Below are 57,671 nucleotides of genomic sequence, written 5' to 3' on the forward strand. Positions count from 1 at the left end.
GTGCCGTCCGTGAGTTCGACCCGACGGCCGAGCAACTCGGCGAGCACGCGCACTTCACCGGGACGCGGCTGGAATCGACGTACGTTGATCAGGCCGGTGGTGAGGACCTGGCCCGATCTGATCGACGTGACGCGTCCGATCGACATGAACACGTGCCTGCGGCCGGGAATCTCGACGACCAGACCGATCACGCGGGGTGAGCCGGTACTTCGGTACACGATGACGACATCCCGGACCTTGCCGAGCCGGTCGCCCACGGGGTCGAAGACGGCGCAGCCGGCCAGGCGCGCGACGAAAACCCGTTGTGTGCTCACGCTTCCAGCGTAGTCTCCGGCCTGCTGATCGCGGGCGTGTGCGGGCGTCGCGTGGAACAATGGGCAGATGAGCATGTTGAACCGCCAGGCCGCCGGCACAGCCGTGGGCGAGACCGTCGCGTCCGTCCGTGACTACGAGGCAGCGCAGAAGACGGTGTCGAAGCTGATCTCCGGTGAGGTCCCCGCGCGGGACATCGCGATCGTGGGGCAGGGCGTGCGCACGATCGAGAGGATCACCGGTCGTCTCGGGTACGCCGCAGCCGCGCGATCCGGCGCAGTGAACGGCGTGCTCATCGGCCTGCTGCTGTCGGCGATCCTCGTGATCGGCAACCCCGACGCGCCGATCCAGCTCTTCGTCGGCTTCGTGTTCATCGGCGTCGCGCTCGGAATGATCATGAGCCTCATCACCTATGCGATCGTGCGTCGTCGCCGCGACTTCGCGAGCGTCACGCAGCTCGCCGCGGATCATTACGAGGTGACCGTGCTGCCGTCGTCGTTGGCGAAGGCGCGCGAGGTGGTCGGCGATCAGCGCACCACCGTCGTCCGTCCGCCGGCGAACCTCGACGAGCCGCCCCGGTACGGTGAGCGCATCGCGCCGGAATCGGATGACAAGAGCGCCGCACGCGACCAGGCCGAGGGCGAGCGCATCGGCGGACATGTGGTTCCGCCGCGTCCGGCTGATCCCGCACCCGTCGTCGCCACGCCGACCGACGCGGCGCCGCGCTACGGAGAGCGGGTGGATGCTTCGGCTCCCGCGGAATCCGCGGCAGAGGCGGATGCACCAGCGGCGGAGCCGGCGGATGAGCGGAACGACGACGACAAGGCCTGAGGGACGACACGGTGCGTCCGGCGACAGCCCTTGATCGGCGTCGCGGAACGGACCGCGGGAGGGAACACACATGAGCACGCCTGATGACTCCGACTTCGATCCGCAGCGCGGAGTGATTCCACCTGCGCACGGCCAGCCGCAGTATGGCGCTCCGGCGCAGCCGCCGTACGCTGCACCGGCGCAGCCTGCGTACGGTGTTCCGCCGCAGCCGGCGTACGGCGTGCCGGGGCAGCCGCCCTACGGTGCTCCTGGGTCGCCGCCTCCGGCCCAGCCCCACTACGGTGCGCAGGCGCCGCAGTACCCTGCAGCGCCGCAGTACCCGGTGGCGCCGCAGCCGTATCCCACCGGCCAGCCGTACGCTCATGGCGCTTCCTATGGTGCGCCGGGGGCCTACGGATACCCGCAGCCGAAACCCTCGACGGGCACGCTCTCGTGGGCGCTCGGCTTCCTGATCTTCATCGGGATACCGTTCCTGAGCGGGATCGTGTCCGCGGTCGTGATGGCGTCGGTGTACGGCTCGGTCGCGCGAAAGGGCGACGTCGCACGGCAAAATGCCCGCTCCGCGGCGAACTGGGCGCTCACGTACCTCACGGTGTCGATCGTGCTGCTGATCATCCACGTGATCGTGCTGGTGCAGTTCGCCGGCGAGGAGGGCATGACGGGATTCTTCCCCCTCGGCATCCCGTTCACCGTGTACTGCGCTGTGTCGATCCTGCACGTCGTGCTGGTCATCGTCGGGACCGTAAAGGCGTCGGGCGGGAAGGTCCTTCGGGTGCCGTTCGCGATCCCGTACATCCGGTCGTGAACTTCGACGTCGCCCTGCCGAACGGTGTGACCACGGTCACCGCCCAGTGGCAGGAGGCGTCCGGGCGCGGCACGGTCGTCGTGGCCCACGGGGCAGGCGCAGGGATGGAGCATCCTTTCCTGGTCGGCTTCACGGACGCGCTGAACGCGATCGGCTTCTCGACGCTGCGCTTCAACTTCCCGTACCGGGAGCAGGGGAGGCGGATGCCAGGACCTGCCGCGCACGCGATCGCGACCTGGCGTGCGGCGGTGGCGCACGCGCGTGCGCTCGATCCCGAGGCGGCATTGTGGGCCGCGGGGAAGTCCTACGGCGGGCGGATGGCCACGATGGCCGTCGCCGAGGGGATGGACGTCGATGGACTGGTCTATCTCGGTTATCCGCTGCATCCTCCTGGTCGGCCGGAGAAGCCGCGTGCGGAGCATCTGCCGTCGATCACCGTCCCGCAGCTGTTCGTGGAGGGCTCGAACGATCCGTTCATCCAGCCGCTGTCGCAGTTCGAGGAGGTCGTCGCGACCTGCGTCGATGCCCGCGTCGAGTGGATCGACGGCGGAGGGCACTCCTTCGAGGTGAAGGGCAACAAGCGCGCTCCCGAGGTCGTGGGCGCCTCGCTGGCGCCGCTCGTGTCGGCGTTCGCCGAGCGCTGAGATCTCATAGCATGGCGTGATGCCCCTTGCTCTCGTCACCGGTGCTGCTCGCGTCGACAGCATCGCCGCAGGCATCGTGCCTCGACTGATCGCCGACGGCTGGGAGGTCGCGACGAGCGACCTCGCGGACGCCGATTTCCCGTGCGACCTCTCCACACGCACGGGCCCGGATGAACTCGTCGCGGACGTCGTCCGCGATCGGGGGCCCATCGGTGCGCTCGTGCTGAGCCACGCGCACGACGTGAACTCGGGCATCCTGGACACCACAGCGGAGAGCTTTGATGCGCATCTGGCCGTCAACGCCCGTGCCAGCCTGCTGCTGATCGCGGCGTTCGCGCGGCAGATCCCGTCTGGCGGCGGTGCGGTCGTGGCGCTCACGAGCGACCACACCACGGGCAATCTTCCCTATGGCGCGTCGAAAGGGGCACTGGACCGTCTCGTGATCTCCGCCGCCCGTGAACTCGGACCGCTGGGGATCTCGGCGAACGTGCTCAATCCGGGACCGATCGACACCGGGTGGATGGCAGACGGGTTCGCGCAGGAGCTGGTCTTGGCGCACCCGCTGGGCCGCCTCGGCACACCCCGCGACATCGCCGCCTTCGTGTCCTTCCTCCTCTCGGAGGAGGGCCGATGGGTCTCGGGACAGCTGCTGCATGCCGACGGCGGGTTCTCCGCGCGCTACTGATCTCCGGCGTTCCGGGCAGCATCCTTCGGATTCCAGCGATACAGCACCGCCCGCGCAGCGGCCCCGATCTTCATCGGCACTATCTCGCCGACGCGGTGCTCGTCGGCACGGACCAGCCGTTCGGCGAGATCCGGACGCTGCTGCCACAGGTATTCACGCGCCACCTCGGCGTGCGGGGAGTTCGACACGATCTTGATGGCGTCGGCGTGCTCGATGAGCGGGATCGCGTTCTCGATGTTCTGCCACGTCGAGACGCTCTCGGGCTCCAGCACGATCCGTCCGGTGTACTCGAGCTCGTCGCGGGCGAACCGCTCCATCAGTTCGGCTTCGGACACCTCGCTGTGCACGGTCCCGCCGCACAGGACGAGCACACTGTCGGCCGTGCGATCGATCGAGCGGATGCCTGCGCGCACCCGGTAACGGTTCACGTAGTTCGCCCGCTCACCGCGATTGCCGTAGCCGAGGACCACGACGGCTTCCTTCCCCGTCCGGTCCGCTGCGGCGCTCAGGCGCGGAGCCGTGCCGAGCAGCCGGTGGCTCGACCGCCAGTGCACGATCTCCGCCCACACGGCGAGTGCCGAATACGCCACGGCACCCGCACGCAGCAGACGGGTCACTCTCCGGCGTCCGCGCATCAGCCCTTCTGCACCCGCGCGATCCACGCCTCGACGTCGTCCGCCGTGCGGGGGATGTCGGCCGACAGATTCACGGCGCCGTCCTCCGTGAGGAGGATGTCGTCCTCGATGCGCACGCCGATGCCGCGCAGCTCCTCCGGGACGGTCAGATCGTCGATCTGGAAGTAGAGTCCGGGTTCGATCGTGAAGACCATGCCCGCCTCGAGCACACCGTCGTAGTACATCTCGCGGCGCGCCTGAGCGCAGTCGTGCACGTCGATCCCCAGATGGTGCGATGTGCCGTGCACCATGTAGCGACGGTGCTGGCCGCCGGCATCCGCATCGAGCGCGTCCTCGGCGCTGACCGGCAGAACACCCCATTCGGCGACGCGCGTCGCGATGACCTTCATCGCCGCCTCGTGCACCTCGCGGAACTTCACGCCCGGCCGAGCGACAGCGAAGGCCGCATCGGCTGCCTCGAGCACGGTCTCGTAGACCTTGCGCTGCACTTCGCTGAACGTTCCGTTCACCGGCAGGGTGCGCGTGATGTCGGCCGTGTACAGGCTGTCGGCCTCGACCCCGGCGTCCACCAGGATCAGGTCACCTGGCACCACTGCGCCGTCGTTGCGCGTCCAGTGCAGATAGCACGCGTGCGGGCCGGAGGCCGAGATGGTGTCGTAGCCCTCGCCGTTGCCCTCTTCGCGCGCGCGTCGGTGGAAGACGCCCTCGACGACCCGCTCACCACGCGCGTGCGTCGCGGCCTCGGGGAGTGCGTGGATGATGTCGTCGAAGCCACGAGCGGTGATATCGACGGCGAGACGCATCTCCGCGATCTCGTACTCGTCCTTCACGAGCCGGAGCTCCGACACGACGCGGTCGAGATCGGCGTCGCCGAGAGCGACGTCGTCAGCACCCGCCTCGAACGCGGCGAGGTGATCGGTGGCGACGTCCAGGTCGGCGGCGACGCCGGCGAGCGACGGTCGGGGACCGATCCAGAACTCGCCGACCGTGGCATCCGCGTAGAACTCGGTCGTGGTGCGGTCTGCACGCTCGCGGAAGTACAGGGTCACGTCGTGACCGGCATCCGCTGCGTCTGAGGAACGCGGCTCGAACACGAGCACGGAGTCCGGTTCGGCGTCGGCGGCCCAGCCTGTGAGGTGCGCGAACGCGGAGTGCGCGCGGAACGGGTAGTCGGTGTCATTGCTGCGCTGCTTGAGCGAGCCCGCCTCGATCACCAGGCGTTTTCCGGGGAACGCGGCGGAGAGCTTCGCGCGTCGAGCAGCCGCGTAGGGTGCCTGAGGGCGCGCAGCGGGCATCGACTCGGTCCGCTCCGCCCAGCCGGTGGAGATCGTGTCCAGGAACCCACGGGGGAAGGGCTGCTTGCGGTTCGTGACGGGGGCCTCGGCGATCGTGTCGCTCTCTCCGGTGTTCATGCATCCAGTCTCTCACTCCGACCTAGGCTGGGGAACATGACCGAGAACCGCATGCCCGTCGCCCTCGTCGTCGTCATCGACGTGATCCTGGTGACGGTGTTCTGCGTGATCGGGCGTCTCTCTCATGCCGAAGGCGTGTTCAGTGACGTTCCGGGCCTGCTGAACACGATCTGGCCGTTCCTCACGGCCGTGCTCTTCGCCCATCTCAGCGCTCTGGTCGTCCGCGTGCGCACCGAGCGGATGCTGCCAGGCATCGTCGTCTGGGCGGTCACGGTCATCGGCGGACTGGCGCTGCGGGAGGCTACCGGCCAAGGGGCCGCACTGGCTTTCATCGTCGTCGCGACTCTCACTCTGGCGCTGTTCCTGCTCGGCTGGCGCGGCGTGCTGGCGATCATGCGGCGGGTGCGGCGCCGTCCAGTCGCATGACTCCGGAGGTCTTCGGCGGATCGCGCTCGATCGATGCGACTGCGGGTGGATTCGGGGCAGTTCTCCGGAGTCGTGCGGTTGCGCTGCCGCGAACTCAGCCGGCCGGATCGAGCTGCACGACCAGGGCGCGATGGTCGCTGCCGGCCGCGTCGAGCACGAGCGAACCGGTCGGCTCCCAGTTCTGGCTCGCCATCACGTGATCGATCGGGGCACCGAGCAACTCAGGGAACGACTCCGGCCAGGTGCCGGTCACGCCGGTGCCGGTGCGGGTGGCGGCGTCGCGGCAGTAGCCCATGTCACCGCCGTCCACTCCGAGCGCTGCCATGTGGTCGATCGTCGCGTTGAAGTCGCCGGCGAGGATGAAATCACCCGTGGGGCACTGGTCCGCGATCCATTGCAGGTCGGACTGCCAGCGCTGCATCGCATCGATGCGAGGTGCGACCGCATGCACCGCGACGATCGTCGGTCCTGTGCCGTTGACCGGCATCACGACGGCACTGGGCAACGAGCTCGTGTTGCTCGTGCCGTCCTCCGATGAGCCGATCACGGAGTAATCGCCCAGCTCTGGCGAGATGAGGATCGTCGTCTCCCACGCCTGCGGGCCGTTGGGCACGTCTCCGAACTGCACGTGATGCACCCACATCGGACGGCCCTGCTCTCGAAGCATGACCGCGATGCGCTCGCCCACCGACTCGGCGGTCTCCGGGAGCGTGACGACGTCGACCTCCTGCGACACGATCGCATCGGCGACCGTCTCCGCCGACACGGCTTCTCCAGCCGTGTTCCAGGTGAGCACCCGAACGCTCGCGTCAGTCTTCGCAGGAAGCTCACCCGTGCCGAAGCCGCGCATGAGGCCGATCCCTCCGGTCGCCGCAGCGCCGAGCAGCGCGACGATGAGGATGGATGCGGCGAAACCTCTCAGCGGCCTGGCGAAGAGCAGCAGCAGCGAGACCACGGCGATCGCGAGCAGACCGGCGAGCACCGCGCCGCGCACGGCGACGAGCTGCGCGAACGGGAAGGTCTGTTCGAGCTGGAAGAACTGCGGCCACACAACGATCGCCGTCGCGATCGCGAACAGTACCGTCAGCAGGATCCCCAGGAGTCGAAACATCCCCACGAGCCTATGGCCGCACACTGTGAATCTTCTGGTTCGGAGCGCTGCGCGTCGCGACCGGCGTCGCCGACCAGGCGCCGCGATACGCTCAGAGGATGACGGATGACGCGGTGCAGGGCGCCGGTGCGCACAGATTCTCGGGACCCAACGACCTGCATCTGCACTCCAACCACTCGGACGGCACCGAGACTCCCGCCGAAGTGGTGCGGCAGGCTCACGCGCACGGCATCCGCACCCTCGCACTCACCGACCACGACCGCAGCACGGGATGGAACGAGGCGGCGGATGCCTCGGGATCCCTCGGCATGACCTTCATTCCCGGCATGGAGCTCTCCGCGAAGTACGAATGGCGCAGCGTGCACGTGCTCGGCTACCTGTTCGATCCGGACGACGTCGCGCTGCGCGCCGAGACCGATCGCATCCGCGGTGATCGGATCGGCAGGGCGGAGCGGATCGTGCGCAACATCGGCCGCGACTACGACCTCGTGTGGGCGGATGTCCTCGCGCAGACGGTGGGCGACGCCACGGTCGGCCGCCCGCACATCGCCGACGCTCTCGTCGCCCGTGGGATCGTGACTGATCGCACTGCTGCCTTCGACGGCATCCTGCATCCGCGGGAGGGTTATTACGAGCCGCACTACGCTCCGGATCCGCTCACCGCGGTGAATCTGATCACCGGGGCGGGGGGAGTGGCGGTGATCGCGCATCCCGTCACGTCGGGGCGCGATCGGATGATGCCCGTCCCGTACATCGAGCGCCTCGTCGGTGCGGGGCTCGGCGGTTTCGAGGTCGATCACAGGGAGAACACGGAGGCGGGCAAGAAGATTCTGCGCGAGCTCGCGGCCGCCCACGATCTGATCGTGACCGGATCCAGCGACTATCACGGTGCGGGCAAGCCGAATCGGCCGGGGGAGAACACCACCTCAGACGAGATGGTGGCGCGCATCATCGACCGCGCGACGGGGTCCGAGCCGCGATACGCCTGAGCAGCGCGCCGCACACGACAGTGGGGCGGATGCCGCAGCATCCGCCCCACTGAGAAGAGAGTTACGCGCCGGCCGGCGCGGCACCGCCCGAACGGCGACGGCGGCGGCGGCGCTGCGGAGCGGACTTGCCGTCGTGGTGCTCACCGCCCTTGCCGTCGTGCGTACCGGCGCCTTCAGCGTCGCGGTCGACCGCGGGAGCGGCATCCGAGGCTGACGGCGTGCCCGGCGCGGTGCCTTCAGCGAACGTCGAGCCCACCTTGTCGCCCGAGCCGCCGCGGCGACGGCGACGCCGACGCGCGGTGCCATCGCCCGAACCCTGCTCTGCAGCGGCGTCGACGGCGCGCTCCGGACGCGGTGCGCGCTGCGTCTTCACGGACTGGGTCTTGGGAGCCGTCGTCAGGCGCCCCTTGGTGCCCTCGGGGATGTCGAGATCCTCGAACAGGTGGGGGCTGGATGAGTAGGTCTCGACCGGCTCTGGCTGACCGAACTCGAGCGCACGGTTGATGAGGGCCCACTTGTGCAGGTCCTCCCAGTCGACGAACGTGACGGCGATGCCCGTCTTGCCGGCACGGCCGGTGCGCCCTGCGCGGTGCAGGTACGTCTTGTCCTCGTCAGGGATCGTGTGGTTGATCACGTGCGTGACATCGTCGACGTCGATGCCTCGAGCGGCGACGTCGGTGGCGACGAGCACGTCGCGCTTGCCGGCCTTGAACGCGGCCATCGAGCGCTCGCGCTGCTCCTGGCCCATGTCGCCGTGCACGCCGCCGACGTTGAAGCCGCGGTCGCCGAGTTCGTCGACCAGGCGCTGCGCCGCGCGCTTGGTGCGCGTGAAGATGACGGTCTTGCCGCGGCCTTCGGCCTGCAGGATGCGGGCGATGATCTCGTCCTTGTCGAGCGAGTGCGCCCGGTACACGAGGTGCTTGATGTTCGCCTGCGTAAGGCCCTCATCGGGGTCGTTCGCGCGGATGTGGATCGGGTTCGACATGAAGCGGCGCGCCAGCGCCACGATCGGACCGGGCATGGTCGCCGAGAAGAGCTGCGTGTGCCGGACGGCGGGGACCTTCTGGAAGATCTTCTCGATGTCGGCGAGGAAGCCGAGGTCGAGCATCTTGTCGGCCTCGTCGAGCACGACCTCGGTCGCGTTGGACAGGTCGAGCAGACGCTGCCCTGCGAGGTCGATCAGGCGCCCGGGCGTGCCGACGACGATCTGCGCGCCGGCCTTGAGCTGGTCGATCTGACCCTCGTACGCCTTGCCGCCGTAGATCGCGACGACGCTGGTGGAACGGTTGCTGGTGAGCAGGTCGATGTCCTCGTAGACCTGCACCGCGAGCTCACGGGTCGGGACGACGATGAGCGCCTTGACCCCGTGCTCCGGATCCTTGCCGAGACGCTGCACGACCGGAATGCCGAACCCGAAGGTCTTGCCCGTACCCGTCTTGGCCTGGCCGATGATGTCCTGACCGGGGAGGCCGAGGGGGATCGTCTGCTCCTGGATGGGGAACGCATCGACGATGCCCTTGGCTGCGAGCGCGTCGATGATGTCCTGATCGATATTGAGATCAGCGAATGTTGTCACTTGTTCTATTGCCTGTCCGGCGGACCTTCGAGAGCGAAGGGAGCGCCACGTTACGGATCCACGCCGTCTCTTTCTGCCACAGGCGCGGGGCCCTGCTCCTACGGCAGGGCTTCTTCCAGACTACCCGAGTGGAGCGAAACGACCGGAAGACCCGTTTTCCCGGTGATGGCGCGGGTAGTCTGAACCCGTGGTGAAGTGGTTCTGGCAGCGTGATGCCCCTCGACGTACTCTGACCCTGCGCTCTCGCGGCGACGACGGCGGAGCCATGCGGGTCGACTTCGCGGAGCTCGCACCGGAGCTGAACCGGTTCCTCGGCCAGGCGGCCTATCTGCAGCTCGGGTACTTCGAGACGCTGACCCGCCTGATCAGAGCGACGCCCGAACTCGAAGAGAAGGCGGCGATCACCCGCGCGGCCGGCGCGGCGCTCAGCAAGCATCGCGGCATCGTCGACGTCATCCGCGAGCAGGGCGAGGACGCGACCGAGTTGATGCTCCCGTTCCGCGAGCACCTCGACGCCTTCCGCCGCAAGACGATCGGCGCGCGGCCCCGCGAGACCCTGCTGGCCGTTTACATCACTGCCGGGATGCTGGACGACTTCTATCTGGCACTCGCCTCCAGTTACGGCGAGACGGGGCGGCGCATCGCCGACATCCTCCGCGAGGACGATGACACCGGCGAGATCGTCGAGATCCTCAAGCGCACCATCGAGTCCGACGGCGAATGGCGATCGCTGCTGTCGATGTGGGCGCGCCGACTCGTCGGCGACACCGTGCTCGTGGCTCGACAGGCGCTGCGGCCCGAGCGGCTCGCCGAGGAGGAGGACCGCGTCGAACCGGTGTACACCGAACTCATGGGCGCGCACGCACGCCGCATGGACGCGATGGGCCTCGCCGCGTAGAGCTCTCCGCCGGGCGGACGGCACTCAGATCCCGAGCGCGACCTTCTTCTCAGCATCCGTGCGGTGACGGATCGTGGTGAGCACGTAGCCGGCGACAGCGGCGAGCACGACGCCCCCGCCGACGCTCGCCAGCCACAACCAGCCGCTGTCCTCGCCGACGCCCGACCACTGCATGAGCGTGTACACGATCGCCGCGACGGCTGCGGCGATCGCCGGGACGACCGCGGTGCCCCGCAGAGCGCGGTGCGGCAGCAGGTAGTGCACGGCGATGCCCAGTGCGCACGCGGCGATGAGCGCGAGAACGATGTACATCTTGGTCAGGCGACGAAACCGACGCGGCGCGACTCCTCGGTGCCCAGCTCGATGTAGGCGAGGTTCGCGGTCGGGACGATGTACGAGTTGCCCTTCACATCGGTGAAGCTCACCTGCGCGACGTTCTGCTCGAGAGCTGCGGACACCTGGGCGCGGACATCGTCTGCGCTGGTGGAGGTCTCGAAGTTCAGTTCGCGGCCGGTGTTGATGATGCCGATGCGGATTTCCACGCGTGCTCCTTGAAGATTCGGGGACTGCGCCCAACTCTACCCCGGTGTCGTGCACCCGGATCGGGGTTGACGGCCGGTTTCGCCCTGGGCGCACATGCAGTGCGCCAGAGCGAGCGGCGGTGGGGTCCTGCGGTGTCCGGAGCTGCCGCTAGCGTGGATGACATGACAGAGGATGCCGGGCAGCGCGCCGTCGTGGACGCGGCCGTCGAGGCATCAGGAGTGATCATCGGCGCCCCGGGCACGGGCAAGACGCAGGCCCTGATCGACCGGGTCGCCGCGCTGCTCGGTGAGCATGGACTCGTTCCAGAGGAAGTGCTGGCGTTGACACCCAGTCGTCAGGCTGCGACGGTGCTGCGCGACCGGATCGGCGTGCGCATCGGACAGGCCACGCCGGGGCCGTTGGCTCGTTCGCTGGGTTCGTTCGCGTTCCAGCTCGTCCGCGGGGCCATGGTCCACGCCGGTGCCGAGCCCCCCGCACTGCTCACCGGTGCCGATCAGGACCGCATCATCGCCGATCTGCTCGCCGGCGACGTCGAGGATGAGGCCGCCGGTCGCCCGTCGCGCTGGCCGGACTCTTTGAACGCCGGCGTGCGCGCCTCGAAGGGGTTCCGATCGGAATTGCGCGCCTTCCTCGCGGAATGCACGGAACTGGGCGTGCAGCCGCATGAGCTTCAGGCGTCGGAGCGGCCGGTCTGGCGGGCGGTGGGCGCCTTCATCGACGAGTACCACGCCGTCCTCGCCGGCATGCGCACGGCATATCGCGACGCCGCGGATCTGCTGAGCGAGGCGGCGGCGATCCTCCGGGAGGCGGACGCTACGGTGCTCGGCCCCCTCGCACCACTGCGCGTCGTCCTGATCGATGATGCCCAGGAGATCACCAGGGGCGGCATCACGATGGTGCGCGCACTGCGCGCCAGAGGTATCGCCGTCCTCGCGTTCGGCGACCCCGACATCTCGTCGGGCGCGTTCCGCGGCGCGAGCCCTCAGTTGTTCCACGAGCTGTCGGGGATTCTCGAGCGGGTCTTCGTGCTGGACACGCCGCACCGTCAGAAGCCCGCACTCACCGATCTCACGCGCACGGTCACCCAGGCGATCGGCGTGGCCGGTCGCGTCGAGCACCGTCGAGCACCAGGGCCGCCGGTCGAGGGGGCATCCGTCGACCCACCGGTGCAGGCCTTCCTCGCCCCTTCGCCTTACGAAGAAGCCGATCGGATCGCCGGCACTCTTCGCGATTGGCACCTCACGCACGGCATCGCCTGGAGCGAGATGGCTGTGATCGCCCACGACACCAGGCAGGTCGCGGCGCTGGAGAGCGAACTCGCCGCGCGCGAGGTGCCGACCAGGGCCGCCGGGGTGCAGCGACCGCTCGGCAGCGAGGGCGTCGTGCGCGACATCGTCGGTATCGTGCGTCTCGCACTCACCCCCGTCGAAGAGCGGGAGACCGAGATGCTCGTCGACGCGCTGCGCTCGCCGTTCGGCGGGATGGATGCCGTCGGCCTCCGTCGCCTGCGCGCGCGCCTGCGCCACGTCGAGCTCGCTGACGGGGGATCGACCCCTGCTTCGGAACTGCTGCGGCAGGCGATGGCCTTCCCTGCGCACTTCACGTTCATCGATGCTCCCGAGGCCAGAGTCGCCGCCCGTTTCGCGACGACCCTCGCCGCGACGGCCTCGGCGGCCGCCGCGGGGCAGACGATCCACGAGCTGCTCTGGCGCATCTGGGATGAGGCGCGCGCGCTCGATGGATCGAAGCTGCAGCATTACTGGCGTGCTGTGTCGGAACAGCCGGGTGGCGGTGAGACGGCCAGGGCGCTGGACGCGCTCGTCGCGCTCTTCGACGCCGCGAAGCGCTTCGTCGAACGCTCGCCGAACGAGCGTCCTGACATCTTCGTGCGCGACATCCTCGACAGCGAGGTGCCGGAGGACACGCTGTCCACCCCCGATCGGCCGGGCCTGGTGACGCTGCTGACACCGGCGACGGCCCTTGGCACGCAGTTCGACGCCGTCATCGTCGCCGGTGTGCAGGACGGTGTGTGGCCCAACGTGCGGCTGCGAGGGGGGCTGCTGGAGACGTGGCGCCTCGCCGACGCCGTCATCGCCGCGCGCACGGGGGAATCCGAGCCGGCTCCCGGTGTGCTCGACAGACGGCGAGATGCACTGCATGACGAGCTGCGGCTGTTCGTGAGAGCGCTGTCGCGCGCACGTTCCTGGATCGTCGTGACAGCCGTGGACGACGATGCGACAGGACCCAGCCCGTTCTTCGGGTTCCTTCCTGAGCCTCCACCGGCATCCGCGCACCCCGCCGCAGAGCATCCGCTCACCCTGCGCGGTCTCGTCGCACGCCACCGGCGCACGCTGACGAGCGCCGTCGATCGTGACGCCCGCGCCGCCGCGGCGGGGCAGCTGTCCCTCCTGGCGCGCGAGGGCGTGCCAGGCGCCGACCCGCGGGAGTGGTACGGGATCGCCGGCCCGTCGACGTCGGCGCCGTTGCACGACCTGTCGGTCGGGGCTGCGCGGGTCTCACCGTCGAAGATGGAGTCGTTCGAGGAATGCGAGTTGAACTGGGCGATCTCGGCGCTCGGTGGCGATACGGTGCTCCCGCCCTCCGCAGGTATGGGCACGATCATCCACGAGGCGATGGAGACGGTCCCGGACGGCGACCTCGAGAAGCTGCGCGCGGTCGTGGCCGAGCACTGGCCGGAGTTGGATTTCGAGACCGAATGGATCGGGCGCAAGGAACGTCGCCGCGCCGATCTCTACATCGAGCGCCTGCATGCGTACCTCGGTGAGGTGAAGAGCGATCGTGGCCGTGTGCTCGCCAGTGAGGTGGAGTTCCGCTTCGCGGTGGACGTCGCCGCCCGTGAGGTCGCGAGCGCGGACCATGAGCAGCCCGTGCCGGGCGTGCATGTGGGCGACGACGCCGACGGACCGCACAGGGCCGTGGTGCACGGCTTCATAGATCGTGTGGAGGCATACCCGCGCGGCGGCGGCGAGCATGCTCCTGCCCGGGGCCGAGGCTGGACCGACATGGCAGAGGGACTGAACGGAGAACGGGTCGTCGTCGTGGATCTGAAGACCGGCAAGAACGAGCCGACGACCGACGCCAAGTGCGAGGATCATGCGCAACTCGCCGCATACCAGGTCGCGGTGCAGCAAGGCCTGATCGAGGGCGCCGAACCGGGCGCACTCGCAGGCGCCCGCCTCCTGCTGGTCGCGAACACGCTGTCCGGCAGTCAGTACCGTGTCGCCCACCAGCACACGCTCGAGGGGGAGGCGCGCACGCGATTCCTCGACAGGCTCGCCTCGGCAGCCAGGGGGATGTCGGGGGCCAGCTTCACCGCTCACGTCGAAGCGCACTGCGCCGATGTGCAGTGGCGCGTGCATCCCTGCCGCATCCACACCGTGCCGGCGGTCAGCGCATGACGGCGTGGAATGAAGACGGGCCGGGGCTCTCGGCACTCGATGTGGCCGCCGCACTGGGACAGCCCCCGCCCACGGTGGCGCAGCAGCGCGTCATCGAAGCGCCGCCGACCCCCGCGCTCGTGATCGCAGGCGCCGGAAGCGGCAAGACCGAGACCATGTCGGGCCGCGTCGTCTGGCTCGTCGCGAACGGACATGTGCGCCGGGACGAGATCCTCGGACTCACCTTCACCCGCAAGGCCGCCGGCGAGCTGGCGGAGCGCATCGCCGCCCGCCTCGCCGTGATCGACGAGTACGGGCAGCGAGGGCTGCTGCCGCACGTACCCGAGATCGTGGCGTCGGGCATGCTGGAACGCGTCGATCGCGCGTCGCCCGGTGCCCAGCGGATGCTGGTGCGCACACAGGTGCTCGGTGAGCTCGCCGAGCGGTTCGAGACCGGGTGGGATCCGTCATCGCCCCGTACGGCAGACGACCTGATGATCCGCCCTCGTGTATCGACGTACAACGCGTTCGCTGACTCGATCGTTCGCGAGCACGCCGCGCGGATCGGGCGCGATCCCGACGTCGCGATGCTGAGCCAGGCGGCATCCTGGATGCTGGCGCGCGAGGTCGTCCTTCGTGCCGATCTGCCCGAGCTCGAAGGCATCGAATACGCCGTCGGCACCGTTGTGGACGCGGTGCAGCGACTCGCCGGCGATGCGCTCGATCACCGGGCCGATCTGGCTCTCGCAGAGCGGATCGCTCTCGAGCACGCGGCGGCGTTCGAGCCGTATCGCACCAACGCGGACATCGCCAAGGCCGCCGACAACCTCCTCGCGCTGCCGACGTTGAACGCGCTCGTGCGGGCGTACATCGCCGAAAAGCAGCGCAGGGGAGTGCTCGACTTCGCCGATCAGGTGAGCGGTGCATACGACATCGTCGAAGCCTCTCCCGAAGTACGTGCGGATCTGCGGGAGCAGCACAGGGTCGTTCTGCTGGACGAGTACCAGGACACGTCGGTGATCCAGACGCAGTTCCTCGCCGAGGTGTTCCGGGACTCCGCCGTCATGGCGGTGGGCGATCCGCACCAGTCGATCTACGGCTGGCGCGGTGCGAGTGCCGACAACCTCTACGCCTTCGCGCGCACGTTCGCCCGCGATCACCCGGCTCAGACCTTCAGTCTCATGACGAGCTGGCGCAACGACAGCGCCATCCTGGATGTGGCGAACCGGGTGCTCGAGCCGCTTCGGCGTCCCGGTCTCGACGTCCCCCCGCTCGAACCGCGGCCTGGCGCGGGGGCCGGTGCTGTCAGCATCCGGTACCCGCTCACGGTGCATGAGGAGGCCGCGGAGGTCGCCGAGTGGTTCTCCGAGCGGCGCACCGTGCACGCGGAGCGCGACGGCGCCTCTGCGACACCCCATACCGGCGCGATCCTGTTCCGGTCCAAGCGGCATATGCAGACCTTCGCCGAGGCGCTCGCGGCGCGAGGCATACCGCACCGCATCCTCGGGCTCGGCGGTCTGCTCACGACTCCCGAGGTCGTGGATGTCGTGAGCACGCTGCGGGTCATCCACGATCCGAACGCGGGCTCCGCACTCATCCGGCTTCTCGTGGGTCCTCGATTCGGCGTGGGCCTCGCCGACATGGGCGCCCTGTACGATCTCGCCTCCGAGCTGTCGAAGCGCGACAGCGGACTGCTGCCCCTTCCCGATGAGCTGCGCGATCGCATCCGCTCCTCACGCGGTGCCGACGAGGCGGTGTCGATCGTTGACGCGGTCGACGTCGTGCGCGGGCTGCGCGACGACTACCGGCTCCTCGAGCGGATCACACCGGAGGGCCGCATGCGGATACGCGCCGCAGGAGAGATGCTCGAGCGACTGCGGCGGGCGTCAGGTCAGCCGATCCCCGAGCTGATCCGTCTGATCGAGGTGGAGCTCCGCCTCGACATCGAACTCGCCGCCAACGAGACCCGCGGTCCTGCGCGCGTCGCCGCGACGCAGCTGCGCGCGTTCGCCGATGAGGTGCGCGCGTTCCTGTCCGCCGACGACCGCGGCTCGATCGGGTCGTTGCTCGCCTGGCTCGACAAGGCGGAGAGCACCGATGAGCTGATGCCCCGGCCCGAGCCGCCAGAGCCCGGAGTGGTGCAGCTGCTCACGATCCACGGCTCCAAAGGGCTCGAGTGGGATGCCGTCGCGGTGGTGCGACTCGTGGAGGGCGAGCTCCCCTCCCGACCCACGGACACCTCGGGCTGGTTCGGTTTCGGCGTGCTGCCGTTCGCGCTGCGCGGTGACAGCGCCGCTCTGCCGCGCTTCGACTGGGAACTGCCCGCGGATGCCGCTCGAGAGCCGGACAAGCGGATCAAGGCCGGTGTGGCTTCGCTGACGAGCAAGAGCAAGGCCTCTCCCGGCGCGCTCACGGTGTTCAAGGACGCCTACCGCGACTACCAGCAGCAGGAGGAGCGTCGGCTCGCATATGTCGCGGTGACGCGCGCGCGTACCGATCTGCTCCTGACCGGAGCACACTGGGCGGCGCAGAAGAGCCCCCGCGAGGCGAGCCCGTACCTGCGCGAGGCCATCGATGTGCACGGGCTCGATCCGATCGAGGCCGCCGATGACACCGAGAATCCGTACGAGGGCGAGGGGAAGACCAGCGTGTGGCCGCTCGACCCGTTGGGCGGCCGACGCGCGGTGGTCGAATCCGCCGCCGCGCTCGTGCGCACCGTCGAGGGCGACCCGGCGCCGACAAGGCAGCTCGAACGACTGCTCGCGGAGCGTGCCGAGCGTCAGCGAGGCATGCGCGCCGACCCGCCGACGCGCGTTCCCGCGTCGCGGTTCAAGGACTACGTGACGGACTTCGACGGCACCGTGCGCGCACTGAGCAGGCCCATGCCGGAGCGACCGTATCGGCAGACGCGCCTTGGCACGCTCTTCCACGCCTGGGTCGAACACCGCTCGGGCCTGGTCGGCGCGGGAGAGCGCCCCGAGAACGCGCTGTGGGACACCGACGACGAGCAGCCGGACACGTGGGGCGTGTCGGCGGCGGATGAGATCGATCTGGAACGACTGCGCGAGATCTTCGAGAGGAGCGAATGGGCCGCACGTCAGCCCATCGCGGTCGAGATCGAGATCGACTTCGCCCTGGGCGCCACCGCAGGCCCCGGCGAGGGACACATCGTCATCTGCAAGCTGGACGCCGTGTACCGCCGCGAGGATCGCGGCGGACGCATAGAGATCGTCGACTGGAAGACCGGCAAGGCGCCGCGCAATGCCGCGGAGCGCGAGGAGCGGATGCTGCAGCTCGCGCTGTATCGGCTCGCCTACCACCGCCGCTTCGCCGTGCCCCTCGAGGACATCGACGTCGCGCTGTACTACGTCGCCGACGATCTCGTCATCCGCGGCGACCGGGTCTATTCGGAGGAGGAGTTGGTCCAGCGCTGGAGTGCGGCGCGTGCCGCGCGTTGAGCCTCGTCAGCGGGGTCGGCGTCGCTCGAGGCGTTCTCACTCGAGACCTTCTCACGCGAGGCGTGCTCACTCGACTGGTTCTCGGGCGAGGCGTTCGCGCGCGAGGGGGCGTCTTCTCGCGGCAGCAGATCCGATTTCGCGATCTCCGTGAGATCTGCGGTCGCGTCGCCCTCCGGTGCATCCGAACCGGCGGCCTCGGGGGCGTCCTCGCCGGGAAGCAGATCCTGAGGGTTGTAGGCGTCGGTCTCCATCGCGGTGCTGATTCCGGTCGCTGCGGTCTCTGGCACCCGATCCAGCGCATCCAACGCGGAGTCGACGCCTTCGCTGCGATGAGCGATGACCGAGAGGTCGCGCTCCCGCAGCCCCTCGGCGAGCGCCTCGAGCAGCGCCGCCGCATCGTCCATGATGTCGGTGCGGTGCATCGCATCGCCGTGCACCAGCCAGCGGGCGAACTCGAGCTCTGCGAGCAGACGGGCGCGCAGCGCCAATGCGCCGTCCGGTGTGCGATCCGAGGCCTGTGCGTACGCCGCGTGCACGTCCCCGGCGGCGTGCGTGGCGGAGGAGAGCCAGGCCAGGTCCACGGCGGGATCGCCGAGGGAGAGGCCGTGCCAGTGGACGATGCCGATGACCTCGGGGCCCTTCACCGGGTCGTCATCGAACAGGAACGACGTCGCCTGCACCCCGCCCAGCGTCACGGCCGCTTCGAAGCGCCACAGCTCATCGTCGTCCACGGCCTCGCGCCAGCGCACGGTGAGCCGCGCAGGCACCTTTCCGGTGCCCGCGGCGCGATCGACGAGTTGACGGATCTCTTCCCGTGCCTCCTCCGCGGTGCGCGCGGGCAGTCCTGCGCTGCGCACGACCGACGCGGGCAGCGCGTGCACGGCGGCGATCGAGGCGCCCATCGACTCCGCGGCGCCTCGACCAGCGGGAACATGTGCGGCCTCGATCTGGAAACCCGGCAGCAGCTCGGTCACGAGTGCGCGGCCGTCGGAGAGACGCGTCTCGCCGATGTACTCGGGCGCTCGGAAAGGAAGCATGGCGCGCGCACCGGCGGTCAGGGCGCGCAGCGCGAGCGATTCGGCAGCGAGCTCCCTGGCCGTCTCGTCGTCGTCGCCGACGCGGATCGCGAGCTCGCGCCCGTCGGCGAGAGTCACGACTGCGGAATCGAACCGACCGTCGCCGTCGGCCGTCAGGGTTCGAGCGCCGACGACCTCCGCCCCGGACAGTGCGGCTGTGACCGCCGCCGCTAGAGTAAAGGGAGACCGTGCCATGCCCCCCAGGTTAGGTCCGCTCGGGTGCGGTTGCGCCTACGCCACGCCTGCGAGAGAGGGAGTCGATGACTGTCCGCCGTGCCTTGTTCGACCGTGCCGCGCATCTGCGCGATGAGCCGGGGATCGTCGAGGCGCTGCGCGCATCGGGAGACGTCCGCGTGATCGTCGTGCGCGACGGCCGTGTCCGCATCGACGACGGCACGCTGGTCACGGTCAACCCCGACGAGGTCGCCGACGCCGAATGGGCGCTGCTGGGCAGGCACAGCGACACCGGCCCGCTCCTTCTGGCCGTCGAGGCCGTCTCCGCCGAATCCATCGATGCGGCACCGGCCGAGACCTGGCTCGGGTTGCGCGATGCCGGCGGACTGCTCGACCCGGAGAGCACCGAACTGCTCGTCGAGTCGATCGCCCTGGCCGGGTGGCTCAGCGACGCGCGCTTCTGCGCGAGGTGCGGATCCGACACCGAACTCCGGCAGGGCGGATGGTCCCGCAGATGCCTCACCTGCCAGCACGACATCTTCCCTCGCACCGATCCCGCCGTGATCGTGGCGGTCGAGAGCGATGACGGCGAGAAGCTACTGCTCGGCGCGAACGCGAACTGGCACGGCCGGATGTACTCGTGCTTCGCCGGGTTCGTCGAAGCGGGCGAATCACTGGAGCTGACGGTGCACCGCGAGATCGAGGAGGAGGCAGGAGTACGCTTGGACTCCGTGCGCTACATCGGCTCGCAACCGTGGCCGTACCCGCGCTCGCTCATGGTCGGTTTCCGTGCCACCGCCTCGAACGAGCGCCGTGCCCGACCCGACGGCGAGGAGATCATCGACGTCCGCTGGTTCACGCGCGACGAGATCGGCAGCGCGCTGAACGGAGACGGTCCGGTGGGCCTTCCCGGACCGGCATCCATCGCACGCGCTCTCATCCAGGGCTGGTACGAGGACCGGGTGCCCGGCGCAGACAGTGATCGGAGCGCCGAGTGAACGCGGCGAGCCGAGACGCAGAGGCGAAGTGAGCGCGCTCGACGCCCTCGACGAACGACAGCGGGAAGCGGCATCCGTGCTGCGGGGCCCTGTCGCCGTGCTCGCCGGTGCGGGCACGGGCAAGACCCGGGTCATCACTCACCGCATCGCGCACGGCGTCGACACGGGCGCGTACTCGCCGAGCCGTGTCATGGCCGTCACCTTCACGGCGAAGGCCGCGGGCGAGCTTCGGGGGCGACTGCGCAGCCTGGGCATCGAGGGCGTCGTGGCACGCACCTTCCACGCCGCCGCCCTCGCACAACTGAACTTCTTCTGGCCGACCCTCGCCGGATCGCCAGCGCCCAGCATCATCGACAACAAGGTGCGCGTTCTCGGGCAGGCCGCTGAGCAGTTGCGGCTGCGGCCAGACACCGCGACGCTGCGAGACGTCGCCAGCGAGATCGAATGGCGCAAGGTCTCGATGCTCTCGATCGAGCAGCATGCCGCGCTCGGCCGCACGGTCGGGCGGATCAGCACGGAGCAGCTCGCCGCGTTGCAACAGGGGTACGAGGTGCTCAAGGACGAACGTCGCCAGCTCGACTTCGAGGACGTGCTGCTCGCGTGCGCGGGGATGCTGGAGGCGGAGCCCAGGGTCGCGGCATCCGTGCACGAGCAGTACCGGCATTTCACGGTCGATGAGTACCAGGATGTCTCGCCGCTTCAGAACCGGCTGCTGGAGCTGTGGCTCGGGGATCGGCGCGACATCTGCGTGGTCGGAGATGCCAGCCAGACGATCTACTCGTTCGCCGGCGCCGATCAGAAGTACCTGCTCGAATTCGGACGTCGTTATCCCGATGCCACGGTCGTGCGGTTGGAGACCAACTATCGATCCCAGCCGCCCATCCTCGCGGCCGCGAACGCGCTGATGAACGGCCGCGCCGGTGCACTCGAACTCGTCTCCGCCCGCGAATCGCTCACCGCTGAGCCGCCGACCGTCACCGCCTACGCCACCGAGACGGACGAGGCGGCCGGCATCGCCGCGTCGATCGCCGCACGGATCGCGGCCGGCGCCTCGCCGTCCGAGATCGCCGTGCTGTACCGGGCGCATTCGCAGTCCGGCGTGATCCAGCAGGCTCTCGGCGAGGCGGGAATCGCGTCGCGCGTGCTCGGCGGCAAGCGGTTCTTCGACATGCCGGAGGTGCGCCAGGCGGTGCTCGCCCTGCGCGGAGCGTCCGTCGCGCCGACCGAGCGCGGGTTCCTCTCGAACGTGCAGAAGGTGCTGCGCGAGCTCGGTCTCAGCGACGAGCCGCCCGCCGCAGGCGGAGCCCAGCGCGACGGATGGGAGGCGCGGCGCGCCATTCTGCGTCTTGCCGAGGAAGCGCCGAGCGGAACCACGCTCCGTTCCTTCAGCGAAGCGCTGATGGCGAGGGCGAAAGACCAGCACGAGCCGACGATCGAGACAGTGACGCTGTCGACCCTGCATGCCGCCAAGGGGCTGGAGTGGCCCCATGTGCATCTCGCGGGGTGGACGGAAGGCGCGCTGCCCATCTCGTACGCGACCGGGTTCGACGCGATCGATGAGGAACGCCGCCTCGCCTACGTCGGCATCACGCGCGCCGCTCGGACTCTGTCGCTGTCGTGGTCTCACGCGGCCGGTCGAGGGGAGCGGCAGCCGTCTCGGTTCCTTCAGGAGATCGGAACGACTGCTCGCGGCACCGGCATTCTGCGTGAAATCTCACCGAACGCCACACGCGGCGGCCGTCGGGGCTGATCCTGACCGATTTGACGACGTTCGCCCTGCCAGGATCGGCGAGGATGCGTGCCGCGAGAGCCGCGGCCTCGGCGGTGCGCGCGGCGGTGATGCGACCGGATGCTGCGCCGACGAGCTGCGCGTGCAGCACCGGCCACGCCGGGTCGCGCTCGCGCTCATGCGCGTCGCGGCACGACAGGCACGGCGTGCGACCGGGCACCACGAGCGGGCCCACGCTCGTCCCGCCCACTTCGAACGCGATCGGCAGATGGGCGACGTCGTCGCGCAGATGGCCGGCGAGCTGCCGGGCTGACGCCGAGCCCTCCATCAGGACGACTGCGACCGCGTCGGGTGTCGCGCGCTCCGTCATCCGGAAGCCCTCATCGACGAGGGCGATCTCGGTGCGGGCGGCGATGCGCGAATCGACCATGTTGAGGCTCTCGATCCAGATCCTCGGCAGCGGCGGTGCATCCGCGCGCAGCACCGGCTTCAACGCCGTGAGCAGCTCGCGCGCGGCGTCACGCGGGGCTCCTGCGCTGTGCGCGATCACGTCGAAGGCGCTGGGACGGAACCCGTCGCGCAGCGACTGCAGCAGCGGGTCCACCCAGGGTTCGGAGACCGAGACGCGCACGACGCCTTCCATACCGAACTGCACCGTGTCGACGTCACGCCACAGCAGGGGATAGGCGGGGTCGAGACGCGTCAGCGTCGGGGGCGTGATCGGCGGCATGCACCGATTCTGCCCACGCGCCCCTCACCGTGGGGCTCAGGATGCGGAACAGTGGACAAATCCGTGCCGGCACGGGATGTGCAGCACGAGTCCTGCGGCTGATGCGGGTCAGACCGGAGTCTCGCCGCCCTGGTTCTTCCCGTCGCCCCGCTCATCGTCGCCCGATCCGGCCTCACTCGCGTCGTCCGACGCCGCCTCCTCGGAGAAGTCGTCGCCGGCCAGCAGCCGGCTCAGCGCCTCGTCGAACTCGTCCGCCACGGGCGCCTCGCCACGCGCACGCGCCTGAAGCCGTTCGATCAGCGCCGTCGGGTCGTCGATGTCGTCAGCGGTGGGCTGCAGGTCGGGGTAGTCCCAGAGCGAATCACGGGCGGCCACGCCGACGGCATCCGTCACCTTCTGCCACATCGCGGAGGCCTCGCGCATGCGCCGCGGGCGCAGCTTGAGACCGACGAGCGCGCCGAGCGCGTCCTCCGCAGGCCCGCCGACCGCGCGACGGCGTCGAGCGGCCTCTGCGAGGCGCACACTGTCGGGCAAGCGGGAGGTTGCTTCGGCCGTGACGACGTCCACCCAGCCGTCGATCATCGCGATGATGTTCTCCAGGCGCGCGAGCGCCTCGCGCTGCACCTCGGTCTGCGCCGGGAGCAGTGCTCCGCCCTCGATCGCCGCGCGCAGCTCCTCGGGGTTCGACGGATCGAGTCGGCTGGCGACGTCTTCCAGCGCCTCGACGTCGACGGTCACGCCGCGGGCGAAGTCGGTGATCTGCGACATCACGTGCAGGTGCAGCCACTTCGCGTGCCGGTACAGACGCGCGTACGCGAGCTCACGGGTCGCGAGGTACAACGCGATCTGATCCTCGGGGATCTCGAGCCCCTCGCCGAACGCCGTGATGTTCTGCGGGATCAGCGCGGCGGTGCCGGCGGGGAGGACGGGGATGCCGACGTCACCGCCGGAGACGACCTCGAGCGAGAGGTTGCCGAGCACCTGGCCGAACTGCGCGGCGAACACCGAGGAGCCGAGTCCGCGCATCAGCTGGCCGGCTCCCTGGATCGCCTCGCGCATGTCTTCAGGCACCTGCGTGTCGAGCGCGCTCGTGAGGGCGTCGGCGATGCTGGTGGAGACGGGGCCCGCGATCTCCTTCCACACCGGGAGGGTCTTCTCGACCCATTCGCCGCGTGTCATGGCCTGCGGGTTCTCGGCGAGCTCGGAGATCGTGGTGGCCTCGCTCAGCCAGAGGTTCGCGAGCGCGAAGGCATCCACGAGGGAATGGCGCGAGCCGTCGGTGATCCCCTGGCCCTCGCGATTGGCGATGTGCAGCGCCTGGCGCAGCGTGTTCTCCCACGGATCACCGCCGAACGCGCCCTGCAACTGCCGCATGAGTCCGGCCATCATGGCCGGATCGATCTCGAGGCCGTCCGCGCCGCCGAGGGCGTTCTGCAGCGCGCTCAGGTCGAAGTCGCCGCCGCCCGCTCCGGACATCATCTTCCGCAGGAACTCTTGGAAGTCCTCGGGGTTCGGGTCGTTGTCTGCCATGTCGGTCGCCTCTCAGCACGTCGCTAGCCGTGACATCTACGCTAGTTGCAGGATTCTGCACGCGACCCCGACGCGGGCAGATCGCTGTACGCCGGTCGCGAACGACGGAGGATCCACTTGGCTCACACGCGCACACCCAGGGTCGGCCTGGGCGTCTGGGCACTCATCGTCGCGCTCGTCGCGCTCGTGGTGCTCACCTTCCTGCCGACGCCGTATGTGATACAGCGCCCAGGTCCCGTCTACGACACGCTCGGCACCGCAGCCGGCGAGGACGGTGAGGAGGTGCCGCTGATCGCGATCGAGGGCGCCGAGACGTTCGAGACGAGCGGCACCCTCAACCTGCTGACCGTGCAGGTCGTCGGCAACCGGGAGCGCACGCCGTCGTGGTTCGAACTGGCACTCGCCTGGATGGACTCGTCCCGCGCCGTCGTGCCGCTCGATGCGGTGTTCCCCGAGGGAGTGACGAGCGAGGACCGTGATGAGCGCAACGCGGCACTGATGGTCGATTCGCAGCACGAGGCGACTGCCGCGGCGCTCAACGAACTGGGGTACGACACCGGTGCCGAGGTGACGGTCGTCGAGGCCGTCGACGACTCTCCCGCGGCAGGTGTGCTCGAAGAGGGGGACGTCATCACCGAGATCGACGGCGTCGCGGTCACCAGCGCCGCAGAGCTGCGCGCGGCGATCCAGGACGGCGAGGGTGAGCCCGTCGAGCTGACGGTGCTCCGCGACGGCGACGAGCCGCTGGGCGTCGAGATCACCCCGGAGCTCGACACCGTCGACGGTGTCGACACCTGGCTGATCGGCATCACGCTGACCACCGAGTACGACTTCCCGATCGACGTGACGATTCAGCTCGACAACGTGGGCGGTCCCAGCGCCGGCATGATGTTCGCACTCGGCATCGTCGATGAGCTCACACCGGGGGAGATGACCGGCGGCAACGACATCGCCGGCACCGGAACCATCGACGCCGCGGGCAGCGTCGGTCCGATCGGCGGCATCCGCCAGAAGCTGTACGGCGCTGTGGATGCGGGCGCCGACTACTTCCTCGCGCCGTCGTCGAACTGCGACGAGGTCGTCGGCCACGTCCCCGACGGGCTCCAGGTGATCAGCACATCGACGCTCGAGGAGTCCCTGGACGCGCTCGAGGTGATCGCGAACGGCGGCGACGTCGACGCACTGCCCACTTGCACCGCGGCTGCGCAGTGATGTTGCGCTGAGAGCGGACGGTGACCTCTCCGTCACCGTTGTTACAGCCCGCACACAAAATGCCCCGCCTAGGATGGACGGGTGACCACGACCTCGGCGCCGAATCCGGCCACGCCCCGCACCTCACGACGGATCATCACGATATCGCTGGTGATCATCGCCGCGATCATCGCTGCGTTCTTCGTCTTCGCCGCTCTCTACACGGACTTCCTCTGGTTCGACCAGCTGCAGTTCGCGAACGTTCTCACCACCCAGTGGATCGCCACTGCCGTGATGTTCGTGGTGGGCTTCCTGGGGATGGCGGTGCCGCTGTTCATCGTGATCCAGCTGGCGTACCGTCTGCGCCCGGTTTACGTGCGGCTGAGCTCGCAGCTCGATCGCTATCAGGAGGTCATCGAGCCGCTGCGCCGCCTCGCGATGTGGGGCATGCCGATCTTCTTCGGCCTGTTCGCCGGCTTCGCCGCTGCGGGCAACTGGGAGACCGTCTGGCTGTGGTTCAACGGAGGGGCGACCGGCGAGGTCGACCCGCAGTTCGGCATGGACACGGGCTTCTACCTGTTCGCGATGCCGTTCTACTCGATCCTGCTGGCGTTCGTCTCGGCCGTCATCCTGCTGTCGCTGGTCGTCACCGCCCTGGTCTCGTACCTGTACGGCTCCGTCCGCATCGGTCAGGGCGAGCTGCGCATCTCGAAGCCGGCTCGCATCCAGCTGGCCGTGCTCGCCGGGCTCTACCTGCTCGTGCAGGCCGCGAGCCTGTGGCTCGACCGCTACAAGACGCTCGTCACGCAGGAAGACCGCATCACCGGTGCCGCGTACACGAGCGTCAACGCCACGATCCCCGGTATGGCGATCCTCGCGATCCTCGCCGCACTCGTCGCGATCCTCTTCTTCGTCACCGCGGTCATCGGGCGCTGGCGCTTCCCGCTCGTCGCGACCGGCCTGCTGATCGTCGCATCCCTCGTCGTCGGCATCGGCTACCCGTGGGTCGTGACGACCTTCCAGGTGCGTCCGAACCAGAACAGCTTCCAGGCCGAGTACTACCAGCGCAACATCGACGGCACCAAGAGCGCCTACGACATCGCCGACCTCGAGGTGACGCCCTTCAAGGCGGAGACCACCGCTGAGGCGGGGCAGCTGCGCAACGATGCCGAAACCACAGCATCCATCCGCATCCTCGACCCGAGCATCATCAGCCCGACGGTGCAGCAGCTCGAGCAGTTCCGCAACTACTACCAGTTCCAGGAGACCCTGGACGTCGACCGCTACAACATCGATGGCGAGACGCAGGACACCGTGGTGGCCGTGCGCGAGATCAACGTGGACAAGCTCGGCGACAGCAACAGCTGGAACAACCGCACCGCGGTGTACACGCACGGCTACGGCCTCGTCGCCGCCGCCGGAAACCAGCGCACGAGTGAAGGTGAGCCGGTGTTCCTCGAACGCGGCATCCCGTCCTCTGGATTCCTCACCGAGAGCGAGGAGTACGAGCCCCGCGTGTACTTCGGCGAGGACTCTCCGCTGTACTCGATCGTCGGTGCCCCAGAGGGCACGGATCCGGTGGAGATCGACTACCCGCGCGGCAACGACGGTGCGAACGAGACGAAGAACACCTTCGCGGGCGACGGCGGTCCGAGCGTCGGCAGCACCTTCAACAAGCTGTTGTACGCGCTGAAGTTCCAGGAGGCGGAGATCCTCTTCTCCGATCTCGTCAACTCCGATTCGCAGATCCTGTACGACCGCGACCCGGTGACGCGCGTGCAGAAGGTCGCGCCGTACCTCGAGCTCGACAGCGACCCGTACCCGAGCGTCGTCGACGGCAGGGTCGTGTGGATCGTCGACGGTTACACGACCAGTTCGACGTTCCCGTACTCGACCAGCGTGAGCCTGTCGGATGCCATCGCCGACTCGAACACGGCGGCGCCGAACTTCGCCATCGACGACATCAACTACATCCGCAACTCCGTGAAGGCCACCGTCGACGCCTACGACGGCTCGGTGACCCTCTACGCGTGGGATGACGAGGACCCGATCCTCGAGGCATGGCAGAAGGTGTACCCCTCGACGGTCGAGCCGATCAGCGAGATGTCCGCCGACCTGATGAGTCACGTGCGCTACCCGACCGACCTGTTCAAGGTGCAGCGCGAGATCCTCGGCGTATACCACGTCGACACGGCCGGATCCTTCGCCCAGCAGGACAACCGCTGGCAGACGCCGAACGACCCGCGCAACGACGACCAGCTGCAGCCGCCGTACTACCTGTCCATGCAGATGCCGGGGCAGGAGGAGCCGCGGTTCTCGATGTTCTCGACGTTCATCCCGGCGTCCTCGCAGGGCACGACGAGTCGTAACGTCCTGATGGGGTACTTGGCAGTCGATTCGGATGCCGGCGCCACAGCCGGCGAGAAGGCCGACGGTTACGGACAGCTGCGAATGCTCGAGATCGATGCCGACACCACGGTGCCGGGACCGGGTCAGGTGCAGAACACGTTCGACTCCGACACCACGATCGCCGACAAGCTCAACGTGCTGACGCTGGGCAAGTCCGAGGTGAAGTACGGCAACCTGCTGACGCTGCCCGTCGGTGGCGGTCTGCTCTACGTGCAGCCGGTGTACGTGCAGTCGTCCGAGGGCACTCAGCTGCCGCTGCTGCAGAAGGTGCTGGTCACCTTCGGCGACAGCATCGCCTTCGAGGACACCCTCACCGCGGCGCTCGACGTGATCTTCGGCGGAGACTCCGGCGCGAGCGGTGGAGACGAAGAGGTGGAGCCGGTCGATCCGGGCGACGGGACGAGTCCGCCCGAAGAGGGCGGCACGGATCCGGGCACGACGGAGCCGGATCCCGGCACCGGGACGGATGCACGCGCCGAGGCGCTCGCCGACGCTCAGCAGGCGCTGACCGACCGTGAGGCGGCTCTGAAGGCCGGAGACCTCACCGCGTTCGCCGAGGCCGACAAGCGCCTCACCGCAGCGATCACGGAACTGCTGGCACTGGAAGCGGCCGAATAGGCCTCGCACAGCGAAACGGGCGTCCCGCGAGGGGCGCCCGTTTTCGCGTCCGCTGGCTGTCTGGTCGCAGCGCGCCAGGGCATGCGAAAGGCCCCTGATCGGGATTTCTCCTGATCAGGGGCCTTTCTTGTGTCGCTTCTCGTTGCGGGGACAGGATTTGAACCTGCGACCTCCGGGTTATGAGCCCGGCGAGCTACCGAACTGCTCCACCCCGCGGCACGTCTACTAGCCTAACACGGGTTTCGGCCCTGGTTAACCACGGGCAAACTGCGCGAGGATGGAGACATGTCTGAGACCGCCGCACTCACCGTCGCCGTATGCCAGTTCAGCCCGGCAGCCTCACGGGCGGACAACCGCGCCCGGATCGCAGAGATGACAGCGGATGCCGCGACGAGGGGAGCGCGACTGGTGGTGTTCCCGGAGTACTCCAGTTACTTCGTGAACCCGATGGACGCGACTCTTGCCGAGAATTCCGAAACGCTCGACGGTGAGTTCGTCCGGGCGCTGCAGGACACGGCATCCGCTCATGACGTCACGATCGTCGCCGGACTCGTCGAGTCGGCGGGGGAGCGGGTGCGCAACACTCTCGTCGCGGTCGATGCGACCGGCCTGCGCGCCACATACCGGAAGCAGCACCTGTACGACGCGTTCGGCCAGACGGAGTCGGACTGGATCGAGGCGGGGGAGTTGGGGACTCCGGAGACGCTGGAGATCGGCGGACTGCGCCTCGCGATGATGACCTGCTACGACCTGCGCTTCCCCGAGGTCGCGCGCACACTCGTGGACGCCGGCGCCGATGTCGTCGTCATTCCCGCCGAATGGGTGCGCGGGCCGCTCAAGGAGCATCACTGGACGACCCTGCTCGCCGCGCGCGCGATCGAGAACACCGTCTACGTCGTCGCCGCCGATCACCCAGCGCCGATCGGCGTCGGGCACTCGCAGATCATCGACCCGCAGGGCGTGGTGCTCGCGGGTGTCGCGACAGGTGAGGGGATCGGCGTGGCCGAACTCACGAATGATGCCGTCACCCGCGTGCGCGAGACCAACCCCGTGCTGCGACTGCGCCGTTACGGCGTCGTTCCTCGCTGAGGCGCCGGCCGCCGCGTCACGTGCTGTCGCCGCACGCGTCGCAATTGCACCGGGCGAACAGCCGCACGCGCCTCCGTGCACCCGGCGAACAGTCGCCGATGGGAGCAATTCGCACGCGAAACTCATGTCTGAGGTGCGAAATGCTCCCGCGGGTGGGATGCTCCCCCGGGTGCGAGGCAGGCAGGCGAGACACGCGCGAGATCACGGGCGCCGAGCGCGAAGGGTGCGCGCGAGGAGGCTCAGGAACTCGCTTCGGCCGGTCGTCAGGTCGAGTTCGGTCATGCGGATGACGACCCATCCGAGCTCCTCCAAGCTGCGCTGACGCCGGATGTCGATGCGCCACTGGTCACGGTCGGTGCGGTGTCCGTCGCCTTCGTACTCGATCGCGATCTTCAACCCCGGATATGCCAGATCGACCGTCGCCACGAGTCGGCTCCCGTCGCGAATGGCGTGCTGGACGACAGGTTCAGGCAATCCCGCGTCGAGGATCGCGATTCGTGCCTGTGTCTCCTTCGGCGAATCGACACCAGCTCGCACGAGTTCGAGCGCGTCACGTAACTTCCGCACACCGGGGAACGCGCCGAGCGCGTCGATCTGTGCGCGGATGCCTTCGATGGAGAGGAACGGCCGCACCATGCGCAGTCCTGGGTACCGCTGCGACGGCGTGACGATCGCGTCCAACATCATGACGAGCTGCTCGACGTTCAGCCTCGGCGCGAGGAGTGCGACGGTCGACACCGGATCCATGGTGCGCAGCCCGCCGACCGTGTACGTCTGCGCGCGATCCTCGGCGACGCGGCGGCCGTGCACACCGGGCACGCGCGGCGGAGCCGCATGGGCAGGGACGCCGACGTCCAACGGCTCGGCCGCTGTCCATCGCCACGGCAACGGCAGCCCCCAGGCACGAGCCGCTGTCACGCCGCAGTACCGATGCCCGTCGCGCATTCGCGGTGCGAAGCTCTCGGCGCGTTGAAGGAAGGTCTCCGCGATCTCCTTGGCACGGACCCCCGGGAACGGACGATGCAGGTCGGCGGCGTTCGCCCGCCCTCTCCCGACGCCGGCTGCCACGGCATCCGATACGTGGAACACGCCGCCGAGATGGCGAGGCAGGGGGGTTCGATGGCGCATGCGGCCATTTTCGTCACGAAGCCGGCCGCCTGGTGCCTCTGACGCACGATCGGGGGACGACTTCTTCTGCTTCGTCCATGTGCAGGACGAGTCATGGGATCTTTTCGCATCGAGAGCCGCCGCGTCACGTGCGAAAAGCTCCCATCGGCGGCTTCCCCGGGGGATTCCGTCAGAACCGGGCTGCGGCCAACCGCCGCGCAGCCTCTTCGAGCACGTCGACGCGCTTGCAGGCGGCGAATCGCACGAGGCCCGCATAGTCTCCGCGGTGCTCCGTGCTGACGAACGCCTCCAGCGGGATCGCGACGACTCCGGCCTTCTCCGGAAGGGCACGGCAGAAGGCGGCGGCATCCGCTCCTCCGAGCGATGTCGCATCGGCGACCGTGAAGTAGCCGCCCTGCGGCGGGATCACCTCGAATCCGGCCCCGCGCAGACCGTCGCCGAGGATCTCGTGCTTTCGCGCGAGGGAGGCCGCGGCATCAGTGAAGAACGCATCAGGCAGGCGCAGGCCGACCGCGATCGCCGGCTGGAACGCCGAGCCGTTCACATACGTGAGGTACTGCTTGACCGTCAGCACCGCCGTGATGAGATCGGCAGGACCGTGGATCCAGCCGATCTTCCACCCGGTGGCCGAGAACGTCTTGCCGCCGGACGAGATGGTCAGGGTGCGCTCCGCCGCACCGGGCAGCGTCGCGATCGGCACATGCGGGCCGTCGAACGTGAGGTGCTCGTACACCTCGTCGGTGACGATGACGGTGTCGTGGCGGTGCGCGAGCCGCACGACCTCCGCTCGGACCTCGGGTGAGAACACGACTCCGGTCGGGTTGTGCGGATCGTTCACGAGGATGATCCGCGTGCGATCGGTGACGGATGTCGCGAGCACCTCGAGATCCGGCTGGAGATCCGGCAGCCGCAGGGGAACGGTGCGCAGTCGCGCGCCGGCCAGCGCCACGGCCGCAGCATACGAGTCGTAGTACGGCTCGAACACGACGACCTCATCCTCGGGGGAATCGATCAACGCGAGCAGCGTCGCCGTCAGCGCCTCGGTCGCGCCGGCGGTCACGATCACCTCTGTCGCCGGATCCACCGTGAGCCCGTAGAACCGTTGCTGGTGCTCGCTGATCGCCTCGAGCAGGTCGGCGAAACCGCGTCCGGGCGGGTACTGGTTCGCACCCCGTGAGATCGCCTCCCTGGCGGCCTCGAGCACTTCGGCTGGGCCGTCCTCATCGGGGAAGCCCTGTCCGAGATTGACCGACCCCGTTCTCAGAGCAGCCGCAGACATCTCTGCGAAGATGGTGGGTCTGACCGCACCGTCCGGCGAGAGCAGGCCGGCCCCTGCCGCTGTGCGCCGCCAGGCGCCGGGAATAGCACTCATGCAAACCAGGCTAAGGCCATAGACGACACTCACCCTCACCATAACGAACGCACAGCTACGAGCGGCACTCTGGATCTTGTTGAAGGAGCAGACCATGAACGAAGACAAGAACACCAGCGAGTCCGCGTCGTCCGAGCAGCCTGCGTCGCAGGAGCCGAGCGGCACCGGCGCCGGTCACGACATGCCCGCGTCGTTCACGTCGCATCAGGCACCGACCCCGACATCGACCCAGGATGCCTCGACGCAGAACGCGTCGAACCCGGGTCCGTCTGCACAGAGCGCATCGACGCACAACGCGTCGGCTCAGGGTGCCGCGTTCGGGATCCCCGCCCCGACATATCCGGCGCACGGCGCCGATCAGACCCAGCCGACCGTCTCGTTCTCCCGCGAGAGCGGCGAGGGCGGTGCAGGCGCTTCGGCTGATGCGGGAGCAGACGGCGCCACCGACCACGTCACACCGATCGGCACGAAGTCCAAGGACAAGAAGCCGTTCGGCGCAGGCAAGGTCGCGGCCCTCATCGTCGCCGCCTCGCTCGTCGGCGGCGCGGCCGGCCTCGGCGGCAGCTACCTCGGCAACAACCTCTGGGCTCAGCCTCCCGGTTCCACGGCCAACGGCACCGACACCATCACGGTGAACAACCCGGGCTCCGTGAACGAGACCACCGCGATCGCGACCACCGTGCTGCCCTCGGTGGTCACGATCGAGGTCGCCGGTCAGGAGGGATCGGGCAGCGGCTCCGGTGTCGTGATCAGCAAGGACGGCTACGTGCTCACGAACACCCACGTGGTCACCCTCGGCGGTGCTGCGGCGAATCCCGAGGTCAGGGTGACCGCGTCCGACGGCCGCATCTACGACGCAACGATCGTCGGCACCGATCCGATCTACGATCTCGCGGTCATCAAGCTCGAGGGAGCAGAGGATCTCACGCCGATCGAGTTCGCCGACTCGTCCGACCTCAATGTGGGATCCACCGCCGTCGCGGTCGGTGCCCCGCTCGGGCTGTCCAACTCGGTCACCACCGGCATCGTGAGCGCCCTGAACCGCAGCATCCAGATCGCGTCGTCGGCCCTGCCCGACTCGGCCGACCAGGACAGCCAGGAGGACGGCGAATCCGAGCAGGAGGGCGGCCCCTTCCAGTTCGACCTGCCGGGCGCCGAGACCCAGGGCGCCACCGAGTCGATCTCGATCGCGGTGATCCAGACCGACGCGGCGATCAACCCCGGCAACTCCGGCGGCGCACTCGTCGACAGCGAGGGCAAGCTCATCGGCATCAACGTCGCGATCGCGACCGCGGGCAGTGCAGAAGAGTCCGGCTCGATCGGCGTGGGCTTCGCGATCCCCTCGAACGTCGCCAAGCGCATCTCGGAGGAGATCATCGAGGACGGCACAGCGACGCACGGTCTGCTCGGCGCGTCCGTACGGGATGCGTCCTCTGTCGAGGGCTCTGAGGTCGCCGGCGCGTACATCGCGGACACCCCCGTCAGCGGCGGCGCTGCGGAGGAAGCCGGTCTGCGCGAGGGCGACATCGTGACGGCCTTCAACGGTGCACCGGTCGCGAGCGCGACCGACCTCACCGCCCAGGTGCGAGCAGCGGCCGCGGGCAGCGACGCGAGCCTCACCTATGTGCGCGACGGCAAGTCGTACGACATCGATGTGAAGCTCGGAGAACTCAGCCTCTGATCGGTCATCCGATGGCTCCGGCGAGCCACCGGATTCTCAGAGAAGGACGCCACCCCGCGATAGGCTCGCGGGGTGGCGTCCTTCTCTTTCGGCTCCGGCAATGCGGCCAAGCTCCTGCGCATCCCGTTGTATGCCGTCGGAGGAATAGGCGCGTTCTTCGTCCCGCGCGGCCGGCGCTGGGTGTTCGGGTGCGGCGCGGGGATCGGCGACGGTGCACTGGCGCTGTGGCGCGTCGCGACCGAGAAAGGGCACGACGCCGTCTGGCTCACCTCGTCCGCGCGCGAACGGGCGGATGCTGCGGCGCGCGGCATCCGCACGATCTCGAAGTCGTCGCTGCGCGGGTGGTGGGCCACCGCGTGCGCAGGCGTGCTCGTGGTCACGCACGGCCTCGGCGACGTGAACCGCTACGGCGTCTCGGGCGGATTCATCGTGCAGCTGTGGCACGGCATCCCGCTCAAGCGGATCGGACTCGACTCGCCGGCGACCACACAGGTTCCGGATGTTCCGGGAGCGGGGCTCCTTCGACGGCTCGTGGCGGTGCTGTACCGCCGGACCGCACGCCGCATCCGAGTGCTGCCCGCGGCATCCGACCGCTCGCGCGGACGACTCGAATCCGCATTCGCGCTCGGCGATGCGCGGGTGGTCGTGACAGGAGAGCCTCGCGTGGACGTGCTCTCCGCCGGCTCCGACGACGAGCGGCGCGACGCCGCATCCGCTCTGCTCTCCACGGCGACCGGACCGCTGCCCGCAGGGGCTCGCACGCTGCTCTACGCGCCGACCTGGCGCGACGGCGCTGACGACGTCGCCGTGCCGACCGCGGCGCAGTGGGTGAGGATCATCGCGCTGCTCGAGGCGCACAACGTCGTGCTCTTCGTGCGTTCGCATCCGCTCGGTGCGGGTGCGTATCAGCCACCGCTGCCGAGCGGTCGTGTGCGGATGCTGGGCTCCGAGGTCGCCTCCGACGTCACTCCCGCCCTTCCGGGGATCGACGTGCTCGTCACCGACTACTCGTCGTTGGCGTACGACGTGGGGCTTCTGGGCATGCCCGTGCTGTATCTCGCACCGGACGCCGAGGAGTACGCGCGCACTCGAGGCTTCTACGGACGCTACGAGGATGTCGCGGGCGACGACGCGGCGAAGGACTGGGACGCCCTGCTCGGCCAGCTCGAGACGCTGCTGGCGGATGACGACGTGTTCACGGCGCGCTCCGCGCGCTCCAGTACGCTCAGCGCACAGATGCACGCTTACCGCGACGGACACAACGCCCGCCGCGTGTACCAGGCGATCCGCATGCGGGGGATTCCCGCGCCGAAGGGAGCACGATGACGACTGCCCGGATCGATGAGCAGGCGGAGACGCTGATCATCTCAGGCACGGGTCCCAAGCCCGGATCGGCGAACCTCGAGGGCCCACGGGCACGAGTGACGGGGAAGATCACCGGCGGAGGCAAGACCTGGAAGGCTGTCGTTCCGCTTCGCGTCGCCCGATGGTCGGGGGAACCTCTGCCGCTGCCGTCCGGCTCGTACGAGCTGAGCATCGACGGTGCGGACCTCGACGGCATCGAGATCGGTCCGGAGATGCTCGCGGGCATGCGCATCGCGCTGCACGGCGGCCACGTCGAGGTCGCCGCCCCCGTCGCGCTGATCTACGAGACCACCGAGGGGCAGTCCACGCTCGAGGAGCGCTACGTCGCCCAGGCCGGCGGCGATGAGAACGCCGTGTTCTTCGAGAGCTTCTACGGGCAGAGCGTCGGGTGCAATCCGCGTGCCATCGACCGAGAGATCGCGGCACGGGCACCGGGCGTCACGAGGTACTGGAGCGTGGTCGACCTGTCGATCGCCGTCCCAGAGGGCGCGATCGCGGTGATCGAGGGCAGCCCGGAATGGTGGCGCGCCCGCGGTGCGGCGAGGCTGCTCGTGGTCAACGACTGGATGCGCCGGCGCTTCGCACGCAAGCACGGGCAGAAGGTGCTGCAGACGTGGCACGGCACGCCGCTCAAGCGCCTCGCGCTGCATCGTCGCGGCTTCGATCCCCGAAGGATGGCGGCCGTCGTGAAGGAGTCGCGCCGCTGGGATGTCCTGCTCGCGCAGAACACCTATTCGGAGCGCATCCTTAAGAAGGCGTACGCGTTCTTCGGCAAGCCCATTTGGACCGACGGCTATCCCCGCAACGACGTGCTCACGACCGACGACGGGGCGGCGACGCGAAAGGCGCTCGGTATCGGCGCCGATGAGCGAGTGCTGCTCTACGCCCCGACCTGGCGCGACGACCGCAACGAGATCGTCGACTTCGTCGACCCGCAGCTGCTCGCGGAGCAGACGGATGCCGTCGTACTCGTTCGCGGGCACTCTCGCACGCTGCGGCCGGGGCGCGATCAGTCCGGTGCTCGGGTGATCGATGTGACGGGCTTCCCCGACACCGCGCGACTGCTGCTCGTCGCCAACGCGCTCATCACCGACTACTCCTCGGTGATGTTCGACTACAGCGTGACCGGCAAGCCGATGTACTTCATGGTGCCCGACCTCGAGCACTACCGGGGGCAGCTGCGCGGCTTCTACTTCGATCTCGCCGAACGGGCCCCCGGCCCGCTGGTGACGACTCAGGACGAGCTCGTGGACGCACTGCTGGACGAGTCGCTGCCCGGTTTCTTCGCCGAACGCTACGCTGCGTGGCGCAGGCAGTTCAACACCCGCGATGACGGGCATGCGGCCGAACGCGTGGTGTCCCGTCTGCTGGATCTGGGGTTCGTCGAGGCCTAGCGTCCGGAAGCGCTCGTCACGGCGTGGGGATCTCGGCGTCGGGGACCAGGTATTGACGCTGCAGCCACTCCCCGAACTTGTTCACCTTCAGGCAGCTCTTCGCCGTGGAGCAGTGCAGAACGGAGTCGTGAGAGGCGTACGCGGCGAACGCCTCGAGCTTCTTCCACAGTTCGTCGCCCCCGAGATTCACGGCGTTCTGTGCGCTCGGATACCCGATCGCGTACTGCACGACGGTGCCGTCGATGAAGCCGTTGTCGACGAGTCCCGCCACGAGATTCCCCGTCGCGGAATGATCGGGATGGTCCCCCTTCGATCGCGGATCGAGTTTGGGAAGATGGGCGAGAACCGACTGCGGCGCATATGCCTGCACCACTTCTGCGATTGTCGCCTCCAGTGCGGGCAGCGTGATCGGCTGCCCGGTGTCCGTCGTCGTCATCTCCGTGAGGGCGCCGGACAGGAGCTGGGGGAGCGATTGATGGCCGGTTGCGCCGAACCCGCCGGCGTCGAGGCCCCCATCGGGCAGGCGCACGAACAGCAGGAGGATGCCAGGATTGTCCGCCGGGGAGGTCGTCGTGATCGTGACGCCGCTGCGCAGCGCTACCACGGCGTCGACCCACGCGCCGGTTGCCCCACGCATGACGTCGTAGGCCGCGCGGATGCCGAGCTCTCGTTCCATGGCGTATCCCGCGCCCATGCCCGCATCGGATCCAGTGATGAAGAGCGTGCGGATGCACTGTCCTGCGGCCATCGCGTTGGGGATCGTGGGACTGCCGAAGATGAGGTCGTCGTCGTAGTGCGCCCACACCGAGACGATCGCAGGGGAGGCGCATGGTGCGGTGTACTGCAGGGGCGAGATGAAGGTCGCCGGCTGCACCGCCGTCTGCAGAACAGTACCGATCAGTACGCACTGCGCTGAGGCAGCAAGGAAGTCGACGGCGTTCGCCGCCACCTCCGGAAGGGCGCGCAGCGCTTCCTGAGTCACGGCCGCAGGGCACTGCTGCTCGGTGATCTCTGTTCTGCGCGCGGCGGTGAGAGTGTTCACCGGGAACTGGGGAGCCGGCACGATCGCCTGACGAGGGGGCGCGTCCTCCGGATCCTGGGTCATACAGCCTGTCAGAAGAGTCCCGATCACCATCGCGATCGCGATCACCGCACCGCCGCGCTTCCACGCGCGCGCAGCAGGTCGTCTCAAGACCATTGACTTCCCCCGTCGCAGACCCATCGGCCATGCGGCGCGACTTAATCCACATGATAGTGGTAGCACGCCGCAGTCGCGCACATCGCGAGGCGGACACACCGAACGCCCGATCTCGATGCTACGGTCCGTACGCGTCCAGTGCGCTCGACGGCTCCGTCCGATAGCGTGTGGCGCACCAGGTAATCAGCACACCTCGAAGGAGAATAGTGAGCCCCGCAACAACCCGCCCGTTCGGCGTCACTCTCGTCGCCGTCTTCCTGTTCATCACCGGAATCCTCAGCATCATGGGAGGGATCCTCGGATTCATCGGGTCGTCGAATGGCGCATCTGAGACCCTTGAGGGTGTGACGCTGGACGGCACGGGCATAGCGGTGCTCTCCGGATTCTTCGTCGTCGTCGGTGTCTTAAACATGATCTTCGCCTTCGGGATCCTTCGCGGCAGCCGTGTCGCTCGCGCGATCATCACAGTCCTGCAGCTGATCACGATCATCAGCGGCGTCGTGGCCCTGGTCACGTCTGGTGCACAGCTCTGGCACGGCATCTACAACCTGCTCCTACCGATCCTGATCGTCGTGCTGCTGTGGGCTGGTGCGCGCACGCGGGAATTCTTCGCGAGCAGATGACCGCCCGCACCACGATCGCCGCATGACCATGAGCGCGACGTCCGATCACAGACTGCTCAATCGTGTCTTCGACGCCAGCATCATTCTGAAAGGGATCAGCGGTGCGCTCGAACTGATCGGCGGTGTCGCACTCTTCTTCGTGAGCGCCGACCAGATCCGTCACCTACTGAGTTGGGTGAGTGCGCACGCCCTCGTGGTGAATCCGCACTCCGCGCTGGCGCAGTGGATCGAACATCTGGCGGACCGGATGGGGGCAGACGCGACGGTGTTCGCCGCCTGGTATCTCATCCTGCACGGTGTCATCAAGGTCGTGCTCGTGTGGGCACTGTTGCGCGAGAAGCTATGGGCCTATCCGTGGATGCTCGTCGCGCTGGGCTTGTTCATCGCTTATCAGTGCTACGAGCTGGTGGTGCACTTCGGTTGGTGGATGTTCGCGCTGACGATCTTCGTTGTCTTCATCGTGTTCTTGACGACGCGTGAATGGCAGCTCCACCGGCAGCGGGTCCCGACTCGAGCAGCATCCGACCAATAGAATGACCGCATGCGCAGACGAGCGGTGAAGTCGGATACCAACGAGCGAACCGGATCGGGAAATTCCTCTGCAGCAGAGTCGGACGAATACGCGACCGGTGTCGAGGAAACAGCCGGTGCCTCGCAGCGGTCGCGGCGTGACTTCTTCCGATTCGGTGGCACGGCTGCTGCCGGGGTCCTTCTCGGCGGTGCAGCGGGAGGGGCGGTCGGGTTCGCGGCCGGCGAGCGATCCGGGTTCCTCGCAGCCGAAAACGACTACGGCGCGCTCGCCCCACGGCATGCGCCTGGGTTCGACCATGTGGTCGTCGTGATGGGTGAGAATCGGTCCTTCGACAACCTGCTCGGCTATCTCTACTCCAAGGAGACTCTGCCGGACGGGCAGAGTTTCGACGGACTCGCCTTCGGGGAGTACTTCAACGAGACTGCGGACGGCACACGTGTCGACGCTCACGTCTACGAGGGCGCGACCGACAAGATCATGGCGCACCCCGACCCGGATCCCGGCGAAGAGTTTCCGCACGTCAACACGCAGATCTTCAACACCGTCGAGCCCGCAGGTAACGCACAGCTCTTCGTCGAGAGCATGCAGTCGCCGTTCAACACGCCGCAGAACGGCGAGCAGGCCACGATGGGCGGCTTCCTCAACGACTACATCATCAACTTCGAGCGTCTGAAGAAGGGCACACCTCCCACGACCGAGGACGCGAAGCACATCATGGGCTCTTTCTCACCGGAGATGCTGCCCACACTGTCGATGCTGGCTCGCGAGTTCGCCGTCTTCGACAACTGGTTCTGCGCCGTGCCGTCGCAGACGTTCTGCAATCGTTCGTTCTTCCACGCCTCCACATCGCACGGCTTCGTGACGAACAAGCACGGCGGCGGATACGAAAAATGGTTAGATGCGGAGCAATCGCCGACGATCTTCAATCGGCTCGAGGATGAGGGGCTCAGCTGGAAGATCTACTTCGACGAGCTGCAGATGGTCTCCTTCACCGGGGTGCTGCACGCTCCCGTGCTCGAGAAGTTCTGGCGCACCGAGCATTTCGGCACCATGGACGACTTCTACGCCGATGCCGAGCACGGGGAACTTCCCGCCTACGCCTTCATCGAACCGCGCATGGTGTACAACCACAACGACTTCCATCCTCCGTTCGGCCATCGCCACGAGAGCGAGGTCGACGGCTCTGAGATCATGAACAGCGCCTATTCGGATGTGCGTGCGGGCGATGAGCTCATCCACGACATCTACACGGCGGTTCGCACCAGCAAGACGCAGGACGGCTCGAACGCCGTCAACACTTTGCTGCTCATCACGTTCGACGAGCACGGCGGATGCTACGACCACGTCCCGCCGCCCGCCGCGACGCCGCCGGATGATTCCGGTGCGGGCGAAATGGGTTTCGAGTTCGATCGGCTCGGATGTCGCGTGCCCGCGATCGCGGTATCGGCGTACACGCGAAGCGGCACGGTGATCAACGACGAGATGCATCACGGCTCGGTGATCGCGACGCTGAACCGTCTGCACGGACTCCGGCCACTCACGAAACGGGACGCAGGTGCGAACGACCTGTTCAACATCATCAATCTCGAACAGCCCCGTCACCCCGCCGACTGGCCGGAGACGAACCCGTCGTTCACTCCGCCGAACCCCGAGGAGAAGCCGCTTCATCCCGCGCACGCGCACAAGGACAAGCCGCTCACTCCGCCGGCCCGCGGGCTGCTGGGGCTGCTGCTGGCCCGTCACGGACTTGCGGAGAGCGAGGAGCCGCAGACGTTCGGCGAGGCCTACGAGCTGCTGCATTCGAGGGGCAAGGGGCTGTTCGGCCCGCCAGAGGATGCCTGAGGAATGAGTGATATGAGAGGTCCCGCTCCCAGCCGCCGCAGTGCGAACGTGGAGAGCCGAAAGCGGATGTATCGGCGCCGTCGCTTGTTCGTCGCACTTCTGGCAGTCGTCGTCGTGGCACTGGGCGCGGGGATGTACGCCCTGATCTCTTCGCTGAACAGTCCTGCTGTATCCGCGGATGCACCGGAGAGCGCAGACCGGACGACGACGCCGGGGCCGCAGCCGACGCCGCTGACCGCTGAGGAGCAGCTCCTCGCTGACGTCGATGATCCGCTCGCCTGCGCAGTGAGCTTCGAGGGCGAGGCGATCACGCAGGAACCGATGCTGCAGTCGCAGAACTCGGCGTACGCCGCGCTGCCGATTCCGGCTCTCGAAGGACGTGTGTTCGCTGGCTGGTACACGTCGCCCGACGGCGCGAGTGCGTATCAGATCGATGCACGTGTGAACGGCTCCGACCTGGTGGCGTGCACCGACCAGCGGATGGTGCTGCACGGTGCGTGGATGAGCCCGCAGGACAATGCCGCCGCCGACGCGCAGATCCCGATCCTCATGTACCACCAGTTCACCTCTCGGCCCGAGGGCGAGGACGGCTGGCTCCGCGGGAACTACGCGTACATCGGTGACTTCGACGCGCACATGAATCACATCGCGACGACAGGCTTCTATCTGCCCACGTGGGATGAGCTGAGTGCCTTCATCGACGGGCGGCTCTACCTTCCCAACCACTCCGTGATCATCACGGACGATGATGCCGATCAGACCTGGTTCGATCTCGCGGTGCCAGTGGTGGACAAGTATCAGGTGATGGCGACCTCGTTCATGATCACCGCCGACCGTCAGGATCCCGCACCGTCGCCTTACGTGCTGCGTCGTTCGCACACGCACGCCATGCACACGGCCGGCGCGAACGGAGAGGGACAGATGGTCAATCTCTCCGCCGAGGAGATCGCCGCCGATCTGAATGCCTCCGCGGACGTCCTTGGAGTGCGCGAGGTCGTGGCCTATCCGTTCGGCCACTACAACGACACCACGAAGCAGGGCGTGGCGATGGCCGGATACGAGTTGGGGAGAACGATCGAGCCAGGGTACGTGCACATCGGCACCGACAAGCTCGCCCTGCCGGTTGTACGGATCAATTACGGCATGGGACTGGACGCGCTGATCAGCGAGATCGGCTGAATGCGCTGAGCGTTCACCCGGCTTGAGTGGTGAACGAAGCGGCGACGACGATGACGGGGACGAGCCCGAGGACGATCGCGATGATGCCGAGCACTCTCGGTCGTGCGACGACGACTGCGGCGATACCGAGCAGTACGGCGACGGCGCCGACCACGACGGAAGCGTAGAATGACAGGACCGCGAGCACGACGGCGTTTGTGAGACCCTGCCCGTCCGAGCCGCCGCCGCTCAGCCAGAAGCCGGCGATCATCAGAACTGCCACCGCCCCGATCACGATGGATGCGATCGCGAGACCACGGCGGGACGGGCGCGGGGCTGAGTCAGTCGTCATGCCTGGAGCCTACCGGGGTGCACGCTCCGGTGCCGGGCTCACGATCACGGGAGCGGTGTGTTCCGTGTGCCGAGGCGGGAGGCGTCGACGGTCCCTCTTGCGCCGCGGAGGACGCCGACGAGGAAACCGGCACCCCACGCGAGATGCATGGTCGGCAGGACAGCGAGGGTCCAGATCCGCTCGCGCACGGTTCTGCCCCCTCCAGGCTGCAGCGCAACGGCGATCACGAGCAGCACATAGGCGATGAGCGGCAGGTACACGACGGATGCCCCAGCCGACGCGATGCCGGCCAGCACACCGGTCACCTGCAGCAGAGCCACGAGCAGCGCGAGGGCGACGTTCAGCACCAGCGCCGGAGGTGCGAAGAAACGCAGTCCGTTGCTGCGCCCGAAGCGGCGCACGAGCTCGCCGCGCCACGCGCCCGTCGCCCGGAACTGACGCGCCAGGCGCCACCAGCTCTCGCGCGGCCAGTAGGTGACGGACAACTGGGGGTCGAGCCACACCTTGTGCCCGGCCTGGCGGATGCGAAGGTTCAGCTCCCAGTCCTCGCCGCGGCGGATCGACTCGTCGAAGAGCCCCACCTCCTCGAGCACTGCGCGGCGCATGACGCCCAGGTACGCGGACTCGGCTTCGCCCTCATGCGTGGTGCCGTGGTAGGCGCCGCCGCCGAGGCCGATGGGGGAGTTGTACGCCCTCGCCACCGACTTCTGGAACGGCGTGCGTCCGTCGGCGCGCATGACCCCGCCGACGTTCGCGGCGCCGGTGCGCCGCAGAGTCGCGAGCGCTCGTTGCGCGTACCCGGGAGAGAGCTCGGAGTGGGCGTCGACGCGGACGATCGTCGGGTAGCGACTGGCGCGGATCGCCGCGTTGAGGCCCACCGGGATGTGCGCCTCTGGGTTGTCGACCAGCCGGATGCGGTCATCGCCGGCGGCGAGTCGCTGGGCGAGTTCCGTCGTGCCGTCGGTCGACGGGCCGAGGGCGAGCACCAGTTCTGCTGGTCCGTCGAGCTGCTGTGCGAGCACTGAGGCGATGGCGTGTTCGAGGTAGGCGTGCTCGTTCAGAACGGGCATGACGAACGACACTCCGTCCGCAGGCGTTGCCGAATCGTTCTCTACCACCCCCCGATCATGTCACGACGAGGTGCAGGCTCCTGCGTAGTCTTGACATGTGGGTGCTGTAAAAGATGTCAGGAAGGCGTACCGCCTGTTGCGCAAAGCCATGCGCTCGCGCTCGGCGGTGCAGCGCGTTCGGCGCGCCCTCGACGCGGCCCCTCCGCACCCGGAGCGCCACTACAAGATCGCCGTGTACTTCGCCGACGGTGCGGTGAACATGTATCAGATGCGTCAGTGGTACCGGCCGCTCGCCGAACTCGAGAAGCTGTGGCCGGTGGTCGTGCTCGCCCGCAATGCGATCGGTGCGGAGAAGCTCCTCGCGGAGGACGCGCCGCCGGTGGCCTTCGTGCCCACCGTACGAGACCTCGAGCGTTTCATCCGCGATCAGGACATCCGCATCGTCCTTTACGTGAATCAGAACACACGCAACTTCCAGATGTTCCGCTACGGACGCCGTTGGCACGTGTTCATCAACCACGGCGAGTCCGACAAGATGTACATGACGACCAATCAGTACAAGGCGTACGACTACGCCCTCGTGGCGGGTCAGGCCGCACGCGACCGGCTCTCCCGCACGCTGTGGGACTTCGACGTCGACAGCCGCACGATCGAGATCGGTCGCCCGCAGGCGGATCACTTCTCCGGGACCCTGCCGTACACGCCGGACGATCGCACCGTCGTGCTCTACGCCCCGACGTGGGAGGGCGATCGCCCGAGCGCCCACTACGGCTCGATCGCGACCCATGGCGAGACTCTCGTGAATGCGCTGCTGGCCACGGGCACGCATCGCGTCGTCTACCGTCCCCACCCGCGAAGCGGCGTGGTCGACGACGCGTACGGCGCCGCGCACCGACGCATCATCGCGGCGATCGCCTCGGCGAACAGCGCCGATCCTGGCGCGCAGCACATCTACGACGACGGCCCGGAACTCGGCTGGCAACTCGCCGCGGCCGACGTCGCGATCGTCGACATCTCGGCAATGGTCTACGACCGCCTCGCATCGGGCAAGCCCCTCATGATCACCCGTCCGGTCGACGAGCGCGCATCGGTCGACACCGGCGGATATCTCTCGGACTGCGAATGGCTGACGGCGGATGCCGCGGCGGACGTCGCGGGCGAGATCGAGCGCGTGCGCGGCGACGAGGACGCCATCAAGAAGCTGCGCATGTGGGTGCAGCGCTACTTCGGCGACACGACTCCCGGCGTGGCGACCGCCAAGTTCCACGCGGCGATCGAGCAGCTCATGGGCAGGTGGGACGAGTGGCAGTTCCGCGAGATGGGTGCCATCAAGGCCGATGAGGACGATGACGACGAAGAGGACAAGGACGACGAGCTGCACGGTTGACCCGTAGGCATCCGCCGTCCCCTCCGTAGACTGTCGCGCATGGGCTACCCGCAAGCTGAAGCCGTCGCGTCCCGCTTCGAGGCGATCGATGAGTCGGCGTCGACCAATGCGGCGCTGCGTGCGCTGTCAGCCGACAGCGTGTCGTGGCCGCACCTGTCGGTGCTCCTCACCGACAACCAGACCGCCGGTCGGGGCAGGCTCGATCGCTCATGGGTGGCGCCGGCGGGGGCGGCTCTGGCGATCTCGGTGCTGCTGCGCGAACTGCCGTCCTCGCCCGAGGCGACGGGCTGGGTCCCTCTCATCGCCGGAGCGGCGATGGCGCAGGCCATCTCCGCGCAGCTGCCCGATCACGAGGTCGGCGTGAAATGGCCGAACGACGTCCTCGTGGATGGACGCAAGATCTGCGGCATCCTCGCCGAGTCGACGGGAAGCGCCGTCATCGTCGGCGCCGGCATCAACACCGAGATGACCGAGCAGCAGCTGCCGGTGCCGACCGCGACGTCTTTCGCCGTGCTCGGCGGGGCGGCCGATGCCGACGAGCTCGTGGCCGCGTACCTGACGCGCTTGGGCGACCTCATCTCGTCCCTCACGACATGGGGGGATGCCGTGCGCAGCGGTGTGCACGGTGCGGTGTCGGCCCTGTGCACCACTCTCGGTCGTGACGTCGAGGTCACGCTCCCCGACGGCACGACCGTGCACGGCACCGCGCTGCGCCTGGAGGAGGACGGTCGGCTCTGCGTGAGCAGTGACGGTGTCGAGCGTCTGGTCTCCGCGGGCGACGTGGTGCATGCACGTCTGCGGTGAGCAACGCGCCTCGGTGCGCAGCGGACGGCCACGCGGACACGCCGACCCTTGGCGGACGATGTCCGTGCCGCCAGGCACAATGGAGGGGTGACCCAGCCCGTGACTCTCGGAGGCCGGCCGGTGATGCCGCCGCCAGGCGCACCGGCCGAAGAACGCCTGATCGCGCGTTTCCGCGGACACGCCCGCGCGCTGTTCTGGTCGGCGCTGCTGCTCATCGCCGTTTCGGGCGCCACAGCGTTCTTCTACGGCAACCTGCCACCGGGTCTCGAAGACTGGATGGTCCTCGCCGCAGCGGCGGCGCTCGTGCTGTTCGGGGTCCTCATCCCGTTCGTGGTGTGGGCGTCGCGCAGCTACGCCGTCACGACGCGCCGCGTGGTCGTTCGCGAAGGGCTCGGCGCGCGCAGGAGCCGTGAGATGTCGCATGTGCGCGGCTACACCATCGGGGTGCGACGGGGGATCATCCAGCGCATGTGGGGGGCGGGCACCATCACCCTCTCGAACGGCGTCGACACGCCGCTGCGACTCGTGAACGTGCCCAACGTGACACTGGTGCATGAGGCGCTCGCCGATCAGATCGAGGTCAATCAGATCCTCGCTCATCGTGACGCGCAGTCGATGTCGGACCCCGACTCCGACCACTGAGCGCCGCCACCGTCGAAACGTCCTCCGCCATGCGCGAGAATGGACACGACGAACGGAGATCTCAATGGCGTTGCGTGTGGGCGTGATCGGCGGCGGACAGCTGGCTCGGATGATGATCGCTCCGGCGGTCGAGCTGGGACTCGACCTGCGAGTGCTGGCAGAGGACGAGGGGATGTCGGCGCAGCTGGCGGCCACCGCGGTGGGGGACTACCGCGACATCGACACCGTGCGCGCATTCGTGAAGGACGTCGACGTCGTCACGTTCGATCATGAGCACGTGCCGCAGGAGGTTCTTCGTGCTCTGGTCGCAGACGGAGTGGCGGTGCACCCCGGTCCCGACGCGCTGCAGTACGCGCAGGACAAGCTCGTCATGCGCGCGCGTCTGAGCGAGCTCGGAGTACCGCAGCCGGATTGGGCCGCTGTGCGGGGCGTCGATGAGCTGCAGGCCTTCCTCGATGATCACGGCGGCAAGGCCGTCGTGAAGACACCGCGAGGCGGCTACGACGGCAAGGGCGTGCGTGTGGTGCGCAGCGCGGACGAGGCCTCTGACTGGTTCGATGCCCTCGCCCCAGGAGCCGGCACGGACGCGCTGCTCGTCGAGGAGCTGGTGTCGTTCAGCCGTGAGCTCGCGCAGCAGATCGCACGTCGGCCGAGTGGGCAGATGATGTCGTACCAGGTCGTGGAGACGGTTCAGCGCGACGGCGTCTGCGCCGAGGTGTTCGCTCCGGCACCGGCGGCGAGCGACCGACTGGCGCGCGTCGCGGAGGCGATCGGGCGGCAGATCGCAGAGGGGCTCGGCGTGACGGGGATGCTCGCGGTCGAACTGTTCGAGACCGACGACGAGCGCATCCTCGTCAACGAGCTCGCGATGCGTCCGCACAACAGCGGGCACTGGAGCCAGGACGGCGCTGTCACCGGACAGTTCGAGCAGCATCTGCGTGCTGTCGCCGATCTTCCGCTCGGCGACACGACGCCGCGTGCGGCCTGGGCGGCGATGGTCAACATCCTCGGCGGTCCGGCAGAGGGCGGATTCGAGGACCGCTTCGACGCGGCGATGTCCGAGCAGCCGTCCGCGAAGATCCACACCTACGGCAAAGCGGCGCGTCCGGGCCGCAAGGTCGGACACGTGAACGTCTCGGGTGACGACCTCGACGACGTCGTCTACACCGCACGCGCCGCGGCCGCGCATTTCGTCTGAGTAACGCGCGCCGTTCAGCTGAACTCCCAGTAGCGGAACGTACCCTGGGGAGGTGACTGAGCCACTGCACTCTTCCGCTGCGCCCATCGTCGGCGTCGTGATGGGATCCGATTCCGACTGGCGCGTGATGAGCGATGCCTCGCAGGCCCTCACCGAGTTCGGCATCCCGCACGAGGTCGAGGTCGTCTCGGCTCATCGCACGCCGGACAAGCTGATGCAGTACGCACGCGACGCACGGGGCAGAGGAGTCCGTGTCATCATCGCGGGAGCGGGAGGCGCAGCGCACCTTCCTGGCATGCTCGCGTCCATGACGCCGCTGCCCGTCGTCGGCGTGCCGGTTCCGCTCGCATACCTCGACGGGATGGACTCGCTTCTCTCGATCGTGCAGATGCCTGCCGGCATCCCGGTGGCCACCGTGTCGATCGGCGGCGCACGCAACGCAGGCATCCTCGCGGCGCGCATTCTCGGTGCGTCGGATGACGCCGTCGCCGATCGGATCGAGGAGTACGCCCGCACACTCGAGTCCCAAGTCGCCGACAAGAACGAACGGTTGAAGGACTCCCTGTGACGATCGCCGCGCCGCGCGCGACGAACCGGGGAGGGCGCGCACTGATCGAGACCCGCCCGCTGCGCAACCCCGATCTGGCGGACGCCGGCTTCATGGGGCACCGCGGTTGGTGGCTCGTCGTGATGAACGTGCTGGTGCCCGGGTCCGCACAGGTCCTCGCCGGAGGCAACCGCCGACTCGGTCGCATCGGCCTGGTCGCGACGCTGGTGAGCTGGTTCCTCGTGGTGCTCGCGATCGTGTCGGCGCTGTTCTGGCGTTCCGTGCTGGTCTCGGTGGCGACGAACTGGTTCGTGCTGACGGCGCTGCAGGTGCTGTTCATCGCCTATGCGCTGCTGTGGCTCGTGCTGACCTTCGACACGCTGCGCCTGGTGCGGCTGGTCAAGGTCCCGCAGGCGTCGCGCTTCGCCATCCCGGTCGTCGCCATGATCCTCGTCGGGCTGCTCAGCGGAGGCGCTGGGTACGCGGCGAGCGTCGCAGGGGCGAGCCGGGGCGCGATCGATGACATCTTCGGCCAGAGCGGACCGAGCGTCGAGCCCGTCGACGGGTATTACAACATCCTGCTGCTGGGGGCCGACAGCGGTGACGGGCGCGACTCGATGCGCTTCGACAGCATCTCGGTGGTGTCGGTCAACGCGACGACCGGTGCGACGACGATCTTCGGCATCCCGCGCGAGCTGCCGAACGCGCCGTTCAGCGAGGGCAGTCCGATGCACGCGTTGTATCCGAACGGCTTCGAGGGGCATTCGTCGTCATCGTGCGGGTGGAACGGGTGGATGAATCATATCCGCTACGCGGCGGAGGTCTGTCGCGATGATCAGGGCGCCGAGCTTTATCCGGATGCTGCCGCGCACGGTTCCGCGCCGGGCATCGAGGCGACGAAGGACGCTGCGGAAGGAATTCTCGGCATCGAGATCCCGTACTACATCTTCATCGACATGAACGGCTTCGCGGCCATGATCGACGCGCTCGGCGGCGTGGACATCAACGTCACGGAGCGGTTGCCGAAGGGTGGCCCGCCGGAGGGCTGGACCGGGACGGACGTCAACGAATGGGCGATCGGCTGGATCGAATCCGGTCAGCAGCACATGAACGGCGACACCGCGCAGTGGTACGCCCGCTCGCGGTACACGACCAGTGACTGGGATCGCATGCAGCGTCAGCGTGAACTGCAGATCGCGATCCTCGACCAGTTCACACCTGAGAACGTGCTGACGCGGTTCAACGACATCGCCTCCGCAGGCACTGTGCTCGTCGACACGGATCTGCCGAGGGACAAACTGTCGGAGTTCCTCGATCTGATGCTCAAGGCGAAGGAGCTGCCGGTCACGCCGATAGAACTCGTACCGGAGAACGGTGTCGACGAGTTCGAGCCCGATTACGCCTTCGTGCGAGACCTGGCCCAGCAGACGCTGCATCCGCCGACGGCGACTCCCGCGCCGACTCCGTGAGCGACCAGGGCCGGCTCATCCTGAGCAGGTGAGATCCGCCCTGGTCGTCTCCGCGTCGATCATGGGCGTGTGCAGCATCCTCGTGAGGCGATCTCCTGCACCGTCTCCGGTGTACGAGACGGTGATCGTCGTGGATTCTCCCGGTGCGAGCAGCACCTCGTGCTGGACGGCCTCGCGGTCGCGGAGTGACGTGGTCTGCACTTCTTCCTGCCGACCGTCACGATCGAAAGCGCTCGGCGTCGCGCCCTCAGGGCCGTAGATCGCGATGCGCGTGCGTACAGAGCCCGGCTCCACTTCCTGCAGCCCGCCGCCGGTCACGGATGCGGGGAGCGTCTGGGCGGCATCAGCCGGTGTGCCGTTCGTCCACGTGACGCGCACCTGGGTCGTCGGCTCGCCCCGGCATACCCCCACAGCCGTGCTCATCGCGGCGGAGGTGTAGTAGTCCATCCTCCCGCCGGTCGTGTCGTTGAAGAGCACGCCGATGTGCGGGCCGCGTTCGCCGTCGACAGGGATGGCGCCGCCGAGCGTCGATGCGGCGAGAAGGACCTCTTCGTCCGGATGAGCGCTCCAGATGCGGATACGGTGCTCCTCGGCAGCGTCCGCCAGCGCGCCGATGAGCTTCTGCGGCTCTGAAGTCTGAAGGGCTGCCGTGATCACGGCGTTCCATCCCAGGGCGAAGAGATCATCCTGCTGACCCGGGTCTGCAGAGCTCGCGTAGACCTCGGAGAGCAGCGTCGACAGGATGCTGTCGGAATCCGCGGTGAAGGGTCCGAATGACACCGCGTCGGTCGCCGTGATCAGATGCTGTGAGGTGACGGCATCGACCGCGAGCACACCGTCGACCTTCTGACCGAGCACCTGCTCCGCGCGCAGCGCCAGCAGAGCGCCGGCCTCGGAGAAGTCCGGGATGCTCGTGACGTCCTGCACGAACCGACCAGGTCCGTCTGAGAACAGCGCGATCACAGACTCGGTCATCGGCAGCGGTTCGGCCAGCGCGGGGAAGTCCCGGATCGAGGGCTGCTGCACGATGCTGAGGTTTCCGCCTTCGGCGCGCATGACGATGAGCGAGTCGACGCTGCCCCCGCCTGAGCGCAGCTCGGCGTTGTTCTGCATCGCGACGACGTAGGTGCGCGGTCCGTCGGCGCCCAGCATGGGCGGCAGCAGGATGGCCGCGCCATGAAGCGCGCCGACGACGGTGGTGGCATCGGTCACGGCCGCGCGCATCTCGCTCACCGCATCCGATACGGGTGGCAGCGCCGCATCCGTGTCGATCTGCTGCGCCCGTGCCTCCGCCTCGTCGAGCGTCGCACTGATGGCTCCGAGCGGCGTCACCAGTGCGGGGAGGGAACCGAGCCGGATCGAGGATCCCGCGAAGCCGAGGGTCGCGAGGTCGATGTCATCGGCGATCTCGAGCACGGGCACCACGGTGTCCGCGGCGATGCCGTCGACCACCTCGGCGATCTCACGCATGCTGGTGAAGTTCGCCCCGAGCCAGGGGAGTGTCTCGAATCCGCGCCACACGGGGTCGGAGGTGAGCTCGCGTGCGGAGGCCGCATGCGCGGCGATGCGCGGTGCGACGAGTTCGGCTCGCGCGAGATCGCCCTTGGCGATGGCCGCGCGCATCTGCGATGTGGAGGTCGCGACGCTCTGCAGTTCGCTGACGGCACTGACGCCGCGGACGACGACCCAGCCGATCGCCAGCACCAGCAGGGTCAGCGCACCGCCGACGACCCATCGGATCCATCGGCGCTGCACGGGAAGCCGGCCGTCGCTCACTCCTGCATTCAAGCATGCACCGGCGTCCCTCGCGCGTTTTCCTCTGTGCCGCGGATACTCTGTGGTCATGGGTGCCCAGTTACGCGTCGTTCTCGACCAGATCACACAGGTCGTCGACTCCGACCAGGCGGCCGCTTCACTGGATCTGACGGCGGGTCTGATCGCCACGACGCCGTCCGGCTGCACGGTCGAGGCCATCGTCCCGGCAGGGGGAGCAGCCGACATGGTCGGGCTCTCGGGAACACGTGTGCTTCCGCTCGGACGGCGCGAGCTCGCGGGGTCATGGCAGCTCGGGATCGTTCCCGGCGTGGGCGGCGGGCTCATCCATGCCCCCACGCTGATGGCACCGCTCGTCAAGCACGACCGCCTGCACGATGACGACCAGGTCGCCGTGACGGTGTGGGATCTGCTCGCGTGGGAGGCGCCGGAACTGCTCTCGAAGGGCGCGGTGGCCTGGCAGCGCGGGATGCTGCGGCGAGCGGCCCGGCACGCGGATGCCGTGGTCGTTCCGTCTCACGCGATGGCGGAGCGGATCGGATCGTTCGCGAAGCTCGGCGACAGGGTGCGTGTGATTGCCGGCGCGCCTCCCGAGGACTTCGCCATTCAGGCCGACGCCCCTGGCCGCAGGATCGCGCTCTCGTTGCCTGAGGCCTTTGTCGTTCTCACGGGGTCGGCCGACAGCCTCGAGCACGGATTCCGTGCGGCCGCGGCCGCGGATGTGGACGCTGTCGTGCTCGACGCCGCGGAGGGTGCGGAGCCACGTCTCGCCGAGATCGCCTCTGCAGTGGGCCTTCCTGAGCGTCGCGCTCACGTGCGCGGAAAGCTGTCACCGGAGGATCGTGCCGCCGTTCTGACCGGCGCGGCGGCGTTCGTGGGGACCAGCGCGCACTCGGCCTGGCCATGGCGGGCGATGGAGGCGATGTCGCTGGGCGTCCCGATCGTCGCGGTCGACAGCGGAGTGCATCGGGACATCATCGCCGAAGGCGGCGCGCTGGTGTCGACGGCGGACCTGTCAGATGCGCTGACGGATGCCGTCGGCACCGGTGCCGCGCGACTGCGGGTCCTCGCGGGGGACAGAGCACGAGCCTTCTCATGGGCGAGTTCCGCTGAGCGGGTGTGGGCCCTGCACGCGGACCTCTGAGGGGCGACGCCACCGGAGCGTGCGCAGGTCGGGTCCGGATCACACCGCCAGGTAGTCGGCGAGGGCGGTGCCGCCGTCACGCGGTGTGAAACCCGTGGCCATGATCTTGGTCAGATCCAGCACGCTGTTCCGCGGGCGAGGGGCGACCTCTGCCGTCGTGTCGGCGAAGTACTCGGCGGTGGTCACGTCCTTGACCCGTGCCGGATCGTTGCCCGTCAGACGGAACACGTCGCGGGCGACGTCCGCCCACGAACGCTCGGCGCCTGTGCTGGTGACGTTGTACGTGCCGTAGGCCGCACCCGCCTCGAGCAGATGCACGATCGCATCCGCGATGTCGCTCGTGAAAGACAGCCGGCCGACCTGGTCGCCCACGACGCGCGGATCGATCTCTCGATCGGCGAGCGAGGCCATGGTGCGGACGAAGTTCGCGCCCTCGCCCACCACCCACGAGGTGCGCACGATGTAGTGCCGGAAGGCGGTCTGCGCTGCGAGATCACCTGCCGCTTTGGACTGACCATAGACGCCGAGCGGTGAGAACGGGGCATCCTCGGTGTAGGCGCCCTCGTGGGTGCCGTCGAACACGTAATCGCTGGAGACGTGCACGAGCGTGATGCGGTGCTCATCCGCGATGCGCGCGAGCGCGGCGACGGCGGCGGCGTTGATCTGCCAGGCGGCGATGCGACCCTCTGTGGTCTCCGCGGCGTCGACGGCGGTGTGAGCGGCGGCGTTGATGATCGTGTCGTAGTCGCGCCAGTGTCGCGCCGCTGCGATACCGGGAGCCGTGATGTCGAGGTCGGCGCGCGTGACGTACTCGATGTGCGCGGCATCCCCGAGTCGTCTGCGCAGTGCGCGACCGAGCTGGCCACCGGCACCGACCACCAGCGTCTTGCGAGGGGGGACAGGCGAGACGTCGGCGAGACGCGGATGCGCCTTGTCCTTCTCCGAGATCTCGACGTCGCTGAGCGGGATCGGCCACTCGATCGCGGCAGTCTCGTCCGCGAGGTTCAGGTTCGCGTATTCGGCGTCGGGGGACCAGTGGTCGTTGACGAGGTACGCGTATGCCGTGTCGGGGGTGAGCGTCTGATAGGAGTTGCCGACTCCGCGGGGGACGAAGATCGCTCTCGATGGGTCGATCTCGATCGTGAAGACCGTGCCGAAGGTCGGCCCCTCTCTCAGATCGACCCAGGCGCCGAAGATGCGTCCGGTGGCCACGGAGATGAACTTGTCCCACGGCTCGGCGTGGATTCCTCGGGTCGTGCCGAGGCCGTCATTGAAGGAGATGTTGTTCTGCACCGGCCCGAAGTCGTCGAGCCCGAGGGAGGTCATCTTCTCGCGCTGCCAGTTCTCCTTGAACCAGCCGCGGGAGTCGCCGCGCACCGGGAGTTCGAAGACGACGAGCCCGGGGATCGGCGTGTCGATGCGCTGCAGTCGCTTCTCGAACTCGATGTCGCTCACTGGCTCTTCCCTGCGTAGAACGCTTCGGTGGCGTCCTTGCTGGGAGCCCACCAGTCCTCGTTCGCGCGGTACCAGTCGACCGTGGCGGCGAGGCCCGACTCGAAGTCGCCGTATGCAGGGCTCCACCCGAGTTCTGTGCGCAGCTTGGTCGAATCGATCGCGTAACGCAGGTCGTGGCCGGCACGATCGGTCACGTGGTCGTAGGCGTCTGCGGGCTGTCCCATGATCGTGAGGATCAGTTCGACGACGTCTTTGTTGCTCTTCTCGCCGTCGGCGCCGATCAGGTAGGTCTCGCCGATGGTGCCCTTGTCGAGGATCGTCAGCACGGCGGAGGAGTGGTCATCGGCGTGGATCCAGTCGCGTACGTTCTCTCCCGCGCCGTACAGCTTGGGACGGATGCCGCGCAGCACGTTCGTGATCTGGCGGGGGATGAACTTCTCAACGTGCTGGTACGGGCCGTAGTTGTTCGAGCAGTTCGAGATCGTCGCCCGCACCCCGAACGAGCGCACCCACGCGCGCACCAGCAGATCGCTGGCCGCCTTGGTCGAGGAGTACGGCGACGAGGGGTTGTACGGTGTGGCCTCGGTGAACCGGTCCACGTCATCCAGCTCGAGGTCGCCGTACACCTCATCGGTGGAGACGTGGTGCAGGCGGATGTCATGGCGGCGTGCGGCCTCGAGAAGCGTGTAGGTGCCGACGATGTTCGTGTCCAGGAACGGACGCGGATCGTGCAGCGAGTTGTCATTGTGCGACTCGGCTGCGTAGTGCACGACGGCATCCGCACCCGCGAAGAGCTCGTCGACCAGGGGCGCATCCGTGACGTCGCCGTGCACGAAAGCGGTCCTGTCCTCCGGGAGCCCCGCGAGTGACGCCCTGTTGCCGGCGTACGTCAGGGCATCGAGGACGGTCACGTGGTGGTCGGTGTTCTCGACCACGTGGTGCACGAAGTTCGACCCGATGAAACCGGCACCACCGGTGACCAGGATCCTCATCGCGTGCCCCGTGCGAGCAGGTCGAGCAGATACGCGCCGTATCCGGATTTCGACTGAGACTCCGCACGCGCGCGCAGCTCGTCATCGGTGAGATAGCCCTGACGCCAGGCCACTTCCTCCGGTGCACCGATCTTCAGTGCGGTGCGACGCTCGATCGTGCGGACGTAGTCGGCGGCATCGGTCATCTGATCGAACGTGCCCGTATCCAGCCAGGCGGTGCCGCGCGGCAGCACCTCCACGTGCAGGGCGCCACGCTCGAGATAGGCGCGATTGATGTCGGTGATCTCGTACTCCCCGCGCGCGCTCGGTTCGAGGGCGCGGGCGATCTCGATGACGTCGTTGTCGTAGAAGTACAGGCCGGGGACCGCGTAGTTGCTCTTCGGCGACGCGGGCTTCTCCTCCAGGGAGACCGCATTGCCGGCGTCGTCGAACTCGACCACGCCGTACGCCTGAGGCTCCGCGACCCAGTAGGCGAAGATCGCGCCGCCGTCGATCTCGGTGAATCTCTTGAGCTGCGTGCCGAGCCCCGGTCCGTACAGCAGATTGTCGCCGAGCACGAGTGCCACGCGATCATCGCCGATGAAGTCGGCGCCGATCGTGAACGCCTGTGCGAGACCGTCAGGAGACGGCTGCTGCGCGAAGGCGAGGCGGATGCCGAACTGCGAGCCGTCACCCAGCAGTCGTTCGAAGTGCTCCGCATCATGGGGAGTGGTGATGACCAGGATGTCGCGAATACCGGCGAGCATGAGCGTCGACAGCGGGTAGTAGATCATCGGTTTGTCGTAGACGGGGATCAACTGCTTCGACACGCCGAGCGTGATCGGATGCAACCTGGTGCCCGAACCGCCAGCGAGAATGATGCCCTTCACGAGTACATCGTGACACACGCGCTCGCGCGAATCGCGAAGCTGGTGGGACGCGGTGAATCCGCGCGACACGCGGCGTTTCTCTTCAGTTTCACTGTCCCCAGTGGCATCATTGCGCAACTTCCGCCACACTGGTCACATGTCTCGACGTGCCCCACACTCACGAAGCGCGCTCAGAATCACCCGGTTCCTCACTGTGCTGATCGCTGTCGCCGCAGTCGTGGTCGGCACGGTCGCGCCGGTCACAGTGGCCGCGGCATCCGCCGCTCAGAGCCCGTCGGTGTCTCTCGCGCGCACGGGCGGCGACCCTGCGCAGACGGGCATCGTCAAGACGTCGCTCGCCGGTTTCAGCGCCGGCAACATCATCAGCGACGCGGTCTTCACCAACAAGTCGACGATGACCGAGGCGCAGATCCAGACCTTCTTCAACGGCAAGGTCTCGCGGTGCCAATCCGGATACGTGTGCCTGAAGGATTTCAGAATCAGTTCGGTGAACCGTCCCGCCGACGCGTACTGCAGCGGATACACGGGAGCGGCCGACGAGACGGCGGCCCGGATCATCTACCGAGTCGCCCAGTCGTGCAACATCAACCCCCAGGTGCTGATCGTCATGCTCCAGAAGGAGCAGGCGCTCATCACGCACACGTGGCCCAGTTCGTGGCGCTACGACATGGCACTCGGCCAGGGCTGCCCGGACACCGCACCGTGCGATCCGAACTTCGTGGGATTCTTCCACCAGATCTACGGCGCAGCGCGCCAGATGCAGATCTACATGGAGGGAGAGTGGTTCCAGTGGTACGCGCCGGGCAAGACCTGGAACGTGCGTTATCATCCGAATGCGTCGTGCGGGTCATCCCCGGTGTACATCGCGAACAAGGCGACCTCGGCGATGTACTACTACACGCCGTACCAACCCAATGCTGCGGCGCTCGCGGCGGGCTACGGCGAGGCGAACAACGCCTGCTCCAGCTACGGCAACCGCAACTTCTACAACTACTTCACCGACTGGTTCGGGTCGACGCAGACGCCGCCGGCACCGCAAGGCCCGTCACTGAGTTCGATCAATCTCTCTTCATACGTGACGGCGATCGATAGTGCCGGATCTCTCTGGGGTTACCCGTTCTCGAAAGGAGTATGGGGCGAGCGAAAGCAACTGGCCAGTGGCCTGGGCGCCTCCGCATCCGTGATGATGACCGGCGATCTCGACGGCGATGGGAACCGTGATGTCGTGCTGCGGCAGGGAACAAAGGTCTCAGTGATGCGCGGCGCTCCTGCAGGCCTGACCAATGCGCAGCCGCTGAGCGTCGATTGGAGCGCTCAGAAGCTCTCGACCGCAGCCGGTGATCTGGATGGCGACGGCGTGCCGGATATTCTCACGACGAACTCCGCGGGAGAGCTCCTGCTGTGGCCCGGGGACGACCGGGGAGGGCTCCTTCCCGGAGTCAGAGTCGGATGGGGCTGGTCGGGTATGAACACGCTCTTCGGCAACGTCGACCTGAACGATGACGGCAATCCTGACATCGTCGGACGCGATGCCGCCGGCCGCTTGTGGGCCTTCTACGGCGACGGACGCAGTGGATGGTCCGGACAGCGGCAGATCGGTCAGGGCTGGGGCGGCATGACCGCCATCTTCACGCCGGGTGATTTCACCGGCGATGGCAATTCTGACATCGCTGCCCGTGCCGCAAACGGCGACCTGTTGCTGTACCCTGGCGACGGCGCCGGCGCTATCGTCGCCGGCGGAAAGATCGGCAACGGCTGGCAGATCATGACAGCTCTCGCCGGAGCAGGCGCTCCGGTTTCGACGATGCGCGCGCTCCGCCCGGGTCTCGGCGACGTCGATCGTGACGGTGGCCCAGACCTCGTAGGGGTGACTGCCCAAGGCACCTTGAACCTCTATCGAGGCAATGCTGCCGGTGGATGGCGCGGCTCGCAGTCAATCGGGTCAGGATGGTCGGCCGATGATCGTGTCCTCGCGCTGGGCGATTTCACCGGGGACGGGTATCGGGATCTTGGCAGGATCACTGCGGGGGGTCAGTTTCTGCTGTATCCGGGAAGCTCAGGAGGTGGTTATGGTGAGCCGCTGATCATTGGCAACGGTTGGCAGACGGTCTCGATGCTCGTCGGCGGTGTGGATTACGATGGCGACCGCAACCCTGATGTCATCGGTCGCAGCTCGGCGGGGCACCTTGTGATGTACCGCGGTGACGGTAGAGGGGGCTGGGCCAGCGGAGCGATCCAGATCGGCTACGGCTGGGGCGGGTTCACTGCCGCCTTCAACGCCGGCGACTTCGACGGGAACGGGATCGTGGATCTCATTCTTCGCACCTCCAACGGCGACCTGTGGCTCTATCCGACCAACGGATCGGGTGGATGGGGCACGCCCCGCCAGATCGGTAACGGCTGGGGAGG

The 57,671-nt window shown here is 68.0% G+C and carries 47 protein-coding genes and 1 tRNA gene (2 of these 48 only partly in view); 29 read left to right on the plus strand and 19 right to left on the minus strand.

Going from position 1 to position 57,671, the window contains the following annotated elements; all coding sequences use genetic code 11:
• Window positions 1-314, minus strand: the 5' end (the start) of a protein-coding gene (locus tag ACYVG2_RS02100; RefSeq protein ID WP_460779456.1) for a magnesium transporter MgtE N-terminal domain-containing protein. It extends 949 nt beyond the left edge of the window; 314 of the gene's 1,263 nt are visible here — the first part of the coding sequence; its start codon is at window positions 312-314; its stop codon lies beyond the left edge, outside the window.
• A 67-nt stretch (window positions 315-381) separates the two neighbouring features.
• Between ACYVG2_RS02100 and ACYVG2_RS02105 the strand changes: the two genes are divergently transcribed.
• The 4 genes from ACYVG2_RS02105 (at window position 382) to ACYVG2_RS02120 (ending at window position 3,277) form a co-directional block, all read left to right on the plus strand.
• The gene (locus ACYVG2_RS02105; RefSeq protein ID WP_460779457.1) at window positions 382-1,143 is read left to right on the plus strand and encodes a YflT domain-containing protein; all 762 of its coding nucleotides are present in this window, start codon (window positions 382-384) and stop codon (window positions 1,141-1,143) included.
• 70 nt (window positions 1,144-1,213) lie between these two features.
• Window positions 1,214-1,948: a DUF4870 domain-containing protein gene (locus ACYVG2_RS02110; protein ID WP_460779458.1), complete on the plus strand. Its 735-nt coding sequence runs from the start codon at window positions 1,214-1,216 to the stop codon at window positions 1,946-1,948.
• On the plus strand, window positions 1,945-2,592 hold the full coding sequence (locus ACYVG2_RS02115; protein WP_460779459.1) for an alpha/beta hydrolase family protein: 648 nt from the start codon (window positions 1,945-1,947) through the stop codon (window positions 2,590-2,592). Before ACYVG2_RS02110 ends, ACYVG2_RS02115 begins: the two co-directional genes overlap by 4 nt.
• Window positions 2,593-2,611: 19 nt before the next feature.
• Window positions 2,612-3,277: an SDR family oxidoreductase gene (locus tag ACYVG2_RS02120; protein ID WP_460779460.1), complete on the plus strand. Its 666-nt coding sequence runs from the start codon at window positions 2,612-2,614 to the stop codon at window positions 3,275-3,277.
• On the opposite strand, the gene ACYVG2_RS02125 is transcribed toward ACYVG2_RS02120, so the two are convergent.
• Window positions 3,271-3,912 carry a YdcF family protein gene (locus ACYVG2_RS02125; protein WP_460779461.1) on the minus strand — a complete coding sequence of 214 codons (642 nt, stop codon included), beginning with the start codon at window positions 3,910-3,912 and terminating at the stop codon, window positions 3,271-3,273. The two genes, ACYVG2_RS02120 and ACYVG2_RS02125, sit on opposite strands and share 7 nt — an antisense overlap.
• Window positions 3,912-5,324, minus strand: coding sequence for an aminopeptidase P family protein (locus tag ACYVG2_RS02130; protein WP_460779462.1), 1,413 nt, complete (start codon window positions 5,322-5,324; stop codon window positions 3,912-3,914). Before ACYVG2_RS02130 ends, ACYVG2_RS02125 begins: the two co-directional genes overlap by 1 nt.
• 36 nt (window positions 5,325-5,360) lie before the next feature.
• On the opposite strand from ACYVG2_RS02130, the gene ACYVG2_RS02135 reads away from it, so the two are divergent.
• Window positions 5,361-5,750 (plus strand): DUF3054 domain-containing protein, encoded by a 390-nt coding sequence (locus tag ACYVG2_RS02135; protein ID WP_460779463.1) that lies wholly within the window; start codon window positions 5,361-5,363, stop codon window positions 5,748-5,750.
• Between the two features lie 94 nt (window positions 5,751-5,844).
• On the opposite strand, the gene ACYVG2_RS02140 is transcribed toward ACYVG2_RS02135, so the two are convergent.
• Window positions 5,845-6,861: an endonuclease/exonuclease/phosphatase family protein gene (locus tag ACYVG2_RS02140; RefSeq protein WP_448965004.1), complete on the minus strand. Its 1,017-nt coding sequence runs from the start codon at window positions 6,859-6,861 to the stop codon at window positions 5,845-5,847.
• 98 nt (window positions 6,862-6,959) lie between these two features.
• Here ACYVG2_RS02140 and ACYVG2_RS02145 point away from each other — a divergent pair, with 98 nt between their 5' ends.
• Complete coding sequence (locus ACYVG2_RS02145) at window positions 6,960-7,850, plus strand: PHP domain-containing protein (RefSeq protein ID WP_460779464.1); 891 nt, start codon at window positions 6,960-6,962, stop codon at window positions 7,848-7,850.
• Window positions 7,851-7,911: 61 nt separating this feature from the next.
• On the opposite strand, the gene ACYVG2_RS02150 is transcribed toward ACYVG2_RS02145, so the two are convergent.
• Window positions 7,912-9,426 (minus strand): DEAD/DEAH box helicase, encoded by a 1,515-nt coding sequence (locus tag ACYVG2_RS02150; RefSeq protein WP_460779466.1) that lies wholly within the window; start codon window positions 9,424-9,426, stop codon window positions 7,912-7,914.
• A gap of 187 nt (window positions 9,427-9,613) precedes the next feature.
• On the opposite strand from ACYVG2_RS02150, the gene ACYVG2_RS02155 reads away from it, so the two are divergent.
• Window positions 9,614-10,324, plus strand: coding sequence for a ferritin-like fold-containing protein (locus ACYVG2_RS02155; protein ID WP_448965001.1), 711 nt, complete (start codon window positions 9,614-9,616; stop codon window positions 10,322-10,324).
• A 24-nt stretch (window positions 10,325-10,348) separates the two neighbouring features.
• Here the strand turns inward: ACYVG2_RS02155 and ACYVG2_RS02160 are convergent, their stop codons facing one another.
• Both ACYVG2_RS02160 and ACYVG2_RS02165 read right to left on the minus strand, forming a co-directional pair.
• Entirely contained in the window at window positions 10,349-10,636 is a 288-nt protein-coding gene (locus ACYVG2_RS02160) for a hypothetical protein (RefSeq protein WP_460779467.1), read from the minus strand.
• Between the two features lie 5 nt (window positions 10,637-10,641).
• The gene (locus tag ACYVG2_RS02165; protein ID WP_448964999.1) at window positions 10,642-10,866 is read right to left on the minus strand and encodes a DUF3107 domain-containing protein; all 225 of its coding nucleotides are present in this window, start codon (window positions 10,864-10,866) and stop codon (window positions 10,642-10,644) included.
• A 162-nt stretch (window positions 10,867-11,028) separates the two neighbouring features.
• Here ACYVG2_RS02165 and ACYVG2_RS02170 point away from each other — a divergent pair, with 162 nt between their 5' ends.
• Window positions 11,029-14,286: an ATP-dependent helicase gene (locus ACYVG2_RS02170; RefSeq protein WP_460779468.1), complete on the plus strand. Its 3,258-nt coding sequence runs from the start codon at window positions 11,029-11,031 to the stop codon at window positions 14,284-14,286.
• Window positions 14,283-17,723, plus strand: a complete 3,441-nt coding sequence (locus ACYVG2_RS02175; protein WP_460779470.1) for a UvrD-helicase domain-containing protein — start codon at window positions 14,283-14,285, stop codon at window positions 17,721-17,723. Before ACYVG2_RS02170 ends, ACYVG2_RS02175 begins: the two co-directional genes overlap by 4 nt.
• Here ACYVG2_RS02175 and ACYVG2_RS02180 read toward each other — a convergent pair.
• On the minus strand, window positions 17,669-18,994 hold the full coding sequence (locus tag ACYVG2_RS02180) for a phosphotransferase (protein ID WP_460779471.1): 1,326 nt from the start codon (window positions 18,992-18,994) through the stop codon (window positions 17,669-17,671). The two genes, ACYVG2_RS02175 and ACYVG2_RS02180, sit on opposite strands and share 55 nt — an antisense overlap.
• 65 nt (window positions 18,995-19,059) lie before the next feature.
• On the opposite strand from ACYVG2_RS02180, the gene nudC reads away from it, so the two are divergent.
• Together nudC and ACYVG2_RS02190 are read left to right on the plus strand one after the other, a co-directional pair.
• Window positions 19,060-19,971, plus strand: coding sequence for an NAD(+) diphosphatase (nudC, locus tag ACYVG2_RS02185; protein ID WP_460779473.1), 912 nt, complete (start codon window positions 19,060-19,062; stop codon window positions 19,969-19,971).
• Window positions 19,972-19,999: 28 nt separating this feature from the next.
• Window positions 20,000-21,721 carry an ATP-dependent helicase gene (locus tag ACYVG2_RS02190; RefSeq protein ID WP_460779474.1) on the plus strand — a complete coding sequence of 574 codons (1,722 nt, stop codon included), beginning with the start codon at window positions 20,000-20,002 and terminating at the stop codon, window positions 21,719-21,721.
• An 817-nt stretch (window positions 21,722-22,538) separates the two neighbouring features.
• Here ACYVG2_RS02190 and ACYVG2_RS02195 read toward each other — a convergent pair.
• Window positions 22,539-23,960 carry a zinc-dependent metalloprotease gene (locus ACYVG2_RS02195; protein ID WP_460779475.1) on the minus strand — a complete coding sequence of 474 codons (1,422 nt, stop codon included), beginning with the start codon at window positions 23,958-23,960 and terminating at the stop codon, window positions 22,539-22,541.
• Between the two features lie 117 nt (window positions 23,961-24,077).
• On the opposite strand from ACYVG2_RS02195, the gene ACYVG2_RS02200 reads away from it, so the two are divergent.
• Both ACYVG2_RS02200 and ACYVG2_RS02205 read left to right on the plus strand, forming a co-directional pair.
• Window positions 24,078-25,172 (plus strand): YlbL family protein, encoded by a 1,095-nt coding sequence (locus ACYVG2_RS02200; protein WP_448964991.1) that lies wholly within the window; start codon window positions 24,078-24,080, stop codon window positions 25,170-25,172.
• A gap of 81 nt (window positions 25,173-25,253) precedes the next feature.
• Window positions 25,254-28,178, plus strand: coding sequence for a UPF0182 family membrane protein (locus ACYVG2_RS02205; RefSeq protein WP_460779476.1), 2,925 nt, complete (start codon window positions 25,254-25,256; stop codon window positions 28,176-28,178).
• 142 nt (window positions 28,179-28,320) lie between these two features.
• Here ACYVG2_RS02205 and ACYVG2_RS02210 read toward each other — a convergent pair.
• A tRNA-Met gene (locus ACYVG2_RS02210) sits at window positions 28,321-28,394 on the minus strand.
• Between the two features lie 69 nt (window positions 28,395-28,463).
• On the opposite strand from ACYVG2_RS02210, the gene ACYVG2_RS02215 reads away from it, so the two are divergent.
• Window positions 28,464-29,267: a carbon-nitrogen hydrolase family protein gene (locus ACYVG2_RS02215; protein ID WP_460779477.1), complete on the plus strand. Its 804-nt coding sequence runs from the start codon at window positions 28,464-28,466 to the stop codon at window positions 29,265-29,267.
• Window positions 29,268-29,468: 201 nt separating this feature from the next.
• On the opposite strand, the gene ACYVG2_RS02220 is transcribed toward ACYVG2_RS02215, so the two are convergent.
• Both ACYVG2_RS02220 and ACYVG2_RS02225 read right to left on the minus strand, forming a co-directional pair.
• Window positions 29,469-30,395, minus strand: a complete 927-nt coding sequence (locus tag ACYVG2_RS02220; RefSeq protein ID WP_460779478.1) for a hypothetical protein — start codon at window positions 30,393-30,395, stop codon at window positions 29,469-29,471.
• 169 nt (window positions 30,396-30,564) lie between these two features.
• Window positions 30,565-31,767, minus strand: coding sequence for an aminotransferase class I/II-fold pyridoxal phosphate-dependent enzyme (locus tag ACYVG2_RS02225; RefSeq protein ID WP_460779479.1), 1,203 nt, complete (start codon window positions 31,765-31,767; stop codon window positions 30,565-30,567).
• A 94-nt stretch (window positions 31,768-31,861) separates the two neighbouring features.
• On the opposite strand from ACYVG2_RS02225, the gene ACYVG2_RS02230 reads away from it, so the two are divergent.
• The 3 genes from ACYVG2_RS02230 to ACYVG2_RS02240 all read left to right on the plus strand — a co-directional run bounded on the left by ACYVG2_RS02230 (window position 31,862) and on the right by ACYVG2_RS02240 (window position 36,207).
• Complete coding sequence (locus ACYVG2_RS02230; RefSeq protein WP_460779480.1) at window positions 31,862-33,448, plus strand: S1C family serine protease; 1,587 nt, start codon at window positions 31,862-31,864, stop codon at window positions 33,446-33,448.
• A 72-nt stretch (window positions 33,449-33,520) separates the two neighbouring features.
• Window positions 33,521-34,774 carry a CDP-glycerol glycerophosphotransferase family protein gene (locus ACYVG2_RS02235; protein WP_460779481.1) on the plus strand — a complete coding sequence of 418 codons (1,254 nt, stop codon included), beginning with the start codon at window positions 33,521-33,523 and terminating at the stop codon, window positions 34,772-34,774.
• On the plus strand, window positions 34,771-36,207 hold the full coding sequence (locus tag ACYVG2_RS02240) for a CDP-glycerol glycerophosphotransferase family protein (RefSeq protein WP_460779482.1): 1,437 nt from the start codon (window positions 34,771-34,773) through the stop codon (window positions 36,205-36,207). The genes ACYVG2_RS02235 and ACYVG2_RS02240 overlap by 4 nt, the downstream gene beginning before the upstream one ends.
• A 16-nt stretch (window positions 36,208-36,223) precedes the next feature.
• On the opposite strand, the gene ACYVG2_RS02245 is transcribed toward ACYVG2_RS02240, so the two are convergent.
• Window positions 36,224-37,399: a PIG-L family deacetylase gene (locus ACYVG2_RS02245; RefSeq protein ID WP_460779483.1), complete on the minus strand. Its 1,176-nt coding sequence runs from the start codon at window positions 37,397-37,399 to the stop codon at window positions 36,224-36,226.
• A 212-nt stretch (window positions 37,400-37,611) separates the two neighbouring features.
• Here ACYVG2_RS02245 and ACYVG2_RS02250 point away from each other — a divergent pair, with 212 nt between their 5' ends.
• Genes ACYVG2_RS02250 through ACYVG2_RS02265 form a run of 4 tightly spaced genes read left to right on the plus strand, consistent with a single transcriptional unit; the run spans window position 37,612 to window position 41,581 of the window.
• A complete protein-coding gene (locus tag ACYVG2_RS02250) occupies window positions 37,612-38,028 on the plus strand; it encodes a hypothetical protein (protein ID WP_460779484.1) in 417 nt (138 codons plus the stop codon).
• A 22-nt stretch (window positions 38,029-38,050) separates the two neighbouring features.
• Entirely contained in the window at window positions 38,051-38,560 is a 510-nt protein-coding gene (locus ACYVG2_RS02255; RefSeq protein ID WP_460779485.1) for a DUF2127 domain-containing protein, read from the plus strand.
• A gap of 9 nt (window positions 38,561-38,569) precedes the next feature.
• Window positions 38,570-40,402 (plus strand): alkaline phosphatase family protein, encoded by a 1,833-nt coding sequence (locus tag ACYVG2_RS02260; protein WP_460779486.1) that lies wholly within the window; start codon window positions 38,570-38,572, stop codon window positions 40,400-40,402.
• A 3-nt stretch (window positions 40,403-40,405) separates the two neighbouring features.
• Complete coding sequence (locus tag ACYVG2_RS02265) at window positions 40,406-41,581, plus strand: polysaccharide deacetylase family protein (protein ID WP_460779487.1); 1,176 nt, start codon at window positions 40,406-40,408, stop codon at window positions 41,579-41,581.
• 13 nt (window positions 41,582-41,594) lie between these two features.
• Here ACYVG2_RS02265 and ACYVG2_RS02270 read toward each other — a convergent pair whose 3' ends face one another.
• Both ACYVG2_RS02270 and ACYVG2_RS02275 read right to left on the minus strand, forming a co-directional pair.
• Window positions 41,595-41,912, minus strand: a complete 318-nt coding sequence (locus tag ACYVG2_RS02270) for a hypothetical protein (RefSeq protein ID WP_460779488.1) — start codon at window positions 41,910-41,912, stop codon at window positions 41,595-41,597.
• A 44-nt stretch (window positions 41,913-41,956) separates the two neighbouring features.
• Window positions 41,957-42,982, minus strand: a complete 1,026-nt coding sequence (locus tag ACYVG2_RS02275; RefSeq protein WP_460779489.1) for a glycosyltransferase family 2 protein — start codon at window positions 42,980-42,982, stop codon at window positions 41,957-41,959.
• Window positions 42,983-43,079: 97 nt separating this feature from the next.
• Between ACYVG2_RS02275 and ACYVG2_RS02280 the strand changes: the two genes are divergently transcribed.
• The 6 genes from ACYVG2_RS02280 to ACYVG2_RS02305 all read left to right on the plus strand — a co-directional run bounded on the left by ACYVG2_RS02280 (window position 43,080) and on the right by ACYVG2_RS02305 (window position 49,029).
• On the plus strand, window positions 43,080-44,369 hold the full coding sequence (locus ACYVG2_RS02280) for a CDP-glycerol glycerophosphotransferase family protein (protein ID WP_460779490.1): 1,290 nt from the start codon (window positions 43,080-43,082) through the stop codon (window positions 44,367-44,369).
• A gap of 39 nt (window positions 44,370-44,408) precedes the next feature.
• A complete protein-coding gene (locus tag ACYVG2_RS02285) occupies window positions 44,409-45,173 on the plus strand; it encodes a biotin--[acetyl-CoA-carboxylase] ligase (protein ID WP_460779491.1) in 765 nt (254 codons plus the stop codon).
• A gap of 87 nt (window positions 45,174-45,260) precedes the next feature.
• Window positions 45,261-45,815, plus strand: coding sequence for a PH domain-containing protein (locus ACYVG2_RS02290; RefSeq protein WP_460779492.1), 555 nt, complete (start codon window positions 45,261-45,263; stop codon window positions 45,813-45,815).
• Window positions 45,816-45,879: 64 nt separating this feature from the next.
• On the plus strand, window positions 45,880-47,013 hold the full coding sequence (locus tag ACYVG2_RS02295; protein ID WP_460779493.1) for a 5-(carboxyamino)imidazole ribonucleotide synthase: 1,134 nt from the start codon (window positions 45,880-45,882) through the stop codon (window positions 47,011-47,013).
• 100 nt (window positions 47,014-47,113) lie between these two features.
• Window positions 47,114-47,581 carry a 5-(carboxyamino)imidazole ribonucleotide mutase gene (gene purE / locus ACYVG2_RS02300; RefSeq protein WP_460779923.1) on the plus strand — a complete coding sequence of 156 codons (468 nt, stop codon included), beginning with the start codon at window positions 47,114-47,116 and terminating at the stop codon, window positions 47,579-47,581.
• On the plus strand, window positions 47,578-49,029 hold the full coding sequence (locus ACYVG2_RS02305) for an LCP family protein (RefSeq protein WP_460779494.1): 1,452 nt from the start codon (window positions 47,578-47,580) through the stop codon (window positions 49,027-49,029). The genes purE and ACYVG2_RS02305 overlap by 4 nt, the downstream gene beginning before the upstream one ends.
• 15 nt (window positions 49,030-49,044) lie before the next feature.
• Here the strand turns inward: ACYVG2_RS02305 and ACYVG2_RS02310 are convergent, their stop codons facing one another.
• Window positions 49,045-50,805: a DUF4012 domain-containing protein gene (locus ACYVG2_RS02310; RefSeq protein WP_460779495.1), complete on the minus strand. Its 1,761-nt coding sequence runs from the start codon at window positions 50,803-50,805 to the stop codon at window positions 49,045-49,047.
• A gap of 67 nt (window positions 50,806-50,872) precedes the next feature.
• Between ACYVG2_RS02310 and ACYVG2_RS02315 the strand changes: the two genes are divergently transcribed.
• A complete protein-coding gene (locus ACYVG2_RS02315; protein WP_460779496.1) occupies window positions 50,873-51,946 on the plus strand; it encodes a glycosyltransferase in 1,074 nt (357 codons plus the stop codon).
• 39 nt (window positions 51,947-51,985) lie between these two features.
• Here the strand turns inward: ACYVG2_RS02315 and ACYVG2_RS02320 are convergent, their stop codons facing one another.
• From ACYVG2_RS02320 to rfbA, 3 genes are read right to left on the minus strand one after another with little or no spacing between them, the layout of a single operon-like run.
• Window positions 51,986-53,401 (minus strand): sugar nucleotide-binding protein, encoded by a 1,416-nt coding sequence (locus ACYVG2_RS02320; protein ID WP_460779497.1) that lies wholly within the window; start codon window positions 53,399-53,401, stop codon window positions 51,986-51,988.
• Window positions 53,398-54,393: a dTDP-glucose 4,6-dehydratase gene (gene rfbB / locus ACYVG2_RS02325; protein WP_460779498.1), complete on the minus strand. Its 996-nt coding sequence runs from the start codon at window positions 54,391-54,393 to the stop codon at window positions 53,398-53,400. The genes ACYVG2_RS02320 and rfbB overlap by 4 nt, the downstream gene beginning before the upstream one ends.
• Window positions 54,390-55,262, minus strand: a complete 873-nt coding sequence (gene rfbA, locus ACYVG2_RS02330) for a glucose-1-phosphate thymidylyltransferase RfbA (protein ID WP_460779499.1) — start codon at window positions 55,260-55,262, stop codon at window positions 54,390-54,392. Before rfbA ends, rfbB begins: the two co-directional genes overlap by 4 nt.
• A gap of 136 nt (window positions 55,263-55,398) precedes the next feature.
• On the opposite strand from rfbA, the gene ACYVG2_RS02335 reads away from it, so the two are divergent.
• A protein-coding gene (locus tag ACYVG2_RS02335) for an FG-GAP repeat domain-containing protein (protein ID WP_460779501.1) crosses the window boundary here: on the plus strand, window positions 55,399-57,671 show its 5' portion. Its footprint extends 169 nt past the window's final position; only the first 2,273 of its 2,442 coding nucleotides appear in the window; it begins with the start codon at window positions 55,399-55,401; the stop codon falls past the right edge of the window.

The organism is Microbacterium shaanxiense (assembly GCF_054779995.1).

Bases quoted from the DNA above. Each gene is read 5' to 3' on its own strand.
- ACYVG2_RS02105 (WP_460779457.1), top strand. From the start codon at position 382: ATGAGCATGTTGAACCGCCAGGCCGCCGGCACAGCCGTGGGCGAGACC.
- ACYVG2_RS02110 (WP_460779458.1), top strand. From the start codon at position 1,214: ATGAGCACGCCTGATGACTCCGACTTCGATCCGCAGCGCGGAGTGATT.
- ACYVG2_RS02120 (WP_460779460.1), top strand. From the start codon at position 2,612: ATGCCCCTTGCTCTCGTCACCGGTGCTGCTCGCGTCGACAGCATCGCC.
- ACYVG2_RS02125 (WP_460779461.1), bottom strand. From the start codon at position 3,912: ATGCGCGGACGCCGGAGAGTGACCCGTCTGCTGCGTGCGGGTGCCGTG.
- ACYVG2_RS02130 (WP_460779462.1), bottom strand. From the start codon at position 5,324: ATGAACACCGGAGAGAGCGACACGATCGCCGAGGCCCCCGTCACGAAC.
- ACYVG2_RS02135 (WP_460779463.1), top strand. From the start codon at position 5,361: ATGACCGAGAACCGCATGCCCGTCGCCCTCGTCGTCGTCATCGACGTG.
- ACYVG2_RS02140 (WP_448965004.1), bottom strand. From the start codon at position 6,861: ATGTTTCGACTCCTGGGGATCCTGCTGACGGTACTGTTCGCGATCGCG.
- ACYVG2_RS02145 (WP_460779464.1), top strand. From the start codon at position 6,960: ATGACGGATGACGCGGTGCAGGGCGCCGGTGCGCACAGATTCTCGGGA.
- ACYVG2_RS02160 (WP_460779467.1), bottom strand. From the start codon at position 10,636: ATGTACATCGTTCTCGCGCTCATCGCCGCGTGCGCACTGGGCATCGCC.
- ACYVG2_RS02170 (WP_460779468.1), top strand. From the start codon at position 11,029: ATGACAGAGGATGCCGGGCAGCGCGCCGTCGTGGACGCGGCCGTCGAG.
- ACYVG2_RS02175 (WP_460779470.1), top strand. From the start codon at position 14,283: ATGACGGCGTGGAATGAAGACGGGCCGGGGCTCTCGGCACTCGATGTG.
- ACYVG2_RS02180 (WP_460779471.1), bottom strand. From the start codon at position 18,994: ATGGCACGGTCTCCCTTTACTCTAGCGGCGGCGGTCACAGCCGCACTG.
- nudC (WP_460779473.1), top strand. From the start codon at position 19,060: ATGACTGTCCGCCGTGCCTTGTTCGACCGTGCCGCGCATCTGCGCGAT.
- ACYVG2_RS02195 (WP_460779475.1), bottom strand. From the start codon at position 23,960: ATGGCAGACAACGACCCGAACCCCGAGGACTTCCAAGAGTTCCTGCGG.
- ACYVG2_RS02215 (WP_460779477.1), top strand. From the start codon at position 28,464: ATGTCTGAGACCGCCGCACTCACCGTCGCCGTATGCCAGTTCAGCCCG.
- ACYVG2_RS02220 (WP_460779478.1), bottom strand. From the start codon at position 30,395: ATGCGCCATCGAACCCCCCTGCCTCGCCATCTCGGCGGCGTGTTCCAC.
- ACYVG2_RS02225 (WP_460779479.1), bottom strand. From the start codon at position 31,767: ATGAGTGCTATTCCCGGCGCCTGGCGGCGCACAGCGGCAGGGGCCGGC.
- ACYVG2_RS02230 (WP_460779480.1), top strand. From the start codon at position 31,862: ATGAACGAAGACAAGAACACCAGCGAGTCCGCGTCGTCCGAGCAGCCT.
- ACYVG2_RS02240 (WP_460779482.1), top strand. From the start codon at position 34,771: ATGACGACTGCCCGGATCGATGAGCAGGCGGAGACGCTGATCATCTCA.
- ACYVG2_RS02255 (WP_460779485.1), top strand. From the start codon at position 38,051: ATGACCATGAGCGCGACGTCCGATCACAGACTGCTCAATCGTGTCTTC.
- ACYVG2_RS02260 (WP_460779486.1), top strand. From the start codon at position 38,570: ATGCGCAGACGAGCGGTGAAGTCGGATACCAACGAGCGAACCGGATCG.
- ACYVG2_RS02265 (WP_460779487.1), top strand. From the start codon at position 40,406: ATGAGTGATATGAGAGGTCCCGCTCCCAGCCGCCGCAGTGCGAACGTG.
- ACYVG2_RS02270 (WP_460779488.1), bottom strand. From the start codon at position 41,912: ATGACGACTGACTCAGCCCCGCGCCCGTCCCGCCGTGGTCTCGCGATC.
- ACYVG2_RS02275 (WP_460779489.1), bottom strand. From the start codon at position 42,982: ATGCCCGTTCTGAACGAGCACGCCTACCTCGAACACGCCATCGCCTCA.
- ACYVG2_RS02285 (WP_460779491.1), top strand. From the start codon at position 44,409: ATGGGCTACCCGCAAGCTGAAGCCGTCGCGTCCCGCTTCGAGGCGATC.
- ACYVG2_RS02295 (WP_460779493.1), top strand. From the start codon at position 45,880: ATGGCGTTGCGTGTGGGCGTGATCGGCGGCGGACAGCTGGCTCGGATG.
- purE (WP_460779923.1), top strand. From the start codon at position 47,114: ATGGGATCCGATTCCGACTGGCGCGTGATGAGCGATGCCTCGCAGGCC.
- ACYVG2_RS02315 (WP_460779496.1), top strand. From the start codon at position 50,873: ATGGGTGCCCAGTTACGCGTCGTTCTCGACCAGATCACACAGGTCGTC.
- rfbB (WP_460779498.1), bottom strand. From the start codon at position 54,393: ATGAGGATCCTGGTCACCGGTGGTGCCGGTTTCATCGGGTCGAACTTC.